The organism is Streptomyces sp. NPDC015125 (assembly GCF_043080045.1).
Lineage (GTDB): Bacteria > Actinomycetota > Actinomycetes > Streptomycetales > Streptomycetaceae > Streptomyces.
In genome coordinates, this window is sequence record NZ_JBIBVF010000002.1 from 261,661 (window position 1) to 319,331 (window position 57,671).

General features: G+C 69.5%; 45 protein-coding genes and 5 pseudogenes (1 of these 50 running past the window's edge). 26 read left to right on the plus strand and 24 right to left on the minus strand.

The features are described from left to right. Positions 1-79, minus strand: a pseudogene (locus ACF088_RS06130) (transposase); its annotated part reaches 420 nt to the left of the window's first position; the annotation flags it as partial. A 173-nt stretch (positions 80-252) separates the two neighbouring features. Between ACF088_RS06130 and ACF088_RS06135 the strand changes: the two are divergent. Beyond that, positions 253-789 carry a hypothetical protein gene (locus ACF088_RS06135; RefSeq protein WP_392374209.1) on the plus strand — a complete coding sequence of 179 codons (537 nt, stop codon included), beginning with the start codon at positions 253-255 and terminating at the stop codon, positions 787-789. Positions 790-1,243: 454 nt separating this feature from the next. On the opposite strand, the gene ACF088_RS06140 is transcribed toward ACF088_RS06135, so the two are convergent. Further along, positions 1,244-1,462 (minus strand): EF-hand domain-containing protein, encoded by a 219-nt coding sequence (locus ACF088_RS06140; protein WP_392374210.1) that lies wholly within the window; start codon positions 1,460-1,462, stop codon positions 1,244-1,246. A 422-nt stretch (positions 1,463-1,884) separates the two neighbouring features. Here ACF088_RS06140 and ACF088_RS06145 point away from each other — a divergent pair, with 422 nt between their 5' ends. Both ACF088_RS06145 and ACF088_RS06150 read left to right on the plus strand, forming a co-directional pair. Then, the gene (locus ACF088_RS06145) at positions 1,885-2,124 is read left to right on the plus strand and encodes a DUF6193 family natural product biosynthesis protein (protein WP_392374211.1); all 240 of its coding nucleotides are present in this window, start codon (positions 1,885-1,887) and stop codon (positions 2,122-2,124) included. A 362-nt stretch (positions 2,125-2,486) separates the two neighbouring features. Next, a complete protein-coding gene (locus ACF088_RS06150; RefSeq protein ID WP_392374212.1) occupies positions 2,487-3,392 on the plus strand; it encodes a hypothetical protein in 906 nt (301 codons plus the stop codon). A gap of 1,091 nt (positions 3,393-4,483) precedes the next feature. On the opposite strand, the gene ACF088_RS06155 is transcribed toward ACF088_RS06150, so the two are convergent. Further along, the gene (locus ACF088_RS06155; protein WP_392374213.1) at positions 4,484-4,864 is read right to left on the minus strand and encodes a winged helix-turn-helix transcriptional regulator; all 381 of its coding nucleotides are present in this window, start codon (positions 4,862-4,864) and stop codon (positions 4,484-4,486) included. Positions 4,865-5,026: 162 nt separating this feature from the next. Between ACF088_RS06155 and ACF088_RS06160 the strand changes: the two are divergent. Further along, positions 5,027-6,091, plus strand: a pseudogene (locus ACF088_RS06160) (MFS transporter); the annotation flags it as partial. Positions 6,092-6,333: 242 nt separating this feature from the next. On the opposite strand, the gene ACF088_RS06165 reads toward ACF088_RS06160, so the two are convergent. The 4 genes and pseudogenes from ACF088_RS06165 to ACF088_RS06180 form a co-directional block, all read right to left on the minus strand. Then, a complete protein-coding gene (locus tag ACF088_RS06165; RefSeq protein WP_392374214.1) occupies positions 6,334-7,317 on the minus strand; it encodes a glycine betaine ABC transporter substrate-binding protein in 984 nt (327 codons plus the stop codon). After that, positions 7,317-7,442, minus strand: a pseudogene (locus ACF088_RS06170) (ABC transporter permease); the annotation flags it as partial. The gene ACF088_RS06165 and the pseudogene ACF088_RS06170, both read right to left, overlap by 1 nt. A gap of 158 nt (positions 7,443-7,600) precedes the next feature. Continuing rightward, positions 7,601-8,060: pseudogene (locus ACF088_RS06175) on the minus strand (ABC transporter permease); the annotation flags it as partial. Between the two features lie 322 nt (positions 8,061-8,382). Then, positions 8,383-9,321, minus strand: a complete 939-nt coding sequence (locus tag ACF088_RS06180; RefSeq protein WP_392374215.1) for a GlxA family transcriptional regulator — start codon at positions 9,319-9,321, stop codon at positions 8,383-8,385. 197 nt (positions 9,322-9,518) lie between these two features. Between ACF088_RS06180 and ACF088_RS06185 the strand changes: the two genes are divergently transcribed. The 4 genes from ACF088_RS06185 (at position 9,519) to ACF088_RS06200 (ending at position 11,363) form a co-directional block, all read left to right on the plus strand. After that, positions 9,519-10,208 (plus strand): DJ-1/PfpI family protein, encoded by a 690-nt coding sequence (locus tag ACF088_RS06185; RefSeq protein WP_392374216.1) that lies wholly within the window; start codon positions 9,519-9,521, stop codon positions 10,206-10,208. Between the two features lie 71 nt (positions 10,209-10,279). Continuing rightward, on the plus strand, positions 10,280-10,597 hold the full coding sequence (locus ACF088_RS06190; protein WP_392374217.1) for a hypothetical protein: 318 nt from the start codon (positions 10,280-10,282) through the stop codon (positions 10,595-10,597). Then, a complete protein-coding gene (locus tag ACF088_RS06195) occupies positions 10,594-11,064 on the plus strand; it encodes a hypothetical protein (RefSeq protein WP_392374218.1) in 471 nt (156 codons plus the stop codon). Before ACF088_RS06190 ends, ACF088_RS06195 begins: the two co-directional genes overlap by 4 nt. Further along, positions 11,061-11,363, plus strand: a complete 303-nt coding sequence (locus ACF088_RS06200; protein WP_392374219.1) for a DUF3817 domain-containing protein — start codon at positions 11,061-11,063, stop codon at positions 11,361-11,363. The genes ACF088_RS06195 and ACF088_RS06200 overlap by 4 nt, the downstream gene beginning before the upstream one ends. Before the next feature lie 351 nt (positions 11,364-11,714). Here the strand turns inward: ACF088_RS06200 and ACF088_RS06205 are convergent, their stop codons facing one another. From ACF088_RS06205 to ACF088_RS06215, 3 genes are all read right to left on the minus strand, one after another. After that, positions 11,715-11,873 (minus strand): hypothetical protein, encoded by a 159-nt coding sequence (locus tag ACF088_RS06205; protein WP_392374220.1) that lies wholly within the window; start codon positions 11,871-11,873, stop codon positions 11,715-11,717. Positions 11,874-12,149: 276 nt separating this feature from the next. Then, a complete protein-coding gene (locus ACF088_RS06210; protein ID WP_392374221.1) occupies positions 12,150-13,601 on the minus strand; it encodes a purine-cytosine permease family protein in 1,452 nt (483 codons plus the stop codon). Continuing rightward, positions 13,598-14,788, minus strand: coding sequence for a serine hydrolase domain-containing protein (locus ACF088_RS06215; protein WP_392374222.1), 1,191 nt, complete (start codon positions 14,786-14,788; stop codon positions 13,598-13,600). Before ACF088_RS06215 ends, ACF088_RS06210 begins: the two co-directional genes overlap by 4 nt. A 122-nt stretch (positions 14,789-14,910) precedes the next feature. Between ACF088_RS06215 and ACF088_RS06220 the strand changes: the two genes are divergently transcribed. After that, positions 14,911-15,837, plus strand: coding sequence for a LysR substrate-binding domain-containing protein (locus ACF088_RS06220; protein ID WP_392374223.1), 927 nt, complete (start codon positions 14,911-14,913; stop codon positions 15,835-15,837). A gap of 305 nt (positions 15,838-16,142) precedes the next feature. Here ACF088_RS06220 and ACF088_RS06225 read toward each other — a convergent pair. Beyond that, positions 16,143-16,883: pseudogene (locus ACF088_RS06225) on the minus strand (transposase); the annotation flags it as partial. A gap of 49 nt (positions 16,884-16,932) precedes the next feature. Then, complete coding sequence (locus ACF088_RS06230; RefSeq protein WP_392374224.1) at positions 16,933-17,505, minus strand: helix-turn-helix domain-containing protein; 573 nt, start codon at positions 17,503-17,505, stop codon at positions 16,933-16,935. Between the two features lie 83 nt (positions 17,506-17,588). On the opposite strand from ACF088_RS06230, the gene ACF088_RS06235 reads away from it, so the two are divergent. Beyond that, on the plus strand, positions 17,589-18,509 hold the full coding sequence (locus ACF088_RS06235; RefSeq protein ID WP_392374225.1) for an NADP-dependent oxidoreductase: 921 nt from the start codon (positions 17,589-17,591) through the stop codon (positions 18,507-18,509). A 569-nt stretch (positions 18,510-19,078) separates the two neighbouring features. Next, the gene (locus tag ACF088_RS06240) at positions 19,079-20,308 is read left to right on the plus strand and encodes a WD40 repeat domain-containing protein (protein ID WP_392374226.1); all 1,230 of its coding nucleotides are present in this window, start codon (positions 19,079-19,081) and stop codon (positions 20,306-20,308) included. Positions 20,309-20,384: 76 nt separating this feature from the next. Here the strand turns inward: ACF088_RS06240 and ACF088_RS06245 are convergent, their stop codons facing one another. Genes ACF088_RS06245 through ACF088_RS06260 form a run of 4 tightly spaced genes read right to left on the minus strand, consistent with a single transcriptional unit; the run spans position 20,385 to position 30,852 of the window. Continuing rightward, entirely contained in the window at positions 20,385-21,956 is a 1,572-nt protein-coding gene (locus ACF088_RS06245; protein ID WP_392374227.1) for a hypothetical protein, read from the minus strand. A 25-nt stretch (positions 21,957-21,981) separates the two neighbouring features. Then, entirely contained in the window at positions 21,982-25,449 is a 3,468-nt protein-coding gene (locus ACF088_RS06250) for a hypothetical protein (RefSeq protein ID WP_392374228.1), read from the minus strand. Between the two features lie 11 nt (positions 25,450-25,460). Continuing rightward, positions 25,461-27,647: a hypothetical protein gene (locus ACF088_RS06255; protein ID WP_392374229.1), complete on the minus strand. Its 2,187-nt coding sequence runs from the start codon at positions 27,645-27,647 to the stop codon at positions 25,461-25,463. A 1-nt stretch (position 27,648) separates the two neighbouring features. Beyond that, on the minus strand, positions 27,649-30,852 hold the full coding sequence (locus ACF088_RS06260) for a DUF6603 domain-containing protein (protein ID WP_392374230.1): 3,204 nt from the start codon (positions 30,850-30,852) through the stop codon (positions 27,649-27,651). 421 nt (positions 30,853-31,273) lie between these two features. Here ACF088_RS06260 and ACF088_RS06265 point away from each other — a divergent pair, with 421 nt between their 5' ends. Beyond that, positions 31,274-31,474 (plus strand): helix-turn-helix domain-containing protein, encoded by a 201-nt coding sequence (locus ACF088_RS06265; protein WP_392374231.1) that lies wholly within the window; start codon positions 31,274-31,276, stop codon positions 31,472-31,474. Between the two features lie 461 nt (positions 31,475-31,935). On the opposite strand, the gene ACF088_RS06270 is transcribed toward ACF088_RS06265, so the two are convergent. Beyond that, a complete protein-coding gene (locus ACF088_RS06270; RefSeq protein ID WP_355786829.1) occupies positions 31,936-32,124 on the minus strand; it encodes a hypothetical protein in 189 nt (62 codons plus the stop codon). A gap of 207 nt (positions 32,125-32,331) precedes the next feature. On the opposite strand from ACF088_RS06270, the gene ACF088_RS06275 reads away from it, so the two are divergent. From ACF088_RS06275 to ACF088_RS06295, 5 genes are all read left to right on the plus strand, one after another. Continuing rightward, a complete protein-coding gene (locus ACF088_RS06275; RefSeq protein WP_392374232.1) occupies positions 32,332-32,586 on the plus strand; it encodes a hypothetical protein in 255 nt (84 codons plus the stop codon). Positions 32,587-33,049: 463 nt separating this feature from the next. Continuing rightward, on the plus strand, positions 33,050-33,580 hold the full coding sequence (locus tag ACF088_RS06280; RefSeq protein ID WP_392374233.1) for a hypothetical protein: 531 nt from the start codon (positions 33,050-33,052) through the stop codon (positions 33,578-33,580). Then, positions 33,577-34,251, plus strand: coding sequence for a peptidase inhibitor family I36 protein (locus tag ACF088_RS06285; RefSeq protein ID WP_392374234.1), 675 nt, complete (start codon positions 33,577-33,579; stop codon positions 34,249-34,251). The genes ACF088_RS06280 and ACF088_RS06285 overlap by 4 nt, the downstream gene beginning before the upstream one ends. Positions 34,252-34,939: 688 nt before the next feature. Next, positions 34,940-39,334 (plus strand): hypothetical protein, encoded by a 4,395-nt coding sequence (locus tag ACF088_RS06290; RefSeq protein ID WP_392374235.1) that lies wholly within the window; start codon positions 34,940-34,942, stop codon positions 39,332-39,334. Between the two features lie 11 nt (positions 39,335-39,345). Then, on the plus strand, positions 39,346-39,687 hold the full coding sequence (locus tag ACF088_RS06295) for a hypothetical protein (protein ID WP_355786811.1): 342 nt from the start codon (positions 39,346-39,348) through the stop codon (positions 39,685-39,687). A 174-nt stretch (positions 39,688-39,861) separates the two neighbouring features. Here ACF088_RS06295 and ACF088_RS06300 read toward each other — a convergent pair whose 3' ends face one another. Then, positions 39,862-40,098, minus strand: a complete 237-nt coding sequence (locus tag ACF088_RS06300) for a hypothetical protein (protein ID WP_392374236.1) — start codon at positions 40,096-40,098, stop codon at positions 39,862-39,864. 12 nt (positions 40,099-40,110) lie between these two features. Here ACF088_RS06300 and ACF088_RS06305 point away from each other — a divergent pair, with 12 nt between their 5' ends. Then, positions 40,111-40,455 (plus strand): hypothetical protein, encoded by a 345-nt coding sequence (locus ACF088_RS06305; protein WP_392374237.1) that lies wholly within the window; start codon positions 40,111-40,113, stop codon positions 40,453-40,455. Between the two features lie 215 nt (positions 40,456-40,670). On the opposite strand, the gene adh is transcribed toward ACF088_RS06305, so the two are convergent. The 3 genes from adh to ACF088_RS06320 all read right to left on the minus strand — a co-directional run bounded on the left by adh (position 40,671) and on the right by ACF088_RS06320 (position 45,123). Beyond that, positions 40,671-42,194 (minus strand): aldehyde dehydrogenase, encoded by a 1,524-nt coding sequence (gene adh, locus ACF088_RS06310; protein WP_392374238.1) that lies wholly within the window; start codon positions 42,192-42,194, stop codon positions 40,671-40,673. 67 nt (positions 42,195-42,261) lie between these two features. Further along, a complete protein-coding gene (locus ACF088_RS06315) occupies positions 42,262-43,584 on the minus strand; it encodes a GAF domain-containing protein (protein WP_392374239.1) in 1,323 nt (440 codons plus the stop codon). A 246-nt stretch (positions 43,585-43,830) separates the two neighbouring features. Next, positions 43,831-45,123, minus strand: coding sequence for a glycoside hydrolase family 18 protein (locus ACF088_RS06320; protein ID WP_392374240.1), 1,293 nt, complete (start codon positions 45,121-45,123; stop codon positions 43,831-43,833). Between the two features lie 337 nt (positions 45,124-45,460). On the opposite strand from ACF088_RS06320, the gene ACF088_RS06325 reads away from it, so the two are divergent. Further along, complete coding sequence (locus ACF088_RS06325) at positions 45,461-46,633, plus strand: acyl-CoA dehydrogenase family protein (RefSeq protein WP_088801336.1); 1,173 nt, start codon at positions 45,461-45,463, stop codon at positions 46,631-46,633. A 157-nt stretch (positions 46,634-46,790) separates the two neighbouring features. Here the strand turns inward: ACF088_RS06325 and ACF088_RS06330 are convergent, their stop codons facing one another. Beyond that, positions 46,791-47,948: a pyridoxal-phosphate dependent enzyme gene (locus ACF088_RS06330; RefSeq protein WP_392374241.1), complete on the minus strand. Its 1,158-nt coding sequence runs from the start codon at positions 47,946-47,948 to the stop codon at positions 46,791-46,793. Between the two features lie 177 nt (positions 47,949-48,125). Here ACF088_RS06330 and ACF088_RS06335 point away from each other — a divergent pair, with 177 nt between their 5' ends. Beyond that, the gene (locus tag ACF088_RS06335) at positions 48,126-49,265 is read left to right on the plus strand and encodes a hypothetical protein (RefSeq protein WP_392374242.1); all 1,140 of its coding nucleotides are present in this window, start codon (positions 48,126-48,128) and stop codon (positions 49,263-49,265) included. Then, the gene (locus tag ACF088_RS06340; protein WP_392374243.1) at positions 49,262-50,371 is read left to right on the plus strand and encodes a phosphotransferase family protein; all 1,110 of its coding nucleotides are present in this window, start codon (positions 49,262-49,264) and stop codon (positions 50,369-50,371) included. Before ACF088_RS06335 ends, ACF088_RS06340 begins: the two co-directional genes overlap by 4 nt. Positions 50,372-50,402: 31 nt before the next feature. Here the strand turns inward: ACF088_RS06340 and ACF088_RS06345 are convergent, their stop codons facing one another. Then, complete coding sequence (locus tag ACF088_RS06345; protein ID WP_392374244.1) at positions 50,403-50,822, minus strand: hypothetical protein; 420 nt, start codon at positions 50,820-50,822, stop codon at positions 50,403-50,405. Positions 50,823-51,040: 218 nt separating this feature from the next. Between ACF088_RS06345 and ACF088_RS06350 the strand changes: the two genes are divergently transcribed. The 5 genes from ACF088_RS06350 (at position 51,041) to ACF088_RS06370 (ending at position 56,936) form a co-directional block, all read left to right on the plus strand. Continuing rightward, the gene (locus ACF088_RS06350) at positions 51,041-51,481 is read left to right on the plus strand and encodes an Lrp/AsnC family transcriptional regulator (RefSeq protein ID WP_026170119.1); all 441 of its coding nucleotides are present in this window, start codon (positions 51,041-51,043) and stop codon (positions 51,479-51,481) included. Between the two features lie 57 nt (positions 51,482-51,538). Next, the gene (locus ACF088_RS06355) at positions 51,539-53,194 is read left to right on the plus strand and encodes an amidohydrolase (protein WP_392374245.1); all 1,656 of its coding nucleotides are present in this window, start codon (positions 51,539-51,541) and stop codon (positions 53,192-53,194) included. A gap of 563 nt (positions 53,195-53,757) precedes the next feature. Further along, positions 53,758-55,431: an apolipoprotein N-acyltransferase gene (gene lnt, locus ACF088_RS06360; RefSeq protein ID WP_392374246.1), complete on the plus strand. Its 1,674-nt coding sequence runs from the start codon at positions 53,758-53,760 to the stop codon at positions 55,429-55,431. Beyond that, the gene (locus ACF088_RS06365; protein WP_392374247.1) at positions 55,428-56,183 is read left to right on the plus strand and encodes a polyprenol monophosphomannose synthase; all 756 of its coding nucleotides are present in this window, start codon (positions 55,428-55,430) and stop codon (positions 56,181-56,183) included. The genes lnt and ACF088_RS06365 overlap by 4 nt, the downstream gene beginning before the upstream one ends. A 105-nt stretch (positions 56,184-56,288) precedes the next feature. Beyond that, positions 56,289-56,936 (plus strand): FxsA family protein, encoded by a 648-nt coding sequence (locus tag ACF088_RS06370; protein ID WP_392374248.1) that lies wholly within the window; start codon positions 56,289-56,291, stop codon positions 56,934-56,936. Between the two features lie 195 nt (positions 56,937-57,131). On the opposite strand, the gene ACF088_RS06375 is transcribed toward ACF088_RS06370, so the two are convergent. Continuing rightward, positions 57,132-57,509, minus strand: coding sequence for an RNA polymerase-binding protein RbpA (locus ACF088_RS06375; RefSeq protein WP_030080286.1), 378 nt, complete (start codon positions 57,507-57,509; stop codon positions 57,132-57,134). Positions 57,510-57,671 lie beyond the last annotated feature (162 nt).

Here is a 57,671-nt window from a genome sequence, read left to right on the forward strand (position 1 = left end):
TTGTCAGGTGGTGCTTGCTCCCCGTCCTACCGCGGTCGACAGAGCTTCGTCCCGTCTTGGAGCGTCCTTTAATGCCGCGATCGCCCTCAGCCGGTCCATGTCGTCGGGCAGCGGGGACGGGCCGTTCGCAAGTTCGGTTTGAGGGAAGTGTTTTGGGAGCTCTCCATCGGGATCCACCAAACCCCGTCTGATCGGCGGTCTACCGTATGGATATGCCGCGCTGCCTGCCGTGGTCACATGAGGAGGAACTCTGTGTCATCGTCCTGCGATCCCCGGTACGCTCCCGCTGGCGATGTGGGTGCAGCGCTCATGGTGATCGACTCCCGGCTCAAGGCCATCTACGACGGCACGACCGGAACCGACCCCGAACAGCAACAGTTGATCGACCAGTTCACCGCGTCGTTGGGCCCCCGGGGAGCCAGTGACGTGTTGGACGGCGCGTGCACGCTGATCTTCATGTTCATGAAGTGGCTGCGGATGGCCTACGAGGACCACGACAAGGACGTCATCGAATGCGTGGTGCCCAACCTTGTGTCCACGATGCGCATGATGCCCAAGAGCGTCCGTCCTGAGGTCATCCCCACCATGGCCGGCCTGCTCGTGGCGGCAGGCACCGGCCTGAGCCCGAGCCTGTGGCGCAAGCAGTACGGCGACTGGACTGCGGACGAGATGAATCCCCTGGAAGCCACGGCCTTCCTGCTCGCGGAGCACATCAACCGGCTCGCCGACGACCGCGACTTCGCCTCCCGCATGATCGTCGATGCTCTGTCCAACTCGGGCCAGGACTGACCTGCAGCATCGTCGCGAGATCCTGCGGTGCCCGCAGCGTCGGTATGACCTGCCGGCGGGCGGGCCTACGGAGCCCTGGGGCTTGGCAGACTCCCGCTCAGGAGCGCGATCCACCCGGCTCCTCGATGAAGTCGCAGGTGCAGTGCAGTGCAGGTGCAAGTGCCGCCCTCGTACCGCGTCTTGTCGCACTCGTCGTGGCGCTCCCGCACCGCCAGGCGCCCCGGAAGCGCGGGCTGTGCGGGAGCGTCACCCGTGGGCCTGGTCGGGGCCGGGCCGGCGCGGTGTGGCGGGCTATGCCGATGCTGCTCCTGCCCAGTCGATGCCCAACCCGGCGAGGTGTCCCGCAGCTCGGGGCGAGCTCGTCCCGTGGCCTCTCATGAGTAGTCCACGATCCACGCGAGGAGGGGAAGGCGCGACGCCGCCTGTGCCCCGGTCACGTGGGGACCCGGCAGCGTCAGCCGTTCATGGCCGCCCAGAACTCCTCGAAGGACATCTGGCGATCGCCGTTGGTGTCGAGCGAGTCGATCAGCTCCTGGGCCTCCGACTCGCTGATCTCCGCGCCCTCCAGCTCCGCCACGACCTGCCGGTATTCGTCCGCGGTGACCAGGCCGTCCCCGTCGACGTCGTAGCGCTCGAAGACCTTCCGCGCCGCCGTCTCCATGATGTCTGCCATGTGCTCCAACCCTTCCGCGATCTTTACGACGAGCCCAGATTATCCGGCCGCGGTAGGCCTGACGGACCCGGTCCCCGCCGCCCTGCTCCTGCATCCTCCGAGCCGCCCGGGACCAGTCAAGCTTCCCCGCCTACTGCGACTCGGTCAGCGGCACCTGGTGGAGCCGGTCCCATACGCCGGCTTCGTTCCGGTCCCGTAGCCCACGTCAGCACGTCATCCGCGACCCGGTCGTACGACAGGGCACCGGTTCGCCGAATGCACCCGCGCCCAGCACGCCACCATCCACGCTCTCCGCGCCGCCGGGCACAGCAAGCGGTCCGTCGCCCGGCAGCTCGGGATGACCCTCAACGTGATCTTGCGGTTCTCCCGTGCCGCTACTGCGGAGGAGATGTTCATCGGGCAGTGGCAACAGCCGGGTTGGCATGTGGGAGCTGCCCTTCAGCCGGTGCACCGAGCATCCCTGCACGTGGGACGTGCCCTGCATCGCCCCACGACGGGGTGGGGGCTTCGTCGTGGCGGGGCCGTCCAGGGTGGAGTCCGTCGGTGAGGCCGACACCGCTGAGGCGGCCGTGGAGATGGTGGCGGACCGGCTGCCTCCGGGCTGCGGTCGAGCGGTTGTCGGCAACCGGCACGACCTGGCCGCTTTGACGCAGGACGGCTGACGATCGGGCCGCGAATTGCCGAGCGACAGTTTTCACGGAAGTTGAGCCGGAACCCGAGTTCGGGAGGCACTACGAGCTTCCTCACGGACCGAGTGTGGCCGTCAGTAAGCCGCTGGTCCGGGTCTTCGCACCGGCTTCGCCGGGATACGTCTCCACGACCCCGACCGCGTGCTGAAGGGCGGGGGCCGCGGCGTTCGGCCGTGCGGAGCGTGCCGCCGAGTCCGGCTTTGCGCTCTCGAATGGCGTAACCGTCGCTGGGCCCCGCTCACCATGATCAATAACCTGACGCCCGGCGCGTGACCTCGCGTCTGGCGGACAACAGAAGGCGAGCGACTCCCGTGAAACTCCCGATGTTTCAGCGCATGGCCAGGCTCACCGCGGCGACCGCGCTGCTGACGATGCTCGGCACCGTCCCGGCCGGGGCGGACGGCAAATGGCAGAAGGTCGGCGGCGACGCCCGCAGCGGTGTCAGCGGCCTCGCGTACGAGGGCCGTACCGGAGGCGGGACCGCAGTGCACGTGCTGGTCGTGCACGACAACAAGCGGTCTGGGCAGCAGCGTCTGTCCCGGATCACCCACCGGGAGGACGCCGACGGCATCTCCCCGATCACCTGGGACGGGCCGGAACCCGTCGACCTGGAGGCCATCGAAGCCATTCCTGGGATGCCGGGGGAGTACCTGGCGCTCACCGGCCGCGGCATCGTCTATCGCCTGAAGGTCACCAGCTCCACGGCGACGGTCGTCGACTACTCGCCGCTGCCGGCGATCGGCGGGGGTGACGACTTCGAGAGCTTCGTGCTCGTCGCCCAGAACGGGAAACTGGCCGCTCTGTGGGCGGACCGGGGTGCGGGCGCGGATCGTCCCGCCACGCTGTACGCGGCGCCCCTGACGTTCGCCCCCTGGGGACAGCCGCAGTTCGGGGCTGTGACCCGCCGGGCCTACCGGGCGGGGTACCCGACCGACGACGGCACGCGGCACATCTCCGACATCTCGGTGACCGGCTCCGGCCGGATCATCGTGAGTTCGGCGGCGGACGCTGGTGATGACGGCCCGTTCGACTCCGCGGTGAGCGACGCGGGCCGGGTGACCGTGTCGGCGGCGGGCCGGGTACGGGTCACGCTCGCGGCGTCCCCTACCGTGCTCGGGACGTTCCCGCAGTACAAGATCGAAGGGGTGGAATGTTTGCCTGGGTCCGCCGATGCCCTGCTGGGTACCGACGACGAGAACCTCGGCGGATATGTGCGATCCATGCCGTTCTGTGGCGCCTGACTCCGGCCGCCGTACGCAACTCGGCCCTTGAACGTGTGGACGCTGGTGGTTGATTCGGGGGCGGAACGCTTTTGGGGGGAACCGGAAGAGGCAACGTAGACCGTGCCCTGGCCTGAGTGCCGCGAGCGAAAGGCGCCTGACGGGTAAAAGCCCAGGTCAGGCGCCCTTTCGTGGGCTTCTAGAAGAAGCCCGGTTTCTTCGGGGAGTACGACACCAGCAAGTTCTTCGTCTGCTGGTGGTACAGCGATCAGAGTGGTGATGACCTGCGGGAATGGCTGCCGTCACGACCGTCGCCGAAGCGTTGGTCCGTGCGCGGTCCGGATCTTGGTGTCAGCTACCTGATTGCCGGACCGGGGCTGTTGGCAGCTACCAGGGCGACACCCACCAGGCGGCCGAGACAGGAGGAGCAGGAGCAGGAGCAGGAACAGGAACAGGAACAGGAACAGGAGCAGCGCAGCGTGGCGCTCCGCGGCAGGCTCGACCATGACGCCTACCGCGGTTCTTCGCGGTACCCGCCGCCGAGGCTCCAGGACCTGTTCTTCCGCTGGTGCGACGGAGAGGTCACCGCGTACGAGGACATCGCCGGGCACGGGCCTTGGGCGCGATCACCGCTGCGGCCAGCCATGTCCCCATGGCGTCAGGCCCTACTGGCTACAGGCGGCACCTTCGACGGTCCCGCCTACCAGAACGACATCGTCGCGCCCTGGCTCGGCGGAAAATCACCCTCCACCCCGACACCACCCACGTCTCTCTGCCTGCCGAACGCGTCTTGGTTCCCCAGTGGTCTCCGTAACTGTCGGCGTTCCTTCGGTGCGTTTTGGGTGCGGGCCTCGCTGATGTCGGCTTGTGGGGCGCCGCGGTGGACGCTGTGAGGTCCCCGGTCTCACGAAGCAGGTTGGGGCAGACCGAGTGACCCACAGGGCGTACGTCGTGACGGTCGGGTCAACAACTTGTGGGCTGGCCCGGTGCATGGGTCAACTCGTTGTGCGCGATAGATGTTTCGGGTTCGCGCAGCGTTGGGGATGTGCAAGGGCTTCGACTGCCAGTCGCTATCCGGGACCTGACGGATGACTCGCCTCCCCGGTGGAGGCTCAGGTTTCGGCCGCCGCCTGGTCGTCGTCCCGCACCTGGGCCTTCTGATGCTGGCGGTACCAGCTGCCCCAGGCGTCGAGCTCACCGATGATGCCCCGCAGACTCTCGCCGGCCTCCGTGAGCGCGTACTCCACTCTCGGCGGCACTTCCGGGTAGACCGTGCGCGATACGAGACCGTCATTCTCCAGCTCCCGAAGCTGCCGGGTGAGCATCCGCTGGGTGATGGTGGACACGGCCTGTTTGAGTTCGCCGAACCGGTGCGTGCCCAACAGGAGGTACCTGATGATCAGTAGCTTCCATTTTCCGCCGACGACCGACAGCACCACCTCGGTGTTGCGCCACTCGGCCATCACGTCCACCCGCTCGCGCTCTCGCCTCATGATCGTCACTGAAACCAGGTATACCGAGTGACACTATGCGGCGGGAGAGGCGCCGAGGCACATCAAAGACCGTACTTGTGGCAGGAGATTCCTGCTGCACAGAGTGGTGGGGTGCTGACGGAGACCAAACAGACGGCCCCTCACCGCTGGGCGGCGCTGGGCGTGTTGTGCGCCAGCCTGCTCATGGTCGGGATGGATCTGACGGTGTTGCACGTGGCGGTGCCGACGATCAGCAGAGAGCTCTTGCCGAGCGGCTCCGGGCTCCTCTGGATCGTCGACAGCTATGCGCTCACCGTGGCCGCCGGCCTGATCACCTGCGGGACACTCGGGGACCGGTTCGGGCGCAAGCGGATGCTGATGGCCGGCTTTGTGGTCTTCGGGCTCGCATCGGCAGCTGCGGCACTGTCACTCTCTCCGGGGCAGTTGATCGCCGCTCGGGCGGCGCTCGGGGTCGGGGGCGCGATGATCATGGCCAGTACGCCCGCCATCATCAAGGCCGTATTCCCCGACGACCGGGAGCGGTCGGTGGCGATCGGCCTGTGGACCGCGGCGAACAGCGTGGGAGTCTCCGTGGGGCCGCTTCTGGGCGGTCAGCTGATCGAGCACTTCTGGTGGGGGTCGGTGTTCCTGGTCAATGTGCCGATCGTGGTGCTCGCCGTGGTCGGCGGTGCCCTGCTGGTGCCCGAGTCGCGCAACACCCGGCCGGACCGGTGGGATGCGGTCAGCGCCGGAATGTCGGCCGTGGGGCTCGGCACCGTCGTGTACGCCTTCCAGCAGCTGGGCGAGCACGACGGATCTCAGCCGGTGGTCTGGGGCACCGCGATCCTCGGCGTGGTGCTACTGATCGGCTTCGTCGTCCGGCAGCGCCGGATCCGCCACCCGCTGCTGGACGCCGCACAGTTCGCCGACCGCCGGTTCTCCCTTTCCGCCTTGTGCATCCCGGGGTGTTACGGCGCGTACACCGCGCTGCTCTTCCTGCTCACCCAACGCTTCCCACTGCTCGAAGACTATTCACCGTTGGGCGCCGGCCTGGCTCTGGTTCCCTTGGCACTGGCCAACGCCGTCGGCGCGGCTGTGGCGCCGCGCTTCGCCGCTCGATGGGGACGCCGGCCGGGCCTGTCCGGCGGTCTGTTGCTGTGGGCGCCGGCACTGGCCGCGTTCGCGCTGTTCGGTGCCACGGGGAACTATGCGGCCCTGGTGGCCGCGGGGCTCGGTTCCGGAGCGGTCATGACGCTCCCGCCCGGCGTTCTTCGGCAAGTGCGACCCCAATCGGGATCATTCCTCGTTCGACAAGTCACCCCGCCCCACGCGGAGCGAAACGATCAGGAGGTTCGGCAGTCACGCAACCCATCGGACAGGCCCTGGCCCGCGCCGTTCGGATCACGGTCCCGGCCCTCCGGACGGCAGCGTCTACGCGAGCGGCAGGGCGCTCTCCTCCTGCTCGCCGGACGCTCGTGCGAATCCGTCTGTCAGCCTTCCCGGATGAAGCCCTCCCGCACCAGCCAGTCCTTCGCCACCTCGTGCGGGTCCTCCCCGTCCACGTCCACCCGCGCGTTCAGCCGCTGGGCCTCCGCGCCCGTCAGCCGCTTGGTGATCGGGGCGAGGAGGTCGGCGATGGCGGGGTACTTCCTCAGTGTGGCGCTGTTCATTTCGGGTGCCGCGTTGTAGTTGGGGAAGAAGTGCCGGTCGTCCTCCAGCACCTTCAGCTTGAGTTCGGGAATGCGGCCGTCGGTGGTGGCCGCCACGCCGAGGGCGCAGGCCGTGCCCTCGGCGACCTGGGTGTAGACGACGCCGTCGTCCATCTTTTTGAAGTTCCCGCGCCGGAGGGCAAATCCGTACGTCTTCGCCACGCCCGGCAGGCCGTCCTCGCGCACCGAGAACTCGCTTCCGCCGCAGAGCGTCGCCGCGCCCGGGTCCTTCCTCGTCAGACGTGCCACGTCGGAGAGTGTGCGCAGCCGGTACTTCCGCGCATTCGCCTGGTTGGCGACCAGCGCGTAGGTGTTGTTGAGGGGGGCGGCGGGCAGCCAGGTGACGCCGTTGCGGCGGTCCTCCTCGCGTACGGCCTTCCACTGCCCGTACGGGTCGACGACCCGTTTGGTGTGGCCGAGGTAGGTGATCCAGGCCGTGCCGGTGTACTCGTACATCCCGTCCGCCGCACCGGACTTGACCGCCTCGCGGGCACCGATCGAGCCCTGGATGTTCGTCCGGTCCAGGACTTCCGCGCCGGCCGCTTTGAAGACCAGCCCCATGATCTGGCCCAGGATGATCTGCTCGGTGAACTCCTTTGAGGTCACGGTCAGTTGGGCGCCCTCCAGCGGTCGCCCCTTCCCGATGGAGCCGGGCTGCACCGAGTCGGCCAGCGGGCTGCCGCTGGTCAGCCCGCAGCCGCTCAGCCCTGCGGCGGCGAGCAGCAGGGCGCCCGCGACGGCCGTCCGTACCTGGGCCAGGCGCATCAGTCCACCTCCAGGCCGCGTGGGCGGAGCAGCAACTCGGCGAGCGTCCCCAGCCAGTCCATGATCAGCGCCATGGCGACCGCCAGTACGGAGCCGAGCACCAGCACCGGCATGCGCTGGTTGGTGGTGACCCGGTGCCGCACCTTCGCGGGGGGCCGGCCGGCCGGCCGTCTTCGGTACGAGCCCGATGTTCTCGGTGACGGTCCGCCCGGCGGATCGGGCGGATCCGCCGGGGCCCGCGGCGCCGGACGCCGGGGAGGTCGGTTCGACGATTTCGGCAGAGTCAGCCACGGATCCCCCGTGAGATGGTGAGCCGTCCGATCAGCACGTACCCGGCGCCGAACGGCAGGGCTGGGACGACGATTCCGAGCGTCCCCGAGAGTACTTCGTTGAGCGTGTTCGCACACTGCCCAGGCTGGAGATCCCGCGGAAGATCTGGTTGCCGAGCCCGGGTCCTGAGGCAAAGGCCGCGATCGCCGCGATACCCATCAGCATCTGGGCCGACACCCGGACACCGGTGCGGATCGGCGGCCGGGCGAGGGGCAGTTCGGCCCTGAGCAGCCCGGGCGAACGTGACATCCCTATACCGTTGGCGGCCTCGACGAGGGCGGGGGCGACTCGCGCAACCCGACGACCGCGTTACGGACCACCGGCGGCAGTCCGTACAGCGTCAGCGCGTTGACGGCCGGCGTGACGCCGAGGCCGACGACCGGGACGAGCAGGCCGAGGAGAGCCCCGTTCGGTCAGGCGGCGGGTGAACACCTCGTACACCGGCCGTTCGACCAGCACGCGTGAACTCACAGCCCAGTGCTCACTGTTGGGGGATGAGACGTCGAACACGACCGAGTCGAGGGCGGCGTCCAGGTCGGCGTCGTACTCGGCGACGGTGCGCAGCTTGTACTCCGGGGAGAAACGGCGGCGGGCCGCTCTCGGCGCCGGGGGCCTCAGACTCGGCTATCGGGCCGTTCGTGCTGGTCATACGGGGGGGATCCGGTCTCGCACGGGAAGGACAACCCGGCATACCGGGTGTCTCACTGCAGACTGGCGGGGAGGGTGGCGGTGAGCTTAGCTGAACGTGCGTCGGTAGGTCTGCGGGCTGACGCCGGTCGTGCGTTTGAAGCGGTCGCGGAAGGTGGTGGGGGAGCCGAAGCCGACCTGGCTGCCGATGCGTTCCACGGAGTGCTCCGTGGTTTCGAGCAGGTGCTGTGCCTGGCGGATGCGGGCTCGGTGGAGCCACTGGAGCGGGGTGGTGCCGGTCTGGTCGCGGAACCGCCGGATCAGGGTCCGGGTGCTCGTCCCGGCCTGCTCAGCGATGTCGGCAAGGATGAGGTCGCGGGCCAGATTTTCCCGCAGCCACGTGAGCAATGCTTCCAGCTCGGAGCCCTGCGGTGTGGGTGTGTGGTCGCAGACGATGAACTGCGCCTGTCCGCCCTCCCGTTCGAGAGGCATCACCGACAGCCGGGCGGCGTCGGCGGCGACGGCCGAGCCGTAGTCACGGCGGATCATGTGCAGGCACAGGTCCATGCCCGCGGCCGCGCCGGCCGAGGTGAGGAACTGGCCGTTGTCGACATAGAGGACGTTCGGGTCGACGTCGATGTCCGGGTGGGTGTCTGCCAGAAGCCCGGCCGCATGCCAGTGGGTCGTGACGCGCAGTCCGTCAAGGAGCCCGGTGGCGGCCAGCGGGAAAGTGCCTACGCAGATGGAGGCGATCCGCGTGCCGCCGGCAGCGGCCGACCGCAGCGCGTCGCGCACGGGGGAGGGGAGTGGGGCTGTGGGGTCGGTGACACCCGGCACGATGATCGTGTCCGCGTCCTGGAGGCCCTCCAGACCCCAGGGGGCGCGCAGGGTGAAGGCTCCGGCGTCGATCTCGTCGCGCTCGGCGCACACCCGGATCTGGTAGCCGGGCCGCCCGTCGGGCAGACGGGTCCGGGAGAAGACCTCGATCGGGGCGGACAGATCGAACGGGATCACCTGATCCAGCGCGAGAACGGCAACGGTGTGCATGGCCGGAACGTATCTCCTCATCGGCTTGATGACTCCGGACCGATATCCGGGCAGCTTCATGTCACCGCTGTTCTCAGCATTCCGGAAGCCCTTGGCACTATCCCGTTGAATCCTGTCACTCGTGCCACTGGGCGATCATGGCGACTGCCGGTTGACTTCGGAACGTCCGAGAGAAAACGACGCCCGAAGGAACACTCATGCACATCCAGGTTGTCCTGTTCGATGGGTTCGACCCGCTCGATGTCATCGCCCCCTTCGAGGTCCTGAACGCCGGTGGCTCGGCGTCGGACGGTGCGGTGACCGTCGAGCTGGTCTCCGCGGAGGGCCCGCGCGAGGTGATCAGCGGCGCTGGAGGGCTGACACTGCGCGCCACCGGCGCCCTCGACCTGGAGCGCGCGGACTTGCTCCTGGTGCCCGGTGCCGCCGGCCGAGTCGGCGAACCCGGCGAGGTTCCGGAAGCAGAGGTGGGCGCCGGCGAGTGGAAGCAGGACGAGTTCATCCCGGTGCTGCTGGGCCGCACGCTGACCACCGAGCTGCCGGCACTCCTCAAGCAGGCAATGGACGACCCGGACATCACGGTCGCCACCGTCTGCGGCGGCTCGCTCATTCTGGCCATGGCCGGTCTGCTGGAGGGACGCCACGCCACCACCCACCACATGGGCCTCGACATGCTGGACGCCACCGGCGCCCACCCGGTCCGCGCCCGCGTCGTGGACGACGGTGACCTGATCACCGGCGCCGGCGTCACCTCCGGGCTCGATCTGGGCCTGTACCTGCTGGAGCGCGAGGTGGGCCCCCGCGTCGCGCACGCCGTCGAAGAGCTCTTCTCCCACGAGCGGCGCGGCACCGTCTGGCGCGCCCAGGGCCCGACGCCCGCCACCCTCTGAACACTCGGCCCGCGCCCTTCGCGGGCCAGTCGCTCACCCTCCCCCCTTGCACAGTCAGGAAGAACATCAGCATGTCCGTCGAAGGCACCTGGAACCTGTCCGTCTCCACCCCCATCGGCAAGATGAAGGCCGTCGTCGAACTCCGTGAGCAGGACGGCGTCCTGACCGGCGTCGCCCACGGATCCGGCGAGGAAGTACCGCTGAACGACGTCGCCCTCGACGGCGACCGGCTCACCTGGAAACAGGCCGTCACCAAGCCCATGCGGCTGAACCTGGCGTTCGACGTGACGGTCGACGGCGACACGCTCCAGGGGACCTCCAAGGCCGGCCACCTTCCGTCCTCGAAGGTCACGGGCGAGCGCCGGACCTCTCCGGAGTACCAGGCGTGACCAAGCTCCTCCTGTCGCTGCATGTCCTGGCCGCCATCGTCGCCGTCGGCCCGGTCACCGTCGCCGCGAGCATGTTCCCCGCGACGCTGCGCCGCGCCCTCGGCGACTCCGGCGACGGCGACGCCCAGACGACCCTGCGGACGCTGCACCGCATCTGCCGGGTCTACGCGGGCATGGGCATGGCGGTTCCCCTCTTCGGCTTCGCCACGGCCGGCAGTCTCGGTGTCCTCGGCGACGCCTGGCTGATCACCTCGATCCTGCTGACCGCGGCGGCCGTCGGTGTACTGGCCCTGCTGATCCTGCCGGCACAGGACCGTGCTCTGGCCGAGACGACGAGTTCCGCCTCGCCGTCACCAACCCCGTTGGCACCGGGTCGTCTCGCCATGTTCACCGGCATCTTCAACCTGCTCTGGGCCACCGTCACCGTACTGATGATCATCCGTCCCGGCTCCACCACGGGAGTGTGACCGTGCACCTGCGGTCTCCGCGCCATCTGCGCATCGCGGCCCACGCCGAGCTGGTCTCGCTGATCGTGATGCTGGCCAATGTGTCCACCGTCCACCTCAAGCCCATCTCGTCCTTGATGGGCCCCACCCACGGCTGCGCCTACCTGTTCGTCGTGATCGGGACCTGCCGGTGCACACCGGCCCCGGCCGCCGCCAAGCTCCTGGCCGTCGTTCCGGGCATCGGCGGGCTGCTCGCACTGCGACAGCTCGACCGCGTCTATGCGGCCCGCCCCCGGACGGAACAGGCCATCCCGTCATGAACCTTGTGCCGCCGATGATCGTCGGCATCAGCTACCCCGCCGGGGCCCTGAAACGCCGCCTCCCGCGTCGTCTAACGGATCATGAAGGGAGACCATCGCGGCCGTATCGCAACCGCAGCCGTGACACACAGGCGCCCATCAGCGGTCAGGCCGTCGTGAGACACCGGGCGGCCAGGTTGGGGAGCCACCGAGGGCGGCCCTACGAAAACCATACCCGGCGTCTGTGGGCCTCCAGCCCCTACAAGTGGCCTTGACCAACCCGGTCAAGTAGGCAGGGCGGTCTTGGCGAAGGGCTCACAGCGGAAGGGGCGGTGCAATCACCCGCAGCGAGCGTATGTCGGAGAGCGAAGATCACTCCTGCCGGTCCCGTTCCGCAGCTCGTTCGCGGTAGTACGTGCGCCAGATCAACCGGTGCACCTGCGTCCACCTCGTCAGCGTCAGCGTCAGCGTCATCGTGTTCGCGGGCCGCGCACCGCGGGCGGGCTCTGAACGTTCTCCGAAGTCAAGCACGTCGGGATCCACCAGTGGGAATTCGAGGCCGCCGCCGTCTGGGAATTCGAGGCCGTCGCCGTCGGAATGACCCGCGGCGAGGTCGAAAGGGGGGTCGGCGCAGGCGCCGGCGGCACCGTCCGCAAGGCCTCCAAAGCGAGGAGCCGCCGCGGCCTGAAGGCTCCGATGCATCTACGAAGTCGCGCTGCTCGACAAACCGCCCGTCGGCCGGAGTCCGACGCACTCGGAGATGATCACGGAAAGACGGCGATCAGCTCGTGTCAGCAAAGACGGCGATCAGGTCCTGTCAGCAGATCTGTGGTCGCCACGCACCGGATCGGCCGGGCCGGGGAGGGCGGACGCCTCCGAGGGGCGCGCTACCGGTCCGGGCCGGCGGTCCCTGATCAGCTTGGCGCAGACGTAATATCCCATTCCGCCCACAACGAGCCCGGCGAGCCAGGACAGGTCGGCGCCGCCGAGGAAACCCACCAGGGGGCCGACGTACCTGCCGCTGTTGATGAACAGCAGTTCGGCACCGATCGACACGAGGTAGATGAGCACAGCCCACCAGTTGCAGGTCCCGTAGCGGCCGTCCTTCGTCAGCAGCGCGGGAATGTCGTAGTGGCCCCGGCGAACGACGTAGTAGTCGACGAGGTTGATCGCGGACCACGGCACCAGTAGAGCCAGCACGAACAGGGTGATGTTCTGGAACGTCGCCAGCAGGCTGCCCCCGGCCAGGGCGGCGAGCACGCTCGCGACCGTCGCGAAGCAGGTCACGAAGATCGCGCGTGCCGCGGCGGTCGAGCGCACCCGGCCGTCCGCGGATACCGCGCTGAGCACGGTGAGGAAGGCGCCGTACGGGCCCTCCGCGCCGGCCGGAACCAAGCCGAGCAGCAGCGCCGCGACCAGCAGCCCGCTGACCGACGGAAAGCGGCCGGCCAGGAACCCGATCGCGTCGGAGTTCACCGCGGCACTGTTGACGGCCGCGGCCATGGCTCCGATGATCATGGTGCCCGCGCCGCCTACGGCCGAACCGAGGTAGGTGTAGGTGAACGTCACCCTGGCCGGCGTGTCCTCGGGTAGGTAGCGGGAGTAGTCGGACACGTAGGGAGCCCAGGTGACCTGCCAGGCCACGCACACCGACATCGCCGAGACGACGGCGCCGACGGAGTGCGTGGTCGCATCGGACGGGTGGCTGGGCAGATGCGGGACAAGCCATACGAACAAGGCGAGAAACGCCACGCCCGAGATCACCGCGACGATCCGGCCGGCGGCGTGGATCAGCCGGTATCCCACCAGGGGGATCAACAGCAGCACCAGGTTGAAGACCACGATGCCTGCGATCTTGGGCACATGGGCCGATGTCGCGATCGCCTGTCCGGCGACGAGGCCGCCCTCGACGGCGAAGCCGAGATACATCAACACGACCATGGCGGAGGGCAGCACCGCGCCGTAGAAGCCGAACTGGGCGCGGCTCTGCACCATTTGTGGAAGACCGAGTTGGGGCCCCTGCGCGGAGTGGTAGGCCATGAACAGCCCACCGACCAGGTTCCCCACCACGATGCTGATGATCGCCCAGGTCAGATCGAGTCCCATCCCGATGGTCACCGCACCGGTGATCATGGTGTTGATCTGCACGTTGGTGGAGAACCACAGGGCGAGCTGGTGCCACGGCTTGCCGTGACGCTCCGCGGCCGGAATGTGGTCGATCGTTCGCCGCTCCAGCGCGAACGGCGTCTGCCGCTTCATCGTGCCTCCCGGACGCCGTGCCCGGTCCCGACGGCCGCGGCGATCGAGGCCAGCGCCGCGGCGTGCTCGGCACGGGCGTCCCGGGGGTGCGGGAGGCTGGAAAACTTCACGATGACGACGTCTCGTTCCGGATCGAGCCAGAGGTACTGGCCGAAGATGCCGATCCCGAAGAGTGTGCCCGCCGAGTCGCCGGGGATCCACCACTGGTTGCAGTATGTGCCGTTGGGGTGGATCGACCCGAGGTCGCGGTCGGGCAGCACCGCCGCCTGGCCGCCCCGGCGCGTGGCGTGGATCCACTCCTCGGGAATGACCTGATGGCCGTCGGCCGTGCCGCCGTCCAGAACGCACCGCCCGAACCGGGCGAGATCGCGGGCGGTGGCGCCGATTCCGGCGCAGGCGTACGGGGCGCCCGCCGGATCCAAGGTCACCACGGCGTCGTGCTCGGCACCGATACGGGACCAGACCCGTTCGCCGATCACGTCCGGATAAGGCTGTCCCGCGGCGCGCTCCAACACCCAGGCGAGCACGTCGGTGGTCGCCGAGCAGTACTGGAAGCGCCGCCCGTGCGGGCCGTCGGGCTTCAGGCCGGTCAGAAAGGCCCGCACACCGTCCGGGTCCCCGTCGTGCTTGGGCCGCCAGCCCGCCGCCCGGTCACCGGTCTGCACCTGCGACTGCGGATCGTCGTAATCCTGCCGAAACCGCAGCGCCGCGGTCATGTCCAGCACCTCGCGCACCGTCGCTGTCCCGTACGCCGACGACGCGAGTTCCGGAACGTATGCCTCCACCGTGGCCGATACCTCCAGCACCCCGTCGGCCACCAGACATCCCGCGGCCATGCCGGCGATCGACTTGGAGATCGACATCAGCGCGTGCCGACGGTCCGGCGCCGCCTCGCCGTAGTAGCGCTCGAACAGCATCTCTTCGCCGCGCAGCACGACGATCGCATCGGTCGCCGTCCGGGCGAGGAACTCCGCCACCGTCGAGGAGCCTTCGGCCGTCGTGATCACCGCTTCGTCCAGCTCCGTCCCGGCCGCGGCGAACCGACGGTGGCCGGTCCGGCCGCGCCGGATCACCGCGGTACCGAGCAGCCGTTCCACATGATTGAACGCCCAGCGGTTGGCCGGCGGTTCGAGCCAGTTTTCGGGCGTGGCCGGGCTTTCGAAGGGTGGCTGAATCGATGCGCTCATGGGTGCGGATCGCCTGGTCTGGATGCCGTGTGTGGGGGGGACCACAGCGTCGCGAACCCGAACCATGCTGTCCAATACCGATTGTTGCCCTGTCTCCATGCCTGCTCGGCATAATGCGACCTGTGGAGATCAAACGTTGTCGCTACTTCCTTGCGGTCGTTCATGCCGGCACCGTCACCGGGGCGGCGGAACGGCTGCACATCGCGCAGCCGGCGGTGTCCCGGCAACTGCGCCATCTGGAGACCGAGTTGGGACTCGTGCTGTTCGACCGGATCGGGCCGCGACTCCGGCTGACGAGCGCGGGGCGGGAGTTCGTCGCGGTCGCCGAGGACCTGGTCTCCCGAGCCGACCGGATCGACTCCGTGGCGCGGCACATGGCGCGCGGCGGGCTGTCCCGCGTGGTCGTGGCTGCCGCCCAGACCACCATCAACGAGGTGCTCGCACCGTTCGTCGCGACCCTCACCCCCAACGATCCGTTCATCTCGGTGCGCGAAGTACCCGCGGACCAGATCCAGACCACCGTGCGCGAACAGGCCGATCTCGGCATCGCCGCGGGGCCGGCCTACGATCCGATGCTGGCCTGGCGCCCACTGACCGACGTTCCCCTGCGCGCCTACGTCGCCCCCACCCACCGGTGGGCCACCCACGGCCGACGCACCATCACGATCTCCGAGCTGGTCACCGAAGAGCTGCTGCTCCTGACCCGGGAACACCCGGCACGAGCTGTCCTCGACCAGGCCGTGTCCAAGGCGGGCCTGACCTACACGCACGTGACGGAAACCAGCAACGCCCTGATGTGCGAGGCGCTCGCGGCCAGCGGCTACGGCGTCGGCGTCGTCACCGACATGCCCCGGTTCGGCGGCTATCCCCTGCTGATCGACACCGCCGGGCCCACCACCCTGCGCCTACAACTGCGCGCCTGCTGGCCGCCGCACCACTACGCCGCCGAGGCACTCACCGGCGTCCTCGACCGCCTCGCCGAGTTCGCCGCCACCTATGTCCACGACACCGCATGGCAGACCTCACCCAACAGCCGCCGTGACCCCTGATCCCGGATCCACAACTCGACACGTCGCCAGCATTGTTGGCGCTTCCGATCGTGTCGCGGCCCGCAACCTCGGAGTTCGTTCTGACCCGCACGGAACGCGTCTCCGGCCTCGCCAAGAGGTCCTACGGCCTCCGGCACGCCGGGATCCCCTTCTGGCTGTACTCCGGCGTGGACCCGGCCGAATGCGCTCGCCGCGCGGGCCGGCGCGTCGAGGCCCTCTTCCGCCCCTACGCCAAGTTCCTGGACGGCGCGCGGGAACAGGCGAACCGCCCCCCCATTTGGCAGTTCATGCAGGAGTGGGGCCGCACACGAGCCGCGCTTCCACTTCTGCTGGGGCGGCCCGCGACCAGGTCGTGGAGCGGATGGTCCAGGGCTTACGGGGTGACGACGGTGTCGTGCCGGGTGGTGGGGCCATGACGGGGAAGACGTCGGCCTGCGCCAGCTCTTGGCGCCACCCCCTTGCCGTAGCCGTAGCCCGCATCGGCGGTCGCCCAGCGGAACGGGATCCGGTCGTCCACTGCGCGGCGGACCATCACCCCCGCGAGCTGGACCTTGGCGGCGGAATCGGCCTCGTCACCGATCCCCGCTTGCCGCCTCCCGACAGCGCTCGCGGTCGTCCGTCCAGGACTTCGGCAGGGAGAGCGCCTGGTCGATCAAGGTCCGGCCCCGCTCGCCCGAGTACGCGAGGAAGACACCACCCGGCAGTTCTCGGTCCGCCCGGCAGTACCGGAGTACTGCCGCTGGACACCGGCCGACCGCACGCCCGTCTTCGGGAACCCGGTGTCGCCCACGATCAGCACACCGCCCGGATCGGCCAAGTGCTCGACCACGTACGTGCGCACGCCGTCGAGGACCCCGCCGGCGTCCCGGCCGATGCGGTTCAGCAGCCGCCGCATCCGGTCCGGGCCGCCATGGCCGGCCTCGCGGATGCGCCGGCGCGGACTCCCGCGACCCACTCCGCGCGAACCGGTGCGCGAAACGCCCACGCACACTCCGCCAACCCGTCCGACCACCAACGAGCATCCGGCTCGGATATATCCCCCCCATGAACAGCTCAACGAACGAACCGGCAACCGTCACCGTGAGCGCCGTTGCATTACAAGCGCACGGCTCCGGCCGCGCGTACTTCGGCGAGCGCTTGCCGTGCCAGCGGGCCGAAGCCCTCGCTGTTGTTGGTGTCGATCCACTGATCAAAGGCGATCTCCCAGGCGAGCGTGCCCAGTTTCGCGGCCACGCGCGCGGTCAGGTGCGGGACTCCGCGGTGGTTGAGCGCCTCGATCATCGAGGCGGTGAGGTCGATCCTTTTCAGGGCTTCGCGTTCACGCAGTTCCGTATTGGCGTTCAGCACGGCCTGGCGCCGGCTGCTGAACTCGCGGCGGTCGACGGTGAAGAACGTCCGGCCGAGCGCATCGAGGGCGTCCGCCAGCGCGTCGAGCGGGCCGGCCCCCGGCGGTGCCGAGGCGATCCCTTCGACGAGCAGACCGGTCACCGTGCCCCTGCCGAAGAGCACCTCGCGCTTGTCCGGGAAGTACCGGAAGAACGTGCTCTTGGTGAGCCCCGCACGCTCCGCGATCTCGATCACGGTCGTGTTCTCGTAGCCGTGCTCCTCGAAGAGTTCGAGGGCGGCGGCGGCGAGTCGTCCTGGTGCGTCGGGTTGCCAGCGAGCCATGGGAGCAGTGTACGAGACTTCGTCCCATCACTGATGTAGGGTCGATAAGACCAAGTCCCATCACTGGCCGAGAGAGGTCACCGATGAGTAGAGCTGTCCGTTACCGGCGATTCGGCGGTCCCGAAGTACTCGAACTGCAGGAGATACCCGAGCCGCACGCCGCACCGGACGAGGTTCGCGTCCGGGTCACGGCCGCCGGGCTGAATCCGATGGATTGGCAAATCACCACACAGCCCGACATGGCGGCGCGGTTCGGCATCACCTTGCCGGCCGGGTTCGGCAGCGACTTCGCTGGAGTGGTGGACGAGGTGGGCGCCGAAGCCACGGGATTCGCGACCGGCGACCGGGTGTACGGGGCTGCGATTGGCCGGTCCGTCGCCGATTTCGTGCTGGTCAAGACAGCTGCGGCAACGCTATGGCCCACCCCGGAGGGCGTCGGCGACGAGGTGGCGGGCACGCTTCCGGTGTCCGGTCTGACGGCCTCCGCCGCGCTCGCCGCGATCGGACTCCGCACCGGGGACACCGTCCTGATCGGTGGGGCGGCGGGTGGCGTGGGCGTCTTCGCCGTGCAGCTGGCGAAACTTGCGGGCGCCCGGGTGCTCGGCACCGCCTCCGAGCGCACGTTCGGATTCCTGCGCGGGCTCGGCGCCGAACCCGTGGCGTACGGCCCCGGCCTGGCGGACCGGGTGCGGGCCCTGGCGCCCGAGGGGATCACCGCCGCAACCGACCTGTTCGGAAGGGAGGCGGCCGAGACCGCGCTCAAGCTCGGGGTGGCACCCGAGCGGATCTCCGTCGTAGCCGACGGACCCGCCCCGCCGCCCGGTGTGCGCAAGATGGGCGCCCTCGATGCGGGTCCGGGAACCCTGGAACGGATCGCCGACGCGATCCATTCCGGCGAGATCACGGTGCCGATCGCGGCGACCTTCCCGGTCGAGCGGATTCGCGAAGCCGTGACGACGCAGGCCGAGAGGCATGTTCACGGCAAAATCGTGGTCGCGCTGTGAACCGGCACAAGGTGGACTCAGCGACCAGGATCAACAGTCAAGCCGAATGCGCAATTCAGCCCGCAAACTTACGAGGTCGTGTGTGGTGGGCGGTGGCGCGTCGATGCCGTGATCGTTGACCGTGGCCTGTGTGGTGGGGACCCGGTCTCGCGCAGCGATCACCCGAGACCAGCGGGTCCCCCGGCTGACGCCCGAAGAAGTCGCCGAGTTCGTCGCAGCGGTCGGCCCGTTACGGCAGGAGCGCCACCAGGCGGCACTCGTCGCCCGCCATCGCCGCAGGGCCGTGGGCGCCGGGGTCAAACACAAACTGGAGTGTGTGCCGCAGATGCTTTGCCCATCCTGTCCGAGATGGATCTGGCGGGAATTCGTCGCGAAGGCGATGCCTGCCTTGAGCAGTACCTGGAGCACCAGCAGCGCGCTGACGCTAACAGCGCGGAATGCCATCCTGTTCTACGGTTTCGGCCGGTTTCCGGCTTTCTGCGGGGCGATCAAGGTTCGTAGGTTCGGGGCGTGGATGCCCCGGGTAGCCTGCCCGCGGCGCCGTGTATGCGAAGGGGATGGCCTACGCCATGAGCACGTACTTCTTCTACGTCGCCCACACCGGTAAGGGAGCGAACGGGAACGGGGTCTCGGCCATCGATCCGGCCACCGGACAGATCCATGCGACGGTTTCTCTGGGATCGCCGAAGGTGGGCGGTCTCGTCGCCGCCCCCGGGGCGACGCTGCTGTACGCGCTGGTGGACGACCAGGCCGAGGTCCGCGTCATCGACCTGGACACGCTCGCGGTTACGGCGTCCATCGATGTCCCCGGCGGCGACCCCGGGGCCCTGGCCATCGCCCCGGACGGCAAGTGTCTGTACGTCGCGAACGACGAAGGCGTGGCCGAGGTCGACACGGCCACCCGCACCGTTCAGCGCACCTTCACCTCCGGTGGAAGTTCCCAGTTCTACAGCGTGGCGGTCTCTGCCGACAGCCGCTTCCTCTACGCCGTCGGCCGCGACCGTATCGTCCGCTTCGACCTCGGCACCGGTGAGTCGACGTCGAACACGGAGCTGTCCGAGGTCGGGTCGGTGCTGGTCTCCCCGGACGGCAACCGCCTGTACGCGGCCGCCCCCGGCAAGGCGCTGTACCTGCTGGACGCCTCCGCGCTCACGGTGGCTCACACGCTGGAGGGCTGGCCCGAATGGGGGCAGGAAGCACTGAGCCCGGACGGCAAGCGGCTCTTCGTGACGGACCCGGGCTCCGACGATGACCGGGGAGCAATGGTGGACACCGCGTCACGCGAAGGGGTGGCCGACTTCGTCCAGGCGCCCGCCGGCAGGCAGAACCTGGTCCCGGTGGCCCTCTCCCCGGACGGCACGGTCGTGTGCACCGCACACCGCAAGGCGGTGACCGCCGGCATCGATACGGACAGCAAGGCGTACTCCGACGAACTGCCCGGTGAGGCCGTCGCCATCACCACCGCCGCACCCCTGCGCCCGCAGTCCACCCGCCTGGAGACCGGCACCGCCCGCACCCTGGTTCCCCTCCGCGTCGAGGGCCTGACCGCCCGTCTGACCACCACCGGCGGCGCCCCGGTCAGCGGCGCGCAGCTGCGCTTCACCTCCGCCGGCGGCCTGGACCTGGGCACCGCCACCACCGACACCGACGGCCGCGTGAACCACACCGCCGAACTGCTCCTGCCCCTGGACCCCGACACCCGCGGCATCGACACCAGCCGCCTGGCCGGCCCCTACAAGGTCACCTACCCCGGCAAGCCCGCCTACGGGCCCACCGAAACCGAAGGCACCCTCGACTGACCCGACCACCCGCCCGGGGGCTGCCCGCCCAGAAAACGGACAGCCCCCGGCGCCGGCTCGACAACCGCTCGGGTCGTCAGCCCTTCAAGTCGACGGAGGGTCCGATGGGGTACCAGTCGAGCGACGTACTCACCTTGCTCAGGTCCACGTCGTGGTCGACGTCCCTGACGTAGCCGGAGATCGTCTGGCCTTTTCGCACGAGAAAACTCATGGGATGACGCTGCCCGGCCTTCCCGGACTGCCGCAGAAGCGGCGCGTCGATCCAGAAATCATTCGAGCCGATCGTGAGGTACAGACGCGCAAGATATCCGATGTTGTCGTCGTGGTCCGTGTTGTCCTTGATGACGAGAACGGCTGTCAGTAGACCGTCGGTCGGTGCCGTGAGGCTGAAGTTAGTCGAGGCGCCGTACGAGTGTGAGGTGTGGTTGCCCAGCATGTCGGTAGCGCCGTACAGGCTGAACTCCCCATTGACTCTGACGTCACTGTTCGCCGTGAGAGCGCCATTGAGAAGGGCGTCCCCTTGGATGGTGAATTTCTTGGTGTCGTGCTCGACGTCGAACATGTCGGTATCCCCATACCTGACATTCAGGTTCGAGCTGTCGTCCGCGCAGATCTTCCAGTCGCCGCCGAAGTGGAGCTCACCGCCGGCCTTCACATTCCCGCTCACCGTAGCCTTGTCCTGGAGTTCCGCCGGACCGTAGACGGTGAATTTCCTGGTGTCGTGCTCGACGTCGAACATCTCGGTGTCCCCATACCTGATCTTCAGGTTCGGCATGCGGTTCGCGTAGATCTTCCAGTCGCCGAAGTGGAGTTCGCCGCTCACGGCGACGTTGGCTCCCGCCGTCAGCTGACCGTCCACGGTCAGCGTCCCCACCTCGACATCGGGCTTGAGCACCGTGATGCTCTGGCTGAGGTAGTGGTTGACGGAGTGGCCGTCACTGGTGATGCCGGCCTTGAGGTAGAAGGTGGTGTCGTGGGTCAGTGTCGGTGAGGTCCAGCTGCGCCGGTTGGTGACGTCCGCGGTCTGGTTGTCCCACATCATCGTGTACCCGGCGCCCTGCGCGCCGCGCCAGGTGAAGGTGACGGTGTCGCCGTTGTCGATGGCGGATCGCGGGGTGTCTCCTTCGAGGATCTGCGGGATCAGGTCGTCGAAGTGGAAGAGGTAGGGCGCTTTGCCCAGGTAGACGGTAGCGGTCGGCTTCTTCCCGGGGCCGGTCGCGCGGGGCTTGTCGTCAGCGTCCTCCGTGATCGTCATCGGTACCACTCCCACCTGGGAGTTGACCGCGATATTGCTGAACTCGAAGGCGTATCCGGTGCCGCCGATCTTCACTGTGTCGCTGTCGCCCGAGGGGATGGCGACGAAGGCGTCGTTGTTCGGGTCGAAACTGACCGTCCAGTCCGAGCCCGGGACGACATTGCAGTGCACGGCGTCCAGGTGCTCCGTGAGTTCCGAGGCACCGGCCCCTGCGGGCAGGTGGAAGCGGAGTTCGGAGACGTACACCGGGTCGCTGTCGGAGTTGGAGACCAGGACCGTGAGCGTGGACGGTTCGGCGGTCACGCCGGCGGGGGTGATCTGGAGCGGTGCCGGGTTGGTGGTCACCAGGTAGTCGAGCAGCTGGCTGGAGTCGAGCTGGGTGCGGGTGAACACGGTTGTTCGGGCCTCACTCTCGGGGTCAGGGAGTCTCGGTGCGTCGCATGCGGCCGGTGTGCAGGGCGGGCGGGGTGCGGGGGAGGCCGGCTGCGGGGTCGGCCGCGCCGAGCGGGGTGTGGATCCAGCCGTCGCCGGCGGTGGGTTCGGCGAGTTCCCATGTGCCGGTGCGGGTTGCCGGTCGTGGGACGGCCAGGCCGGTGACCGGGGTGCCGTCGGGACCGGTGAGCGCCGTGGGGACAGCGGGCAGCGGGCCCACGCGGAAGGAGACCTGAAGGGCGCGGAGGGCCCGGTCCACATGTTTGGCGGGCAGGACCAGAACGGAGGCGGGCAGGACGTCGCTGACCGCGTGCACGGCCGCCCGCGGGTCCACGATCATGGTGACGTAGGCGTCGCCGGAGAGGCCGGACAGGGAGACGGGGAAGCCCGGGCCGATCGCGGTGAGATAGGGCGGTGCGCCTTCGGGCAGGTGGACCGTGTGCAGGGTGGTGTAGTCCGTGCCGTGGAAGTAGCCGACCAGGCCGTCGGAGAGTTCCTCCAGCGCACCCAGCCGGACCTGCCAGGGGTAGTCGAGGTACCCGGGCCGGGGCTCGGTGGACTTCGGGTCGAGCTCGTACTGCCAGTGTTCCCAGCTCGGGTCGAACAGCGGCGGGCCGTCCGGTTCGAGGCGCAGCCGGGCCCGTACGAGGGCCAGCGGCCGTCCGGCGAGGACGGTCATGGTGGTGTCGTCCCAGTCTCCGAGCGGGTTGACCGTCCACAGGGTCTCGTCGATGGCCTGCATCGTGCCGGGGAGCGCGTCCGCTCCGGCGGCGATGAGTCCGGTGAGGAAGTCGGCCAGGTGCGGGAAGTCGGGGCGCAGGCTGTCGACGTCCGGGTAGCGGGAGTCGGGGGCGGCTTCCCACGTCGGCTGCGCGGTGCCGGTGGTGTCCACCGTCATCCGGATCTCGCCGAGCGCGCGGCCGGCGGGGTCGTAGCAGGCGAGGCCGCCGTCGAGGTGGTCGGGCAGCAGCCAGGCGCAGACGGGGTCGTGGTCCGTGTCGAGGTCGATGGCCGTGTCGTCCGTGTGCGCATCGACGTAGTCGAACCGCAGCCGGGTGGCGGGGTGCAGGCGGGGCGGCAGTTCCACGAACCGGGCCGGCTGCAGGTCCTCGACGGTGATCTTCGGCTTGAGGTCGTCGGGCAGGACGAGTTCGCGCTGGGTGAAGTTGTCCTTGTCGACCGGGTTGACCGACTGCCCGAAGCGGTCCACGACGGACAGCCGCATGAAGCTGAACTGCCCGGCGCGTACCTGGGGGAAGGTGGAGTCGGGCCAGTGGTGCTTGGAGGTGACATCGGGTCCCATCATGGGGACCTGGTGGAAGCGTCCGCCGACGAGTCCGGCCAGGGCCTGCTGGTCGGGATCCTTGGCCGAGGGGTGGACGTTGGGGGACGGGTCGCGCTGGGCGATGCGGGAGTTGAGTCCGTCGATGCCCTGGCTGAGCAGGTCCCATCCGGCGATGGCGTCGGCCAGTGCCGTGAGTTCGCCGGTGTCGGCGTCGGGGTGGGTGTCGATGTACTGGCGCAGCCGGGAGGCGAGGTTGAAGCCCGCGTGCGGGGTGAGGAGGATCCGCCCGGAGAAGACCTGGTATCCGGCGTCCGCAGCGCGGCCGGTGCCGTTCCAGTCGTAGGAGGTGCCGTCGAAGTCCCAGTGCTGCTGGTCGCCGGTCCGGTAGGGGACGGGGTAGTAGCACAGCTCGTAGACCATGTACAGCGGCTGCCACGGCTGCCGCCAGGGGTCGGTGCCGCGGGCGGGCAGGATGCCCTGCACCTTGGTGGCCGGGTCGGTGGCCGCGGCCGTCAGCGTGCCGGCGAGCAGGGCTTGGTCCAGGAGCCAGAACTCGTGGAACAGCCCGGTGACGGCGTCCGGTTCCGGGAAGGCCGCCACGGCGGGGCCGGGCACGGTGCCCGGGGCCGGGGTGAGGCCCGAGCCGAGATCGATGCCGCTGACGAGGTCTGCGGGGCGCCGGACGGGCAGCGGCGCGGAAAGGTCGGGTGGGGTGGGGGACTTGACGCCGTTGAGCAGCACGACCGGGTCGTTGGCCCGGTGGAACTCCGGGAGCGGCACGCGGCGCAGTCGTATGCCGTCGGGCAGTCCGTGCGCCGTGGCGTACGCGGTCACGGCGGCGGTCAGTTCGTCCTGGGTCGTGCCCCAGGGGATGCCGTGCGGGTGGGTGCCACCGGGGGTGCGGCGGGCGGTGAGGTCGGCGGTGAGGTCGCGGATCCGGCGGGCGAGGGTGTGGTCGCCGTCGGGGTCGAGCTGGGCGGTGAAGTCGTCGGCGTCGTACTGGTCGGGGAGGTCGAGGTGGGAGATCCACCACAGGGAATACAGGCGCCAGCGCTGGTCGGCCAGTTGGCGTACGAGGTCGTCGTGTGCTGCTTGGTCGTCGACCAGTGTGGTGAGCCAGTCGGGGGTGGAGCCCGTCGCGGGGGGCGCCGTGGGCGTTTCGGCGATCTCCCAGGTGTAGCCGCCGTGGTCGGAACCGAACCAGGCACGGTGTACGGCCTGGTCCACGGATTCCGAGCCCTCCGCCGAGGGGGTGTCGAGGAGGCCGTACTGGAGGGCGTCCAGCAGGGCGGCGGCCTCGGTGTCGCCGGTCCGGGCCTCCACCAGGGCGGTCAGGGCGTCGACGGAGCTGTTGCCGACGGCGACGTCGATCTGCAGGTCGCCGGACGGGCGGTCCGATTCGGGCACGTCGCCGGTGCGGTCCCAGGCCAGGCCGAGGGCGGTGCCGCTGTAGAGCGAGCGGGTGGGCGCGTCGCCGCCGGAAGCGGCCGGGACCCAGCTCAGTTCCGCGAGATCGGTGCCGCCGGCCAGGGGGTCGGCGTCGGGCGCCGAGTACCAGCCGATCACCTGATAGCTCAGGGTCTCGGCGTCGGCGACGCCGTCGAGGGGGTCGTGCAGGGAGAAGACGTTCTCGTTGTACGGCTGGTAGACGGTCAGCGTGATCAGGCCGGCCCCGGCGGCGGTGAGGAAGAGCGGGCCGCGGGGCTCGCCCTCCTGCCAGGAGCCGGCCGTCACCTTGCGCCCGATGTGGATGCCGGAGAGCTTGTCCTTGTAGGGGTGCAGGAAGGCCGAGGTGCCCACCTCTCCCGCGTCCGGGTCGGGCACGAAGTCGCTCTCCACGACCCAGGCCGCGGCGGCCCGCGCCTCGCCGGGTCCGGCGTATCGGACCACCAGCCAGCGGTTGGGGACGAGCGGGAACGTGGTGGAACCCGCGGTCTGGTCGTGGCGCCCGTGGGTGAGCGCCTGGGGCAGCTGCCAGTGGAGGTAGACGCCGTTGGCGGACGGGTCGTTCATGGACTGGATGTCGGAGAACGGGGCGGGCTCGGGGCTGAGGTTGTCCTTGAGCAGTTTGAAGTCGCCGGTCCAGCGCTGGAAGGGCACGGTGGTGCGGACCCGGTCGTTGACGACCAGTGCCTCGACCTCGACGGGAACGATCAAAGGGGCGGTCATGGGCGGGGTCCTCACGCTCGGCGGAAGGTGATCTGCTGGGCGGCCTTGACCAGTTGGATGGCCAGGCCGGAGGGGCTCAGTCCGCCGTCGGGCAGGTGCCCGGCCAGCTTGTCGGCGAGGGCGCCGGTCAGCGAGGTCACGTCCAGGACGCGGGTGCCGGCCGACCGCAGGTGGCCGGTGACGTTGTCCAGGATCACGTCCGGCAGGGGCTTGCCGGGCGTATCGGTCAGGTCGCGGCACTGGACGAGTTCGCCGTCCTCGTAGCCGAAATGGAGTCCCTGCGGTGGTTCGGCGATCACGAGCTCGTCCAGGACACCGTCGAAGAGGAACAGCAGCACGTCGGTCGCCAGGGTGTCGGCGCGCAGCGCGGTCAGGGGCGTGCCGTCGCCGCGGACCGTCATGCGCAGCGCGGGCCAGGAGGCGGCCAGTTGGGAGCGTACGAGGAAGCCGGACATCCGGGCGGGGACGTCGTCGAGCGCGTCGTGCAAGAGGGCGGTGAGGTCGGCGTCGAGGCTGGTGGCGATGCCGACGCTGATCGCGCCGTCGATCAGGGCCGTCTGCCAGGCCCGGTCGACGTAGAAGAAGCGCAGGCTCTCCGCGGGGAGCAGGGCCTCGTTCGGCACGAGGTGGTCGAACGGCACGGGGTGGAGCAGGGCCAGCGTCTTCAGCCAGGCCCGTACGGGTTCGGCCTCGGCGGCCGTGGCGTCGCGCAGTGCCGTGCGGACGTCCGGGTCGGCGAGGTGTGCGCGCAACACAGCGGCGGGCGAGCGGGTATCGAGGGGCGTCGCCCGACGCGGAGCGCGCCCGCCCGGTTCGGCCAGTGCCCGGGTCAGCCGGTCGCCCAGCCCGCCGGATACCAGCTCCTCGAAGCGGCGGCCTGCGGGGCGGGGGCGCAGCACGGCCTGGGGTTCGGGGGTGTGCCAGGCGCGGGAGCGTCCCGCGCGGCCGCGCCGGGTACCGGTCAGCCGGCCCGCGAGGCGGCCTGCGGTGCGCCGCCAGTGGATCAGGGCGGGGGCGAAGCCCGCGTCGGCGAGTGCGATCGTGCGGCCCAGGGTCCAGGCGGCGGCGTAGCTCGCGTCGAAGATGCCGTGTTCGGGCAGGTAGATCAGGCGGGCGTCGGCGGAAGCGGAGTGCGTGACCGTGTCGGGGAGGGGCTGGGGGACGACGGGGCTGAAGGGTCCCCGGTACCAGGCGAAGGTCTGCTCGCCCGAGGACAGCCGGTAACTCAGCGGGGTGTAGCCGTCGGTGAGGCGGTCGCGGGACTCGCCCGTGGTGTCGCCCGGCGGGATCCGCAGGGAGAGGTTGGCGGGGTCCGCCGCACCGGGGGCGGACAGGTTCTCCACGAGGGGCCCGAAGTGCGCGGCCCTGTCGGGGAGGGACTGGAAGGACCAGGAGTAGAGGGAGACCAAGCGCAGAGGGCGGTCGGGCGTGGTGTCCCCGGCCACGTACGGGCGGAAGCCGTCCAGGGACACCAGGTGAGCGACGTACTGGCCGCCGCCCACGCTCGGGAAGCGGTTGCCGACCACGACGGAGTGCAACTCGGGATCGTCGTCGTCCGGCGGCCCGTCGTCGCGCAGCGAGGGGCGGGTGGCGCGGACGGCCGTCTCCTGGTCCTCGCCCCGGCGCACGTGTGCCAGGTGCGACAGCTCCGGCAGGCCGGGCGCGAGGGCGGTGAAGACGTCGGCGGGGACGTCGACGCTCTGGCAGGTCGCCTGGAGCAGGTCGGCGGATACCTCGGCGGGGTCGATGGCCGGAGTGAGCACATCGGCGGCGGGGGTGAGCAGCTCGGCGACGGTGCTCGACCGGGTCGCTCCCGCCGACTCCGGGTCGTCGGGCAGTTCCCCGGCGGCGAACAGCAGGACCGCGAGCCAGGGCACGCCGACGTCGTCCGGACCGAGGACCCGTTCCCAGGGCAGGGGTGCGCGGTCGAGGGTGATGTGCGGCAGCAGTTGGTCGAAGGGGCCCGCCGCGTCGGGCGGCGGGTAGGCCGCGTGCACCGCGTCCGCGGCGAGGGTGAAGCGCGGGGCGCGGACGTCCACGGTGCGGAGGGTGGGCCGGTCGAAGAAGTCGCCGGTGGCGACACCCTCCAGTTTCTGGCTGACCTCGATCTCGTAGGTGCCCGCCTCCAGTTGGGGAATCATGGCGGCGTGGAAGCGGTAGCCGGTCGGGCTGGATTGCCGGAGCGTGTTCCTGGTCATCTCACGATCCCGAGGTGGTGGCGAGCAGCGGGGCGGCGGCGAGGTCGTGGGTGACCAGACCGGCGTAGGCGGACAGCGGGTCGTTGTTCCCCGGTGCCAGGCCCGCGGCGTCGAGGGCGGCGTAGAGGGCGGTGCGGGCGTCGGCGGCCGGGCCGGAGGCGATACCCGAGGCGATCACCGCCACGGATTGCTTCTCGGACCGTGGCACCGGGCCGAGGGGGCCGGCGTCCTGCGACAGCGGCATGGCCCCGTCGGGGAGCGGGTCGATGCTCAACAGGCCGGGTGCGACCTGGAATTCGTCGGTCATGTGCGGTGCGGGCACGGTGATGCGGAGTCCGGTGAGCCGGTCGTTGACCATGCCGGTGCCGCTCATGGAGGTACCGGGGGTGTCGCCCCACAGCGACTGGGGCACGTCGCCGGCGACTTCCTCGGCCTGCCAGCCGCTCACATCGACCGGCTGTCCGCCGCTGGTCACCTTCACGGTCTGGGTGGAGGTGAGCCCCCTGCGGTCCATGGGGCGGATATTCACTCCGTCGGACCGGTGTGCGATCTCGCGGTCACCCAGGAGCACCTGGGAGGCGGGGACCGCGGTCTGGGCGGTGAAGCTGAACCCGTGGGTGGACACGACCCAGGGGTCGGGCCCCTGGGCGGCCCGGATCAGGTCGGTGCTCTCCCGCTCCGGCTGGAGGCCCTTCTGCGGGCGGATCTGGTGAATCTCCTCGCTGGGCGGGAGCTTGCTCTGGAACTGGGTCCAGTCCACCGCCGGCCGGTCGCCCCGGTCCGCGCCGAAGGAGATGCCGAAGGAGACGAACCACAGGTGGATCGTGGCCTCGCCACCGATCGGCGGCCCCCACAGGGACAGGTCCACGCCCAGCTCGACGCTCACCGTGACGTGCACGAACCACACGTCGATGGTCGCCGAGACCCCGATGGTGACGCCGAGGTCCGCCTCGAACCAGAACGGGTCCCACTCGATCAGCACATCGAGGTGCGCGGTGAGCCATGCCTTGAGCGCTCCGTCGTGGAAGGTCAGCGCGAGGGCACCACCGGCCATGATCGCGTGCGGGGTCAGTGCGAAGTACGCCTCTCCCCGGGCGTTCAGCTGCGGCGTGATCCCCCAGTCGAAGCCGAGCCGCGGCACGACCGGGTAGTGGTCGGGCACCTGGAAGCCGGGGTGGTAGCCGCCCAGGCTGATCACGAACTCGCCCTCGTGGCTGCCGCCGACCCAGACACAGGCGGCCAGTCCGCCGGTCAGTACGCAGGCCGGGTCCATCAGGTACGAGTGCGGGGTGAGCTGGGCGGTCAGGGACAGCAGACCCTCGGACTGTTGGTAGAGAGCCTCGGTCTGGACCTGCACCCGGGCCCAGGGGGAGTCGTCGTCGGGCGGGAACTCGGCGGTGGTGATCCCCAGCAGCGAGATCACCAGGTCCTGGCCGAACTCGGCCAGCGCCAGGGCCGTCGTCTCGAAGATCTCGAACGTGGTGAACCGCAGGCCGAACGCGAACCAGTTCTCACCGAGCGACGGCGTCACCCAGGCGTCGTCCCCCTCGGCGAGCACGGAGAGCACGTGCAGGGGCCCGACGTCCTTGCCGCCGACCACATCCGGGTTGTCGAGACCTGCGACCAGGGGGAAGCGGTACACCTCATCGGCCTTGGGCACCCGCACCGCGCTGTTGTAGCCGCCGCCGAGGTAGGCCCCCTTGACCCTGAACGGCGGTGGTCCAAATCCGCCCTCCTTGCTCGCGGCGCCGACGCTGCCGAACAGGAAGACCGACGGGGGGCCGTCCTGGCGCTGGGCGTACCCGCCGGCGATCCCGGCCGCCAGGAGGGGCGTCGTCACCGTGCCCAGGCCCTCCAGCCGGAACACATAGTCCTCGTCGGCCGCCTCGTAGGCCGCCGCGCCGGTCACCTTGACCGGGTCGCGGTCCAGGCTGAAGCCGATCCCGGCCATCTCCAGACCGACGTCCTTGATCGCCGCGAGGGGGACGCCGAGGGCGAACTTGACGTCCACCACCAGGCCCTTGAGTTCGACCTGCAGAGCGATCTTGATCAGCGCCTTGCCGTGCTCGTAGCCCAGTGTCGGCACCTTCAGCCGCACCGGTCCGCTGCGCGCGGGAGCGGCGCCGTCATCCGTGCCGCCGCCGCCGTCGTCCTTCGCGGTGGAGGACAGCTCGTCGGGAGGCGACCAGCCGCCGGTGGACTTGCCGGCGAGCCACACCACCGCCACCGGCCGTTCCTGGCCGCCCAGTTCGTAGTCGAAGCCGAGGCTGACGCCCTTCTTCAGGCCGTCCACGGGGAAGGCCGGGACATCATGACCGGCCTGGTCGAGCAGGGTGTTCAGCTCCCCGGCCTGCTGCCTCGACAACGAGGCGGTGGTGAACATCAGGGTCAGGCTCTTGGCCGCCATTTTGTTGTCAGCGGGGATCAGGCCGGACAGCACCGGGATGTCGGAGGTGTCGAAGGAGAATTGGACCTCGACGACGCCGAAATACGACCGCTTCTTCTCCTCCTTCGAGGAGATCAGCACCCAGCGCACCTTGTCCACGACCGGGACGTCGGTCAGGTCCACATCGCCCGACAGCACATACGGCTTTCCGTCGCCGCGATAGTGCTTGTACCAGATGCTCTTCAGCGCGTAGCCGACCGCGTCCTTCACCGAGGGGAATCCCAAGGCCTCGGCGGCCTCGCTCAACAACAGCTTCGTCTCGGGGACGACGCCCTCGATCACGTCGGTGATGTCGTCCTTGAGATCCGACCGCAGGTCGAACGTCGCCGACGGGCCACCGAGCCCGGCGGCCGCATCACCCGCGGTGCAGACGAGCCCGGCCCCGGCACCGTCCAGGACCAGACGCGGCGCGGCGAACCCGTCGTCGGCCAGCTCACCGTAATCACGGTCCACCGTCTGGGTCCGCACGTGCCAGTCGGCCAGCCGGATCTCCACGTCGGCCCCTGTCAGGGCGTCTCCCGAGGCGGTGAAACGTGCCGTCACCGCCAGACCGGACCCCGCCGCCAGCGCGGTCGTCCCCGAGACGGTCAGCGCATCGATATCGCAGGACGCACCGTCGACGACCAGGGAAGCACCGGGCAGATGGGCCGTCCACATTTCCGTGACATCCGGGACGCCCAGTTCGCCGGCGGCTACGGTCACGGTGCCGCCGGAGCCCGCTCGCAGACGTTCCTTCAATGCGTCGACCGTCAGCGGCATAAAACACCGCCTCCGGCCGGTTCGGCAGCCGGAATCCTCCCGGCCCATGGGCCCGGACTCCCCTGCCGCCTGCTACGACACCGTTCCAGCCTCACGCCGTCCACCACTTCGGCTCCCTCACTGCCAGCCCAGATCCACAGCCTCACCAGCCATGGCACAACGGGAACTTAAGTGCTGCATAGCGACATAGCCCCCGGCTTCGATGAATCAGCCAGCAACCGGACCAGATCCGCGACCTTGACAACGTCTCCCTCCAACGGCGGGCGCCGCAAGAGGTTTCGGCTCGTACCCGGTCCGCCCCAGAGCTGGTGCTCCCAGCAAGACAGTCGTCGACCGGTGTAAAGATCCACTGTCACTGCGGGACCCGAAGAACTGCACGAGGACCCTCAGCTCCAGGCGTCGGCGCTCGTCCGCGCAGGCGTTGGCTCTGCGGTCGCGAATCGTGCTGGTGTGCGCCGCGGGGCACTCGATCATGGAGGTGTCGCGTCGTCTCGGGATCGCTCCAGACACGGTTCGCACCTGGCGCCATCTGGACGGCGTGCGGAAGCAGGCCAGTCGTCTCATCGAGCAGTCCCTGCAGGAGTGGGGCCGCGTCGGCCAGGGTGCGGCACCTGCCTGGTAAGTGCGCCGGAAAGGCGCCTGACGGGTGAAGAGCAGGTCAGGCGCCTTTCTTCGTGCCCTTAGAAGAATCCCAGCTTCTTCGGTGAGTACGAGACCAGCAAGTTCTTCGTCTGCTGGTGGTACACAGGCAACGCAGCGCTGGCCTGCACACATAGCGGCTGTGGACAGCTCGTCGGAGTGGTTGGACCGGAAGTGGTCCGGATCTTGCTGTGTCTGGGGCGGCCGCCCCGCGGCAATCGGCTGTCGGGCCTGGCTGACTTATTCGTCAGCCTGCAGCAGGCGTGCAGCCTTCGCGCCCAGCCCATGGCGTCGGGAACGTCGGCTGGCTCGATGCGGAGTGCGGTGTCGCATGCGGTGGATAGGTAGGCGGCACGTCGATCACGGCGAGGATCTGGGCGGGCAGGCGTTCGCTGGTCGAGCCGGGCGGGTTGACGCAGCCGGGGGCGAGGTTCGGGCCGGGGGTTAGTTGGCGTGCTGGCCGTCTCGCTCACCGCGGGCAGCGGCCAGGACCGCGTCCGTCTGGCCGGCGGCGATGGCCTGGATCGGGGACTGCTCGTCGAGATGCGGGTCCATACCGACCATCCACGCGCGGGTGATGTTGTCGCCGTCTCGCTGGTAGCTGGGCAGGTGCTGGTCGAGTGCGAATCGCATCATCCGAGAATCGCGCGCCATAGACGTGCGCCGGGCCAGAGGCCGACCGCGGCGTGGTGGAGTGCCAATAGGTGGGCGGCGAGTTCGTCGCCGGGACCGGCTGCGAATCCACCAGTACAGCGCTGCCTCCCAAACGGCCTGGCGCCAGCAAAGATCGTGGACGGCAGCGGCGGTGTTCATGGTCGGCTCCGTTGAGGTCGCGCGTGGGTGGGACACCGACGGGGGTACATCACGGACCGCCGGGGCCTGGCGGCCGCGCACGGCGCCGGTCAGCAGGACCTGGTCGACTCCCTGGTGCGCAGCGCGGCGTTGGAGTGCCGGGAGGATCTGCTGGAGACGGCCGTGGTCCTGGACGCGCTGGCGTTGTGTCACGGTCCGGGCAGCTCCCTCCCCCGCAGCGGTCTACGGCGGACGAGGCCTGATCAGTTCCTGGAACTGCGCGACTTGCTGCTCACCACGTGACCAGGCCGAGTTCTTTGAGGCTCAGCCGCCATACCTTGAGCGTCTTCACCCGGAACGGGCCAGTCCTCAGCAGGTAACTGGACACATGGGCAAAGGACAGTTGATGCAGAGTTATTGACCCTTAGTATCTGTCACCTGCCGCCATGTCAGGACAGACGGTCATAGAGCAGGAACCTGACCCGTGCTTCGCTCCACACGCTCTGAGGGAAGCCTGGCAGAGCTACCAACTCGCAACCACGTCTACTGCAATGAATCGAAGGAAAAAGGTTATGACTTAGAGACCGGCATAATTGCCGGTCGATACTTGGGATGCCGTCTGCGACTGAGGTCATGCAAGTAGATGTGGCCGAGAAAGCTGATGGATTGCGCGGTAACAATGCCTCCCATTCCTTGTGTGAGCTCCGTTGTTTTCCGGTTCCAAGAGACCACGCCTCACATACTTTGGTCACCGAAGGGGCCCTCCATGGCAGACGAGATAATGCGCAGCATCCACTCCTGGGAAGAGGCCCTCGGGCGGAGTGGTGGGACGACTTTTGATCCGTCGCTGCTGTCCCGATTCCGTATCGTCGAGACTACTGGCGCGAGCAGACGATTTCTGATTATTCTTTCTCTGGTTATCGCTGTTCTACTCACTGGATGCAGCGTGGATAGCGATGCTCGCCATGACCGCAAGTTGACTCCAACGAGCCCTCCGACCATCACCTCAGCCCCATCGAGGGCGGCCACAGAACTAGCCGACCGATACCGCCAGGCCGGAGGGGACGCCGACGTCTCCGGCATCCGCCACGCGAAGAACGGCACGGGTGTGCTCGTGCTGACCGTATGGACCCACAAGAAGACCAGCTACGCGAATTTCGATAACTTCGCCACCGGCTTGGCATCTTTCCTAACTCGGGAAGGCGTACACCTCGCTCAGGGCTACGTGCTCAACGTGTATGGCCCTGACGGAATCCGTCTGCACAACTACGACACGACCCCGGAGCATAACCCTTGATATCCAAGCATTTAACCAAGGTCCTGTTGGCTGCTGTTTCTACCGGCGCCCTTCTGTTAGCTACTGGCCCGGTGGCGTACGCGAATGAATCTACTGGTGCGCCATCTGCAACGGCAATCGAAAGCCCCTCTCCGTCGGCCAACCCATCCAAGCCAGTGATCGCCCAGTACAACGGGCGGCAAATCAACCTTGCAGAGGATGAGAACTGGGGAGGAGTCAGCAGTTGTACTGAACTTCCCGGCGGGGAGGTGCACTGTTATGACACGAATGAGGAAGCCCTGGCCGACCCCGCTCTTCCCGCATCAATCCGCCAGGCGACCTTGAAGGCCGCCGCATCGCTGACGTCGCCTCCTCCGAGGGGATGCATCGAGGACTACTGGTGCCTCTTCGAGAACCCCAACTACGCGGGAAGGGTCCTTCGATTCAGCAGCGACGGCAAGCATGACCTCGGCGAGTGGGGGTTCCGCGACAAGTTGAGCTCGGTCTATTACCAGGTCCTGCGCTGGCCGACCAACTACGGCATCGCCAGGCTCTGGGACTACCGGTCGTGGCCGCTTCACGACCGTCAGCGTGACCTCATCTCCCACCGCCACCCCAGCATGGCGAACTTGGACTACCCGGATGGCGGGAACTGGAACGACAAGGTCGACAGCTTCGAAGTCCGTCGCTGACCTGACCCGCGCACAATCGATTCGCGGCGCTCGCCCAGCAGAATTCTGCGCGAGCGCCAATTAAACAAAGGGTGCATACCATGAGCTGCGACACGCAGGGGATCGGGTGCAGCGGCCGACGGACGTGATCACGTCCTTTGGTTGGCGGGTCTGCCGTTTTCGGAAAGCCTGGAGCTGAGCTGCACCGAAGTCACCGCAGAGCGGGCCCGGTGAGAAAGCCGTCACCCGAGCAGCTTCCGCGCACCCGTCGTATACCCGGCACACCGCCGGTCTTCCTATTCGGCCTGGGTTCGAACAGGCAGACCGGCCCTATTGCCGTTGGTGGCGCCGTGCCCATCCCAGAAGGAGTGGTCAACGCCGCCGCCATCGGCCGGGCGAGGTCCGCCGCAACACCCTCAACGTAGCCTCCCTCACAGCCACGATACGGAAAGGCTCGTTCTCAGCCCCTGTGCGCCGGCCCGGATTTCAGCGGAAGATCCCCGTCCTGGGCCCGCTGCCACCTGAGAACACGACCGGAGATCGTCGGGGCAGTATCCGCCCCGCCTCGACGCCTCCGTCGGCTGACCTCCCTCCAAGCTCCCGCCCCATGCTCCGGGTTCTGCGTTAAGCGCTGGGCGGACCATTGCCGCGCTCACGTCTGGCACGGGCAGCACGTGAACCACTGCTGAGTTGCGCGAGGCTGACGTTTTTGCCGTTCACATCAACTATTTTAAGGAGCGACTTGATACGTCGTCATCACAGGACGAAGTGCCTACGTACACCGCTGCTCATCACCACGGTCGCGCTGGTCGCGAGCGGCCCCGTGGTGTCGCAGGCGCTCGCTGCCGAACCCCCCTCCCCAGCCCCCGGACCGAAGGGTTGGGACGCGGTCGCGGCCGCCGAGCGGAAGTTACCCGACAAGCCCCGCTCAAGCCGCGTGGCAAGCCCGGACGCCAGCCTTGGCAAGAGCTGGAAGCAGAGCAAGGACCGGGCCGTGACCGGCGTGGCCGACGTGAAGGCTTTCAAAATCCTCGCCGCCGATGAAGCCAAGGCGTACGACTGGAAGACGGTCGCGGCCCTTGCGGAGCCGGCCATGCCCGCCGACTCGTGGATCGGTAACCAGTGCGTCATGGACCGCGACCATGTCGCCGCCGTGTATGCGCCCCGCACGTTCACGAACAAGCCCGACCTGATGCAGGGAGGCGCGTTCGCGGCGATCGTCAACACCACGACCGGTGCCGTGACGAAGCTGCCCTTCACCGCCTCCCTCGCCTACTTCGACCCCACGTGCAACCCGCAGACGCACACCGCCGCCTTTACCGCCTACAGGGACATGAACGACCCGGCGAAGACCAAGACGCGGGTGATCACAGTCGACACAGCGGGGAAGACGACGGGCTCCACCGCTGTCGACGGCCAGGTGACCAGCGCAATCCCGGTGAAGGACGGTGCGGTCGCCGCACGCGGACGCCAACTCATGCACATAGGCACGTCCGGCTCGGTCAAGAAGCTGACGACCGCCGACAGTACGCCGTTCGACATCCGCCTGGCCGCGCGGGGGAACATCGTGTTCGCGGATCGCAGGAACGACACCACGGCGCAGGTGAAGGTGTTCACGGGGCGGGGCAAGCCCGCCCTCGTCGCCTCCGGTCGTCTCTCCGACATCGGCATCCATCAGGGCGATGGAGGGCGGGTGTTCCTCACGGGTCACCCCACCGCCGGTCCCCGTCTCGAGGCCACCGGGATCAGCCGCCTGGCTGTGCCCGCTGAGGCCGACATTTCCACCCACGGGCACCTCGCCGTGAACCCTGTCCTCGCCCCCGGCATCCGCGCCGGACTGAACCACATTTCCCACGCGGGCAAGGGGTTCAGGAATGCGGAGGGGACGCAGGCGGTCCTGCCCGCGCGTTCCCCGCAGCAGGTGGCTCTGGACCCGGTGAAGGTCACCTCGACCGCCACCTTCACCGGCAAGGCGGTTTCTCAGTCGGTGGCCGATGTCACGGCGGAGAACGGCAACAACGCCCTCAGCCCCGCTCTCGGGGGCACCGGTGAGCCGAGCACCGCGCTCGCACCACGCGCCGCGGACGGCGAAGTCTCCCACGACCCCACCGACCCCGACCGCTGGTGCTCCATCTCCCGCAACGACGCGACGATGCAGGCCCTGCAGCCCACACCGAATCAGGTGGAGTGGGCGGTCGGCATGGCCGTCCGGGGCAAGCTGCGGAGCGGCGTGATTCGTCAGGGCGAATACCGCAGTCAGACGGGCATGAGCACGATTGACCCGCAGGGACTGTTCCCGCCGCCGACACTGAAGGGCGGCCAACGCATCCCCGCCAACGTCATGCTCGGCATCCTCGCCCAGGAATCCAACCTTTGGCAGGCCGAATCCGGTGTCATCCCCGGGCAGACGGGCTCCCCGCTCGCTGCCGTCGACGGCTACTACGGCCACAAGGCGGACAAGGACGACCCGTCGGCCTACTGGAAGATCCACTGGGACAAGTCCGACTGCGGCTACGGCGTCGGCCAGGTCACCGACGGCATGCGGAAGGCCGGCAGGGAGAAGTCGACCGAGAAGGGCATGGATCCCAAGCTGCAGAAAGCGGTCGCGGTCGACTACGCGAGCAATATCGCCGCCTCCATGTACACCCTCGCCGACAAGTGGAACGAGGTGCACACCGACGGGCAGAAGGTCACGGTCAACAACGATGACCCGAAGCGCGTAGAGAACTGGTTCACCGCCGCCTGGAACTACAACCTCGGCTTCAACGGCAAGGGTGCCCCGGGCAAGCCGTGGGGCCTCGGCTGGTACAACAACCCCGCCAACCCCTTCTACCCGCCCAGACGCGGCCCGTTCATGAACACGGACATGGACAAGGAAGCCAATCACGACGCGGCGCATCCGCAGGACTGGCCATACGAGGAGAAAGTGATGGGCTGGTCCGCCTGGTCCATCGACACCGGATACTCCTACGGGACGGACGGGCGGCAGGACTGGAAGGGCGAGTCGGGCTTCAGCTCGGCCGGCTTCCAGCCCGCCTGGTGGACCACCGTCGCCAACCGCGCCACGGTCTCCCCGCCCATGTTCAAATTCTGCGACATCCACAACGGGTGCGACCCCGCCAACCCGCCCGACTGCCCGGACGCCAAGTGCTACGAAAAGTTCTGGTGGAACCAGGAGAACGCGACATGGAAGGATTGCGACAGTACGTGCGGTAACGAACTGATCAAGTATGCGACGGAGCGGCCCGAACCGGGGCGCGGCAACCGCCTCAAGTACGGCGAGCCGGTCTGTTCCGGCGCCCCGAAGGACGCGGTCGTCGTAGCCTCCGTCCCCAACGGGACGCAGTCCTGGGCCTCTTGCGGGAAGGTGACGTCGTCGGGCAGTTTCCAGTTCACCTTCTATCCCGACTCCGACAACCACTATGAGGCCAAGGCTGACCTGCACCAGGTCGGCGGCGGCTACGGTGGCCACTTCTGGTACACCCACACCCGCGACAAGGCGCACTACGGCGGCCCCTCAGGCACCATGACCATCGACGGCACCTGGACCTTCGGCCAGACGATGGACCTGGGCAAGGTATGGGTGCACCTGCCCGACACCGGGGCCCAGGCGAAGCACGCCAACTATGTGATCAAGGGCGTCGACGGCGGGGACCGCACGGTCACCATCAACGCCGACAGCGACAACAGTAACAAGTGGATCTCGCTCGGCGGCTACAAGTTCACCGGCGCACCCAGCGTGACCCTGTCGAACTACGCCTATGACGGCACCGCCGACGCCGACATCGCCTGGGGCGCTGCGGCCTTCCAGCCGCTCAAGGGCACGTACGTGAAGGACACGATCGAGGCCGACGCGTTCTTCGACGAGGACCAGGACATCGATGTCCGGCCGGAATCCAGCTTGTTCAATACACCGTTGAAGTCCCGCAAGGACCTGTACGGCTGGGCGTTGAAGACGTCTCAGAGCGTCGCGGCGCTGGGGAGCTGCACCGGAGGCATCCCCGACTCCCGGTGCACCATGCCGAAGACCCGGGATGCGGTGCAGAAGTGGCGTGATGAGGTGCAGCAGTCGGGCACCTCCACCACCGACCACCCCGACGGTCACTCCATCCCCGCTTGGATGCACTACTCCAACCCGTACACGAAGCGGCCGTCGAACGACCAGCGCCCGTCGTGGTTCGGTCAGGACGGCGGGGCTTACAAGATGTACAACAAGGCGACCGTGTCGTACATCAAGACCTCCGACGGGAAAATCGTGGACGGCAGCCAGTCCGTCACCTACGACGACCGGACCGCCGACACCCACATGCCCACGTTCGTCCACGACTTCATCAAGAACGTCAGTGCGGAATACGGCATCCCGGAACCGGGGCTGAACTACGCGCGGAAGAACCTCAACGTCCACGATGGCGCCACCACGCACACGACCACCAACAGTGACGGAATCCTCCCCGGCCTTGCCTACCAGTCGATCGGTGTGAAGCCGGTCCTCACCGACTACGACGACAACCCCGTGTCCGGCGACAAGGGGCAGTGCGTCGCGGTGATGACCACCGCCGGCGGGGCCATCGGCTACCGACCGGCACTTGGCATCGACGGGCTCACCGAGAGCGTCTCCGCATGGGTGGACAAGGTGTCGCGTGCCACAGGGGCGAACCATCCGGTGACGACGATGGCAGCGGAGATCCGCAACATGTTCTTCAAGCCCGGCCTCACCGGCTCCATCTTCGGCAGCGCGCCTCCCATCTGGCAGGAACTCGACTTCAAGTCGTGCGCCGACGACTCGATCCGCAAGGTGTCCGCTTCCCCCGTCCTGCGCTCCAGCTACATGCCGAATCAGTACCTGTACCGCAACGGCAAGTCCATCAACCTCGACGGCACCTACACTCAGTCCAGCAATCCGGTGACCACGGGCGACTTCTACCACTTCAGTGGTATGAGCACGCCGCCCAACAGGGAGAACCCCTACACAGAGTGCGCGAGAGACAGCGGACATTCCGGGAACCCGTGGAGTATCACGGTCCTGTCCGATACCGACACTGATCCCGACGCCCACTTCTGTGGTGCTCCCGCAAAGAGTCCTGATGCGGAGTACACCCGATAACTCTTAGCTCGGTGTCCGGGACCCTGACATGGCGACCGGACACCGAGCTCCTGGCAAGGAGGACATGCGATATGTGGATAGGGGCCGTCCTCATTGGGGTCGCAATATTCTTGGCTCCGGCCGTTCCCTGGTTCCTCTTCCTGGCGCATCGAGTGTTGGGCGCCGTCGCCAGTGGTGTTTTCGCCGCGGTGGTTACGGCGTGGGCATGGCAGTTCGAAGGTGCGAGAACCGGTATCTATCTCACGGTGTTGTCTGCGCTCGTCAGGATTGTTGTTGAGTTGTTCGGTCTCTTCGAACCGGGACGCGCCAAGCATGCGGAGCGGAAGGCGGCAGAGGAGGAACAGCAGCCGTAGGTCCAGCAGGTCGTAGTGAGGTGGGCCGGACCGAGCTGGTGGCCGCGGAGTTGATGGTGCATCTGGCCGTGAAGGGGGTTCTCCCGCACGGTTGAGGTTGCACAACGACGCCGATCTGCGGGCGAGGCGTGGGTACCCCACTGTCCTGAGCCGGCGGGGGTTTGCGTGTGACGGCTACCAGGGCAGTCCGGAGGTGGCACCCGAGCCGGCCAGGACGAGCAGGGCGATCTCGGTGGCGGTGTTACCGGCGGGCCGCGGTGTCGGAGGGCAGCTCGTTGAAACGGCTGTGATGCAGCGCAGTTGGCTGCCCCCGAGGACCTGGAAGAGCGCATCCGCCCCCTCGTCAGCAGTGGGGAGTTCCTGCAACAACTGATGGAGAGGGTCACTGAGACGCAGATCTGTGAGCAACACGGTGCGTACGGCATGGCGCTCATCAGTATCGGCAGCTTCACTGAAGCTCTCCTCCTCGACGTCCTCACGCACAGAGATCCCAGCCTGCAACGGGGCTTCCCTCAGGGTGAGAGGCGCGTTGCCCCTGAACGAGCCAGCTTCGCCCTGCTGCTGGACACCGCGCGCACCCGAGGATGGATCCAGATGGACGCCCACGACTTCATGGCGATCGTCCGCGAGTACCGAAATTTCGTGCACCTCCGCAAACAACGAGAACGTGGCGTCATCCCCGACCGCGATACCGTCGGCATGTGCTGGGGGCCAGTCCTTGCGGTGCCCAACGACCTCGAGACCACCCGAGAGCCCACTGCCGTGTGACCACGCCCGTCCCCGACGCCGTCCGCACTTCTTCGCATGCCTCGCCCCGCCGAGGGCGACGCATCATAGCGCCCCAGCTGGTCCGTGGCTGGTCCGGGACGGGCGCAGATTCGTGGTGAACGGGTCCGGAAGGTTGCTGAACGGTCACGGATAGTGGCTGCGCCCTGTGGGTGCCTGAAAGGGTAAAGCCCCCTCCGAGCACCCAACTTGAGACTCTAGAAGAACCCAAGTTTCTTCGGACTGTATGAAACAAGAATGTTCTTCGTCTGCTGATAGTGGTCCAGCATCATCTTGTGGTTCTCCCTGCCGATGCCGGACTGCTTGTAGCCGCCGAAGGCCGCATGGGCCGGATAGGCGTGGTAGCAGTTGGTCCACACGCGCCCGGCCTGGATGGCGCGGCCCGCGCGGTAGGCGGTGGAGCCGTCGCGGGTCCAGACGCCCGCGCCGAGTCCGTAGAGCGTGTCATTGGCGATGCCGATCGCGTCGTCGAAGTCGCTGAACGGGGCCACGGCGACCACCGGGCCGAAGATTTCCTCCTGGAAGACCCGCATCTCGTTGTTGCCCTCGAAGATCGTCGGGCGGACGTAGTAGCCGCCCTCCAGTTCGCCGCCGAGCTCGGCGCGGGAGCCGCCGGTCAGGATGCGGGCGCCCTCCTTCTGACCGATGTCCAGGTAGGAGAGGATCTTCTCCAGCTGGTCGTTGGAGGCCTGTGCGCCGATCATGGTGTCGGTGTCCAGCGGGTGCCCCTGGACGATCTTCTCCGTGCGGGCCACCCCGGCCTCCAGGAAGTCCTGGTAGTGACCGCGCTGGATCAGCGCCCTGGACGGGCAGGTGCACACCTCGCCCTGGTTGAGGGCGAACATGGTGAAGCCTTCCAGTGCCTTGTCGTGGAAGTCGTCCACCGCGGACGAGACATCGTCGAAGAAGATGTTGGGGCTCTTGCCGCCCAGTTCGAGCGTCACCGGCCGCAGGTGTTCGGACGCGTACTGCATGATCAGACGGCCGGTGGTGGTCTCGCCGGTGAAGGCGACCTTGGCGACCCGGGGGCTGGACGCCAGGGGCTTGCCGGCCTCGGCGCCGAAGCCGTTGACGATGTTGACCACGCCGGGCGGCAGCAGGTCCGCGACCAGGCTCATCCAGAAGTGGACGGATGCGGGGGTCTGTTCGGCCGGCTTGAGGACCACGGCGTTGCCCGCGGCCAGTGCCGGGGCGAGCTTCCAGGTCGCCATGAGGATGGGGAAGTTCCAGGGGATGATCTGGGCGACGACGCCGAGCGGCTCGTGGAAGTGGTACGCCACGGTGTCCTCGTCGATCTCCGACAGGGACCCTTCCTGGGCGCGGATGGCGCCCGCGAAGTAGCGGAAGTGGTCGATGGCGAGCGGGAGGTCGGCCGCCAGTGTCTCCCGTACGGGTTTGCCGTTCTCCCAGCTCTCCGCGACCGCCAGGGCCTCCAGATTCTGTTCCATCCGGTCGGCGATCCTGTTGAGGACGGTGGCGCGTTCGGCGGCGGCCGTACGGGCCCAGCCGGGCGCGGCCGCGTGCGCCGCGTCCAGGGCCCGCTCGACGTCCTCGGCGGTGCCCCGCGCGACCTCGGTGAACGGCTGCCCGTTGACCGGGGTCGGGTTCTCGAAGTACCGGCCCAGTGCGGGCGCCACGAACTCGCCGCCGATCCAGTGGTCATAGCGGGGCAGGTAGCTCATGACGGCATCGGCGGAACCCGGGCTGGCGTAACGGGCCATGGTGCGGCCTCCCAATCGCTCTCGGCGCGGTGCCCGCCACTCCCGTGTGACGGGCGTTGTGCGCAGGCTATGGCGGGGGAGGTTGCGTGAACGTTGCGACGCGCGCGGCGGCGGGCGCGTGCGCGGCACGGGGGGCGGCACCGGTCAGGCCGTACGCCGCGCGCAGCCGGTCCGCGGTCGCCATCGGTGCGCTACGGGCCGGGGAGCGCTCGGGTAGGGCGTCCACCAGGGCTTCCCAGATCTCCAGGTCGTCCTCGCCCCAGGGGGTGCGCGACCACTCGCGCAGCAGGCCGGGGTCGCGGGTGGCGAGCAGCGTACGCCGTAGCCGGTCCTCCAGTGCACCGCGCAGCCGCTGTACACCGGGCGCCTCCGACAACGGCAGCAGTGGACCGCGGTACGCGCCCCATGCGGAGCGCACCTCGCCGGCGTCCAAGGCCTCCTCGACGGCGCACAGATCGGTCTCGACGGGCCGGCTCAGCCGGTACGGACGCGAATGCAGCAGCGTGCCGACGAGATGGCGCAGCCGGGACAGCTCGGCCCGCAGTGTCACCGGGCGCATCTCGCGCTCGCCGTAGAGCAGCACCGAGAGCTGATCACCCGTCAGCCCGTCGGGGTGCCGGGCCAGCAGCGCCATGATCTCGCTGTGCCGGCGGCCGAGTCGCACCCGCTTCCCGTCCACCACCAGCAGCGCCTCGTCCCGGCCCAGCGCCGACAGGCAGACGCCCAACTCGGGCACTTCGGCGGCGAGGTGGGCTTCCGCGGCACGTGCGGTGGCCTGTACGAGAGCCAGGCTGTGGGGGCTCGCCAGATGGTCGCCGCCAGTGATGTCGACCGCGCCCAGCAGCCGCCCGGTCCGCGGATCGTGCAGCGGGGCGGCGGCGCAGGTCCAGCGCTGCACCTGCCGGTTGTAGTGCTCGGCGGCGAAGATCTGTACGGCGTGATCGGCGGCGAGCGCGGTGCCCGGGGCATTGGTGCCGGCGTGCCGTTCGTCCCAGCGGGCGCCGACCACGAAGTTCATCCGCTCGGCACTGCGCCGCACCCCGCGGTGCCCCTCCACCCACAGCAGCCGCCCCTGCGGATCGCAGACGGCCAGCAGATGTGCGCCGTCCTGCGCGAAACTGCCCAGCAGCTCCCGGAAGACGGGCATCGCACGGGCCAGCGGATGTCCGTCCCGGTAGGCGCCCAGCGTGGCCTCGTCCAGATCGATGGGCGCGGCGCCGTCCGCCGCGGCCCGGGCGTCGGCGGAGCGGCGCCAGGAGTCGGCGACCACCTGGCGGACCGGTGGCGCAACGGTCCCGTCGCTGAGGAAGGCCGCATGGGCCCGGCGCACCGTGCGGGTGCGCTCCACCGGATCGGCACCGGTCTCCATCGCCAGCCAAGGGTTGACCACGCGTCACCTCTTCACCTGTGGCTCCTGCCCCTACGGCCGATGGTGCTCGTACCGGGCGGGGGCGTAAACCCCGCAGATGCGCCCGGTCACCCACGGGCGTCACCGTGGTCACTGTGCGCGCAGCCGTCACGGAGGAGCGCGCCGTCCTGCCGGTGACGGGCACAGGGCACCGGCCCCGGCCGCTGCCGCACGACGGGCGGGCGGGAGGCCGCCGCCTCCCGCCCGCCCGGTTCCGCTCCTGCCGGCCTACCTGATCGCCTTGATCAGTTCACCGCCTGTGGTGTCACCGCTCAGCTCCCAGAAGAACGTGCCGCCCAGGCCCTGCGCGTCCTTATAGGCCATCTTCGTGCCGATGGTCTCCGGGGTGTCATAGCTCCACCACTGGTCGCCGCACTTGGCGTAGGCGGTGCCGCCGACCTTGCCGGTGGCCGGGCAGCGGCCCTTGAGCACCTTGTAGTCGTCGATACCGGCTTCGTACGTGCCCGGTGCCGCGCCGGTCGCCGTGCCGCCCGGCGCATCCTGGGTGACGCCCGACCAGCCACGGCCGTAGAAGCCGATCCCCAGCAGCAGCTTGCCCGCCGGGACGCCGAGGCCCTTGAGCTTGGCGATGGTGTCGGTGCTGTTGAAGCCGGCCTTCGGGATACCGCTGTACGACGTGAGGGGGGAGTGCGGCGCCGTCGGGCCCTTGGCGTCCCAGGCACCAAAGTAGTCGTACGTCATCGGGTCGTACCAGTCGACGTACTGCGCCGCACCGGCATAGTCGGCCGCGTCGATCTTGCCGCCGGACGAGGCGTCCGCGGTGATCGCCGCGGTCACCAGAGCGCTCCGGCCGAATGTCGAGCGCAGCGCCTTCATCACCTTGGTGAAGGCGTCCTTACCGCTGGCGTCGCAGGTCAGGCCGCAGGCGTTGGGGTACTCCCAGTCGATGTCGATACCGTCGAAGACATCCGCCCAGCGCTTGTCCTCGACCAGGTCGAGGCAGGACCGGGCGAAGGCGTCGGGGTTCTTGGCGGCCTCGCCGAAGCCGCCCGACCAGGTCCAGCCGCCGAACGACCAGATCACCTTGAGGCCCGGGTGCAGCTTCTTGAGCTTGCGCAGCTGGTTGAAGTTGCCGCGCAGCGCGCCGTTGTCCCAGGTGTCCGCCTGGCCGTCGACGCTCTGGTCGGCGGTATAGGCCTTGTCGTAGTCGGCGTAGGAGTCGCCGATGGCGCACCTGCCGCCCTGAACGTTGCCGAAGGCGTAGTTGATGTGCGTCAGCTTGGCCGCCGAGCCCGAGGTCTCGATGTTCTTGACGTGGTAATTGCGGTCGTAGACACCCCAGTTGGTGAAGTATCCGACGACCTTGTTTCCCGCTGCGGCCGACGTTGCCGTGGCCGACGTTGCCGTGGCGGGCGCGGACGGGTGCTGTCGGGTGGGGGCCCCGGCCGGGTCGGCGGCGGCCGGTCCGGCGAGCAGGGTGCCGGCCAGTGCCGCCGTACACAGCGCGGTGGCGGCGGCGATCACTCTGCGCGGTGAGCGCATCCGGTGCGGTCTGAGCATGTCGTCTCCTCGGAGGGGGGCGAGGGGTGGAGCCTGACCTGCGTCCGAATTGGCATGAACGCGTTGAACGTTGGGGGAGAAGGTAGAAGGACTAGACCAGTGAGTCAATGGTTCGGACCAATTCGATGCCCGGGCGCTGCGGAGGCCGGATTCCCGCTGTCCGTGATGATCAACCCGTGACGCGAGGCCGCCGATCGGGCATACTCCTAGCGCCACCGCCGCAGGTCATCGCCTTCCGCAACCCGGAACGCGATCATCGGCCTGGCACGACGAAACCGGCGCCGCCGCCCACCCTGCGCGTGTCGCCGCAGCGCCCGACAGGGAGGAGAGCGCCGCCATGACCGAGTACGGCCCCCGGCCGGTGGACCGCAGGCTGCCCACGGAGGAAGCCCGCGACCTGTTGACCCTCGTACGTGAGCTTGCCGAGCGCGAGATCAGGCCAACGGCAGCCGAGGAGGAGGACGCCGGCCACTTCCCGCGCGAGACCTTCACCCTGCTGTCGGAATCCGGACTGCTCTCGCTGCCCTATGACGAGGAATTCGGTGGCGGCGGCCAGCCCTACGAGGTCTACCTCCAGGTTCTGGAGGAACTCGCCGCCGCCCGGCTCACCGTCGGTCTCGGCGTCAGCGTGCACACCCTCGCCTGTCATGCGCTCGCCGGATACGGCACCAAGGAGCAGCGCGCCGAACATCTGCCGGACATGCTCGGCGGCGGCCTCATCGGTGCCTACTGCCTCTCCGAGCCCTCCTCGGGCTCCGACGCCGCCTCCCTGACCACCCGGGCCACCCGGGAGGGCGACACCTGGCGGCTGGAGGGCACCAAGGCCTGGACCACGCACGGCGGCGTGGCCGACTTCTACACCGTGCTGGCCCGCACCGGCGGCAGCGGCGCCCATGGCATCACGGCCTTCCTCGTTCCCGGCGACGCCGAGGGCCTCAGCGCGGCGGCACCCGAGCGCAAGATGGGCATGAAGGGCTCGCCGACGGCCCAGCTGCATTTCGACGCCGTCCGCGTCCCCGACTCCCGCCGCCTCGGAGACGAGGGGCAGGGCTTCGCCATCGCCCTGTCCGCTCTGGACTCCGGGCGCCTGGGCATCGCGGCCTGTGCCGTCGGTGTCGCCCAGGCGGCGCTGGACGAGGCGCTCGCGTACACCGCCGAGCGGCAGCAATTCGGCCGCCCGATCGTCGACTTCCAGGGCCTGCGCTTCATGCTCGCCGACATGGCCACCCAGATCGAGGCCGGCCGCGCCCTCTATCTCACCGCCGCCCGGCTGCGCGACGCGGGATTGCCGTTCTCCAAGGAAGCGGCGATGGCCAAGCTGTTCTGCACGGACACCGCGATGCGGGTGACCACCGACGCCGTCCAGCTCCTCGGCGGCTACGGCTACACCCTCGACTTCCCGGCCGAGCGCTATATGCGCGAGGCCAAGGTCCTGCAGATCGTCGAGGGCACCAACCAGATCCAGCGGATGGTCATCGCCCGCCATCTCGCGGGCCCCGAAACGCGCTGAGCGGGGGTGGGGCGGGGCGGAGGCGGCCCGGAGCTCTCCGGCCCGCCGCCGCCCCGCGGGCATGTCGCGCCCGCCGGGCATGCCCCGCACACTCCGCGCCCGTCCGCCGATGCGCCCGTCCGCTCGCCCGGCCGTCAGGCCGTCAGGCCTCCCGGCCTCAGCCCACCAGTCCCTTGAGTCCCGTCGCCGTCCCGATCGCGACCACCAGCGCGCCGGGTGTGCGGGCCGGATCCCGCGCCACGGCGGACCCGACGGCCGAGGACGGCTCCAGGATCAGGCCCTGTGCCGCCAGCCTCCGGTGTTCCGCCCGGATCGCCTCGTCGTCCAGCGCCACGGCCGTGCCCGCGGTGCGCCACAGCGCGTCTAGCCCCTGCCAGCAGGGCCGCTCGTCCCCGAGGGAGAACGCCACCGTGGGCCGGGCCGTCACCCGCGTACGCTCCTGGTCCGCGCGGTCCGGGCGGCGCAGCGCGGCGGTGAACGGCGCCGCGGCGGAGGGTTCCGCGGCCACCAGCCGGGGCTCGTGGGCGATCAGCCCCGCGGCCGCCAACTCCCGGAAGCCGCGGCCGACTCCGGACAGCAGATCCGCCCGGCTGGTGGGCACCACCACCGCGTCGATCCGCCGCCCGGCGAAGTCCCGCGCCAGCTCGTAGGCGACCGACTTGTACCCCTCGTTGGCGTACGGATTCCCGCCCGGCGACGGCGAGGAGTAGCTGGTCAGCGGATACCAGTGGGATTCCTCCACGGCCCTGGCCATCGCCGCGTTCCGTGCGCCGGTGGTGCCCGGGTGCACCCTCCGCTCGGCGCCCAGCGCATCGATCTGGGCCTGCAGTCCCGCCGGCACCTTCTCGTTGGTGAACACCACACAGCGCAGCCCGGCCCGCGCCGCATACGCCGCGGCCGCCGCCCCGGCATTGCCGGAGGACGCGGCGACCACGGTGTCGGCACCGGCTGCCACCGCCGCGGCCACCCCGACGGCCATCGCCCGGTCCTTGTGGGAACCGGTCGGATTCCCGCCCTCGTATTTCAGCCACAACTCCCCGGCGGGCGAGCCGTCCTGGGGCCGGTCCGGGGCCGTCCGCAGCCGGACGCACGGGGTGTTGCCCTCTCCCAGCGTGACCGGCGGTCCGGAGACCGGCAGGGCCGTCGGCAGGCCCCACGGCCCGCCCGGATACGCGGCGAGGTCCACACCGGTCAGATCCGCGAGCGGCGGCATCGTATTGACGCCGATGCCCTCCGCGGCACAGGTCCGGCACCCCGCGAAGCCCTCCGAGACGCGGGCGCAGCGCAGGCAGTGCAGGGGAGGTCGTGAGGTCACCGTGGCTCCAGTGGTCGGTTCGGCATCGACTCAGAAGGTAACAGGTGAACTGTCGGTTCGGCCCCTACCTCTTTCGGGGGTCTGGTCGTCCGGGTTGAGCTGACGTACCGTCAATTTTCGCTGTGGGGGGCGGTATCCCCGGCGAAGCCCTGCCGACCGCGCGCCCAGGAGGAGACCGTGCCCGACCGCCCGATCGCGCTCGACGAATACCCGATCCACCAGGTCCCGCTGTCCATGCGGCATGTCGCCACCGGCGACCGCAACGCCTACGACCGGTGCATCTTCCACGTCATGGACCACTCCGGCCGTGCCCTGCTGATCGCCGGCCTCGGTGTCTACCCCAACACCGGCGTCATCGACGCCTATGCCACCCTCCGCCTCGGCGACCGGCTGCACGCCGTACGGGCCTCCGACGCGCTCACCGATGACCGCCTCGCCCTCACCGTCGGACCGCTCACCATCACCGTCGAGGAGCCGCTCACGCGCCTGCGGCTGACCTGCGCCGCGGACCCCGACGATCCGGACGGCCTGGCGTACGACCTGACCTGGACCGCGGCGTTTCCCGCCACCTGGGAGCCGCACCACACCCAGCACCGCGGCGACCGGCTGCTGCTCGAAGGCCGGCGGTTCGTCCAGGCGGGCACCTGCAGCGGCAGCATCCGCGTGGCCGGCCAGGAGCTCGCCGTCACCGCGGGGGAGTGGACCGGCACCCGCGACCGCAGTTGGGGCGTCCGCCCGATCGCCGGTGAGGACGGCGGGCGGGCGGCCGAGGAACTACGGCCCGAGGGCTTCCACTGGGTCTGGTGCCCGGTGCGCTTCGACGACCGCTTTGTGATGGTCATCGTCCAGGAGGACGCCGACGGCCACCGCACCCTGAACGAGGCCACCATGGTGCGCGAGGGCGCCCGCGATGCCCAACTCGGCTGGCCGCACACGGACATCAGCTACCGCCCCGGCACCCGCCACCCCGAACGCGCCGTCATCCACCTCACCGACCCGGCCCGCAAACCCCTCCAGCTCACCGCCGAGATCCTCACCTCCTCACCCCTCGCCGTGGGCGCCGGCTACCCTCCTGCGCGCGCCGACGACTGGCAGCACGGCACCTGGCGGGGCCGCGGCTGGACCGACCGCCGCAGTTACGACCTCTCCGACCCGGCCGCCCACCCCCACGCCGGCTACGGAGTCACCGACCACGCCGCCCGCTTCACCCTCGACGGGCGGACCGGCTACGGCATCTTCGAGCACGGCAGCTTCGGCCGGCACGACCCGAGCGGCTTCACCGGCTATGACTCCGTCGCGCAGGAGGCCGGACAGTGACCACGGCGCCCCGGCCCCGCACCACCACCCGCGACCCCGAGGCGCTGACCCGCCGGCTCACCGCCTGGCTCGGCACCCGGCTCCCCGGCGCCCGCGCCGTCTCCGCGGCCGTACCGGATTCCAACGGCATGTCCAGCGAGACGCTGCTCTTCGACATCGACCATCCCCGGCCGCCGTCCGAGCAGGAGGGCGTTCCCCTCTCCTGCGCACTGCGCCTCGCCGCCGACCCCGCCGCGTACACCGTCTTCCCGCGGTACGACATGGCCCGGCAGTACCGCACCATGCGTCTGGTCGCCGCACACACCGACCTGCCCGTGCCCCGGACCCTCTGGCTCGAAGAGGACCCGGCGTATCTCGGCGCGCCGTTCTTCGTCATGGCGCGCGCCGCCGGCCGCGTCCCACCGGACGTCATGCCCTATACGTACGAGGGGAATTGGCTGTACGACGCCACCGACGCCCAGCGCGGCCATCTGGAAGCCGCCAGTGTGTCGGTCCTCGCCCGGCTGCACGACCACGTCCCCACCGGCGAGGCCGACTTCCTCGCCACCACCGGAACGGGAGACGCACTGCAGCGTCATGTCGAGGCTCAACAGGCCTACTACCACTGGGTCGTTGACGGGCGCCCTCGCTCCCCGCTGATCGAGCGCGGCTTTGCCCGGCTGGCCGACCTGTGGCCGACGGACCCTGGTGAGACCGTTCTGACCTGGGGCGACGCCCGGATCGGCAATATCGTCTACGACGGCTTCGAGCCGGCAGCCGTACTCGACTGGGAGATGGCCGCCCTCGGCCCCCGCGAACTCGACCTGGGCTGGATGATCTTTCTCCACCGCTTCTTCCAGGACCTCACCGAGAGCAGCGGCCAGCGGGGGTTGCCCGGCTTCCTGCGTCGTGACCGCGTCGAGGACCGCTATGCCCGGCTCACCGGACACCGGCCCCGCGCGATGGAATTCCACACCCTCTACGCGGCCCTGCGGCACGCCATCGTCATGCTGCGAGTGGCCTACCGCCAGGTCCACTTCGGTGAACTACCGGTCCCGGCCGACGCCGACACCCTGATCCTGCACCGGGGCACCCTGGAAGCGATGATCGAACGCCGCTACTGGTGACCCCGGGAGCTTGACGGGCCTGCCGGCGCTCTCAGCTGAGCGGGCGCATCCGCGGCACCAGGGCCGGCCGGGTGCCGGGCCCGCCGAGGTGCGAGAACGGCTGGCGGCGCCAGTCCAGGCTCTCCGGGAGCGTCAGCAGCACGGCCGCGTCCTGCTCCTGGGCGTCCAGGGCGTCAGCGGTCCTCGGCGCCTCGGACACCGTCCGCCCGGAGCCCTGGCACACCGTCAGGCCGAAGGGGTTCCACGACGAGGCGCACAGTGCGTGCTCCGGGAGCGTGTCCTCGTCCGCCAGCAGCGCGATCGGCTGCAGGCAGTCGGGGCAGGTCACACGGTAGATCTCATAGGTGTCGAAAGAATCGAAGTCCGCACCGTCGTCGCCGTAGCCGCCGGGATCGTCGCTTTCCTGGGCGCCGATGTGCGCGGCAGCGGAGTCCTGCTCAAGGCGTCGCATGATGTCCATCCCCCTCGGGTGGGCCGGTCGTACCGCTGACTTCCTGTGACGGGCGGTCCCGGCCACCAGCAGCAATTCCCTTCATGCCGCACGCATAATCGCGGGCACCCCACCGACACCGGGTCACCTGTGTGGCATTGGTCACATGAACCGGCGTGGGGGTGTCCACGATCCGGCGCACGGTGCGCATAAGCCCCCGCGCGCAGTAGGTTGGGCGGGTGGAGGAGTTGGACCGACAAATCGTGGATCTGCTCGTCAAGGACGGGCGGATGAGCTACACCGACCTGGGCAAGGCCACCGGCCTGTCCACCTCGGCGGTGCACCAGCGGGTGCGCCGCCTGGAGCAGCGCGGTGTCATCCGGGGCTATGCCGCCATCGTGGACCCCGAAGCCGTGGGCCTGCCGCTCACCGCCTTCATCTCGGTCAAACCCTTCGACCCGAGCGCGCCGGACGACATCGCCGACCGCCTTGCCGAGGTCCCCGAGCTGGAGGCCTGCCACAGCGTCGCCGGCGACGAGAACTACATCCTCAAGGTCCGGGTCGCCACCCCGCTGGAGCTGGAGCATCTGCTCACCCGGATCCGGACCCTCGCCGGTGTGTCGACCCGCACCACGGTCGTGCTCTCCACCCCCTATGAGGCCCGGCCGCCGCGCATCTGACCGGCGAGCGCCCCCCTGCGCGCGGCCTCTCCGTCCGCAGGGGCCAAACTGTCCGGTATGAGCGAGCCCCTTTCCCAACCGGCCCGGAAGCACCCTTCCCGGCCCCGCACCGTCCTGCTGCGCGGCGGTGAGGTGCACAGCCCTGCGGACCCCTTCGCCACCGCCATGGTGGTGGAAGGCGACCGCATCGCCTGGGTCGGGGAGGAGGGCGCGGCCGACTCCTTCGCCGAGGGCGTGGACGAGGTCGTCCCGCTCGACGGTGCGCTCGTCACTCCTGCGTTCACGGACGCACATGTGCACTGCACGGCGACCGGTCTCGCGCTCACCGGCCTCGATCTGGTCGGGGTCGGCACACTGGCCGACGCGCTCGCCCGCGTCCGCGCCTACGCGGACGCGCGCCCGTCGGACCGCATTCTGCTCGGGCACGGCTGGGACGCCGGCGTCTGGCCGGAGGGGCGCCCGCCGTCCCGCGCGGAGCTGGACCAGGCCACCGGTGGCCGCCCGCTCTATCTCACCCGGGTCGACGTGCACTCCGCTGTCGTGACCACGGCGCTGCTGGATCTGGTCCCCGGCATCCGCGACCGGGACGGGTTCCACGACGGTGCCCCGCTGACCGGCGCCGCCCATCACGCGGTGCGCAAGGCCGCGTACGCCACCGTCACCCCCGCCCAGCGGGCCGAGGCCCAGGCCGCCGCGCTCGCCCGCGCCGCCTCGCTCGGCATCGGCAGCGTCCACGAGTGCGCGGGTCCGGACATCTCGGGCGAGGACGACTTCACGGGGCTGCTCGCCCTGGCCCGGGAAGGCAACGGCCCCCGCGTCATCGGCTACTGGGCCGAGATCATCGCATCCGCAAAGGACGCGGAGCGGGTCCGTGAACTCGGAGCGCTCGGCGCCGCGGGTGATCTGTTCGCCGACGGCTCACTCGGCTCCCACACCGCCCATCTGCACGCCCCCTACGCCGACGCGGGCCACACCGGCACCGCCCAGCTCGACGCCGAGGGCGTCGCCGCCCATGTCGCCGCCTGTACCGAGGCCGGGCTCCAGGCGGGCTTCCACGCCATCGGTGACGCCGCCCTCACCAGCGTCGTCGCCGGGGTACGCGCCGCCGCCGACCGGATCGGCCTGGACCGGGTCCGCGCCGCCCGGCACCGCGTCGAACATGCCGAAATGCTCACCGAGCACACCCTCGCCGGCTTCGCCGACCTGGCGCTGACCGCCTCCGTCCAGCCCGCCTTCGATGCGGCATGGGGCGGCGAGGAGGGCATGTACGCCGCCCGCCTGGGCACCGACCGGGCCCGCACGCTCAACCCGTACGCCGCGCTGCTCAAGGCCGGTGTCCCGCTCGCGCTCGGGTCCGACAGCCCGGTCACCCCGCTCGACCCCTGGGGTACGGTGCGCGCCGCCGTCTTCCACCGCACCCGTGCCCACGGCATCTCGGCGCGCGCCGCGTTCACCGCCCACACCCGCGGCGGCTGGCGCGCCATCGGCCGGGACGACGCGGGCGTCCTGGTGCCCGGCGCCCCCGCCGACTACGCGGTCTGGCGCACCGGCGATCTGATCGTCCAGGCTCCCGACGAGCGGGTGCAGCGCTGGTCCACCGACCCCCGTTCCGGCACCCCCGGCCTGCCCGACCTCACCCCCGGCAACGACCTCCCGGTGTGCCTGACCACGGTCGTCGGCGGGCGAACGGTCTACGGGCCGCCGAACGAGTGACATCGTGCGGGCAGGTGCCGGCGCGGGCTGCGCCTGCCGCTCCTTGCCTCACTTGGGGCGCTCGCAGCTGACCTGGGGCGACGCGAAACGACGCAGGTGCAGCACCTGTTGACAGCAGACGGTCGACGGCCGGTAGGTTCGGCGGAGTCCACCACCAGGACGTCCGACCGGGAGACCTCCGCGCAGTCGTCGAACGCAGCTGGGCCATGGGGCGGTGCGCCACTGGGCACACCACCACTGGGAGCCAGGTCCAGCACCAGCGGCACGGGACAACGGAGCGTTTCGGCCGGATGGGGGTCCCTCCCTGCTCCTTGGGAGCTTGGGGGACGGTGCGACCCGGGTGGGGCCCGGACGCTCAGTAGACAACGGCTTTCGGTCGACCCGCAGCCAGCGGGTCCCAGGTCGGCCCGAAGGGCGCCGGGCCCCTATCCGCACCGCACCGCGGCCCCGCCCGCAGCCTCCCTCGGTGCCCCTTCACCTTTTGTGCACCCCATATCCGTAATCCCGGCCTCCCGATGTACGGTCAGCTCACCACCGCACGACCTGCAGGAAGGCCCGCGACCGTGCCATCGGGTTCCGATACCACCGAAGAAGCCGTCAGCGGCACCTCGCCCGACGGCCCGGTGCCGCGCGCCGAGACGGGCTCCACCGCCGCGCCCGCGCGCCCCGGGCGGGCGCGGCGCCTCGCCGCCCTGGTCCGCTGCGAGGCGCTGCGCACCGGCCTCGCGGCCGTCGCCGGCCTCGCGCTCGGTCTGGCCTTCCCGCCCTACGACCTGTGGCCGCTGTCCGTGGTGGCCGTCGCCGCGCTGTCGCTGCTGACCCGTGGCCGCACCGCCCGCCAGGGCGCCTGGACGGGCTTCGCGTTCGGGCTGCCGTTCTTCCTGATCCTGCTGAAGTGGCTGCATGTCGTCGGGTGGGACGCCGTGTTCGGCCTCTCGGTCGCCGAGACGCTCTTCGTGACGCTGCTGGGCGCGGCGCTCGCCGTGACGTCCAGGCTGCCGGGCGGGCCGCTGTGGGCCGCCTGCCTCTGGGTCGCCGAGGAATGGGCCCGCGACCGGTTGCCGTTCGGCGGCTTCCCGTGGGGCCGGCTCGCCTTCGCCAACACCGGTTCGCCGTTCACCCCGCTCGCCGCGCTCGGCGGTGCCCCGCTGGTGACCTTCGCCGTTGCGCTGGCCGGCGCGCTGCTCGCCGTATGTGCCGCCACCCTCTGGCAGCTGCGCGGCAACGGATCGCTGCGCCGGGCCGTCCCGGCCCTGGAAGCGTTCGGGCTCGCCGCGGCGGTCACCCTGGCCGGCGCCGTGGTGCCCGTTCCCACGAAGGCCGACGACACCGTGGACATCGCTGTCGTCCAGGGCAACGTCCAGCAGCCCGGCATGGACTTCCTGGGCCGCCCCATGATGATCACCGACAACCACGCCACGGCCACCGAGAAGCTCGCCGCCGACGTCAAGGCCGGCCGGGCCAGGAAGCCGGACCTGGTCATCTGGCCGGAGAATTCCTCCGACCTCGACCCGTACAAATACCCACAGGCCTACGACCGGATCGACGAGGCCGTGAAGGCCATCGGCGTGCCCGTCCTCGTCGGCGCCCTGATCGACCACCCCTCCAAGAAGGGCTATGTCTTCAACGAGGGCATCGTCTGGGACCCGAAGAAGGGGCCGGGCGCCTCCTACACCAAACAGCACCCGGTGCCGTTCGGCGAGTACGTGCCGTTCCGGGAGCAGCTCAGCAAGATCATCACGCGTTTCCAGCGAGTGCCCCGCGACTTCTACCCCGGTGACCACACCGGCGTGCTCCACGTCGGCCCCGCCCGGCTCGGTGACGTCATCTGCTTCGAGGTCGCCTACGACCAGATCGTGCACGACACCGTCGATGCGGGCGCCCGCGCCCTGGTCATCCAGACCAACAACGCCACCTACGGCCGCTCCGGCCAGCCCGAGCAGCAGTTGGCGATGTCCAAGCTGCGCGCCGTCGAACACGGCCGGGCCGTGGTCACCGCGGCCACCAGCGGGATCAGTGCCGTGGTCGCCCCGGACGGCAAGATCACCCACCGCATCCCCGAGTTCACCCAGGGCGTGGTCTCCGCGCGTATTCCGCTGCGGGACGGAACGACGGTCGCCGACCGCGTCGGTGCCGCTCCCGAGTGGGTGCTCGCTATCGTGGGGCTTCTGTCCTGCGCCGGCGCGGTAGTCGTCGGCCGGCGCGGGCGTACGAAGGACGAGAAGGGGCAGCAGTGACAGACGGGCAGCGGCAGTACGGTCCGCTCGGCACCACGTTGGTGATCATTCCGACGTACAACGAGGCGGAGAACATCAAGCCGATCGTCTCGCGGGTGCGGTCCGCCGTCCCCACGGCGCACGTCCTCGTCGCGGACGACAACAGTCCTGACGGCACCGGCAAGTTCGCCGACGAACTGGCCGCCGACGACGAGCAGGTCCACGTCCTGCACCGCAAGGGCAAGGAAGGCCTCGGCGCCGCCTACCTCGCGGGCTTCCGCTGGGGGATCGACCACGGCTACGACGTGCTGGTCGAGATGGACGCCGACGGCTCGCACCAGCCCGAGGAGCTGCCGCGGCTGCTCACCGCCCTCAAGGGCGCCGATCTCGTCCTCGGATCGCGCTGGGTGCCCGGCGGCCGCACCGTCAACTGGCCCGCATACCGCCGGCTCATCTCCCGCGGGGGCAGTACGTACTCCCGGCTGGTGCTGGACCTGCCGCTGCGCGACCTCACCGGCGGTTTCCGGGCCTTTCGCGCGCAGGCACTCAAAGGGCTGGGCCTCGATGACGTGGCCTCCCAGGGCTACTGCTTCCAGGTCGACCTCGCCCGCCGTGCCGTACAGGCCGGCCATCACGTCGTCGAGGTGCCGATCACCTTCGTCGAGCGCGAACTGGGCGACAGCAAGATGAGCCGTGACATCGTCGTGGAGGCCCTGTGGCGGGTCACGGCCTGGGGCGTCGGCTCCCGGGTGGACAAGATCCGCGGTCGCTGACGCCGGGGCCGCTGCGCCCGGCCGCCCGCCGCCCGCCGCCCGGAGATGATCCATCCTGCGCGCCCCTCGGGGAGGGGGACGGCAGGGGCCAGGCACACTTGAGGCATGACGTTCGGAGCCACGCCACCGCCGAGTCCCCGCCCGCCCCAGCGCTCGCGCGCCCGCCGGTTCGTCCCGTTGGGCATCGTTGCCTGGATGGTGCTGGAGATCTGGCTGCTGACCGTGGTCGCCGGTGCCACCAACGGCCTGACGGTCTTTCTTCTGCTGGTCGCCGGAGTGATCATCGGCGGCTATGTGGTCAAACGGGCCGGCCGTCGTGCCTGGCGCAACCTCACCGAGAGTGTGCAGACCACCGGCGGCCCGGCGGCCCCCGGCACCTCCGCTGCGTCCGGCAACGGCACCTCCGGTGACGGCACACCGGGCGGCGGTAAGGCCGGTAGCGGTAAACCTGGCAGCGGCAAAGCCGGCAGCGGCAATACGCTCCCGATGGCCGGCGGGCTGTTGCTGATGATCCCGGGGCTGGTGTCCGACGCCCTGGGGCTGCTCTGCCTCTTCCCGCCGACCGGGAAGCTGATCCAGCGCCGTGCCGAAAAGCTGCTGGACCGCCGGGCGGGCTACGCCCAGGGCTCGTTCGGCGACGCCTTCCAGCAGGCCCGGATGCACCGGCCCGATGGCAAGGTCGTCCAGGGGGAGGTCATCCACGAGGACGAGCCTTCTTCCCCGCGCCGCCAGGACCCGCCGCTGACCGGCTGAGCGCACACCGGCGCCCGGCGCGGCACCGGGCTCCCGCTGAGCGCACACCCGGCACCCGGCGGGGCCGGATGCCCGGCGCTCGGCGGGACCGGATGCCCGGTGCCCGGCGCGTACGGGTGCGGACGCAGCAAGGGCCGGGGCCACTGCACTGCGCAGTGGCCCCGGCCCTTCGTGCTGCTTGGCGCAGGCCCGTTGTCAGGCGGACTTGCGGTTGCTGTCGCGCGGATGCACGGCAATGTTCATGGTGCCGGAGCGCAGGACGGCCAGCCTTTCGGCCAGCACCTCCTCGAGCTCCTCGCGGGTGCGCCGCTCCATGAGCATGTCCCAGTGCGTACGCGCGGGCTTACCCTTCTTTTCCTCAGGGCCGTCGCCATCCACCAGAAGCGAAGGTGCACCGCATACCTTGCACTCCCACTCCGGCGGAATCTCGGCCTCAACCGAGAACGGCATCTCGAATCGATGTCCGTTCTCGCATGCGTACTCCACCGCCTGGCGCGGGGCCAGGTCGATGCCGCGGTCGGTCTCGTAGCTGGTCACCACGAGTCGCGTGCCGCGGAGAGCTCGCTCACTCATGAATCGTGCCTCCCGGGCTTGTCGCCCACAGGACAGGTGTCGCTGTCGTCGTCATCCGGTCAACGTCCGGTCGGCGGTGAAGATTCCCGTAATCGAAATTCGGGACATGCGCCCACCCGTCGCCCACCACCGCCCATGATGGAGGCGCTGTGCGCCGCTGCC

What these genes read in the sequence shown, in the direction of transcription:
- ACF088_RS06355 (WP_392374245.1), top strand. Translation starts at nt 51,539, where the DNA reads ATGAGCGAGCCCCTTTCCCAACCGGCCCGGAAGCACCCTTCCCGGCCC.
- ACF088_RS06305 (WP_392374237.1), top strand. Translation starts at nt 40,111, where the DNA reads ATGGCGCTCATCAGTATCGGCAGCTTCACTGAAGCTCTCCTCCTCGAC.
- ACF088_RS06190 (WP_392374217.1), top strand. Translation starts at nt 10,280, where the DNA reads ATGTCCGTCGAAGGCACCTGGAACCTGTCCGTCTCCACCCCCATCGGC.
- ACF088_RS06325 (WP_088801336.1), top strand. Translation starts at nt 45,461, where the DNA reads ATGACCGAGTACGGCCCCCGGCCGGTGGACCGCAGGCTGCCCACGGAG.
- ACF088_RS06270 (WP_355786829.1), bottom strand. Translation starts at nt 32,124, where the DNA reads ATGCGATTCGCACTCGACCAGCACCTGCCCAGCTACCAGCGAGACGGC.
- ACF088_RS06235 (WP_392374225.1), top strand. Translation starts at nt 17,589, where the DNA reads ATGAGTAGAGCTGTCCGTTACCGGCGATTCGGCGGTCCCGAAGTACTC.
- ACF088_RS06150 (WP_392374212.1), top strand. Translation starts at nt 2,487, where the DNA reads ATGGCCAGGCTCACCGCGGCGACCGCGCTGCTGACGATGCTCGGCACC.
- ACF088_RS06250 (WP_392374228.1), bottom strand. Translation starts at nt 25,449, where the DNA reads ATGACCGCCCCTTTGATCGTTCCCGTCGAGGTCGAGGCACTGGTCGTC.
- ACF088_RS06320 (WP_392374240.1), bottom strand. Translation starts at nt 45,123, where the DNA reads ATGCTCAGACCGCACCGGATGCGCTCACCGCGCAGAGTGATCGCCGCC.
- ACF088_RS06165 (WP_392374214.1), bottom strand. Translation starts at nt 7,317, where the DNA reads ATGCGCCTGGCCCAGGTACGGACGGCCGTCGCGGGCGCCCTGCTGCTC.
- adh (WP_392374238.1), bottom strand. Translation starts at nt 42,194, where the DNA reads ATGGCCCGTTACGCCAGCCCGGGTTCCGCCGATGCCGTCATGAGCTAC.
- ACF088_RS06375 (WP_030080286.1), bottom strand. Translation starts at nt 57,509, where the DNA reads ATGAGTGAGCGAGCTCTCCGCGGCACGCGACTCGTGGTGACCAGCTAC.
- ACF088_RS06240 (WP_392374226.1), top strand. Translation starts at nt 19,079, where the DNA reads ATGAGCACGTACTTCTTCTACGTCGCCCACACCGGTAAGGGAGCGAAC.
- ACF088_RS06185 (WP_392374216.1), top strand. Translation starts at nt 9,519, where the DNA reads ATGCACATCCAGGTTGTCCTGTTCGATGGGTTCGACCCGCTCGATGTC.
- ACF088_RS06230 (WP_392374224.1), bottom strand. Translation starts at nt 17,505, where the DNA reads ATGGCTCGCTGGCAACCCGACGCACCAGGACGACTCGCCGCCGCCGCC.
- ACF088_RS06255 (WP_392374229.1), bottom strand. Translation starts at nt 27,647, where the DNA reads ATGACCAGGAACACGCTCCGGCAATCCAGCCCGACCGGCTACCGCTTC.
- ACF088_RS06280 (WP_392374233.1), top strand. Translation starts at nt 33,050, where the DNA reads ATGGCAGACGAGATAATGCGCAGCATCCACTCCTGGGAAGAGGCCCTC.
- ACF088_RS06145 (WP_392374211.1), top strand. Translation starts at nt 1,885, where the DNA reads ATGTGGGAGCTGCCCTTCAGCCGGTGCACCGAGCATCCCTGCACGTGG.
- ACF088_RS06140 (WP_392374210.1), bottom strand. Translation starts at nt 1,462, where the DNA reads ATGGCAGACATCATGGAGACGGCGGCGCGGAAGGTCTTCGAGCGCTAC.
- ACF088_RS06260 (WP_392374230.1), bottom strand. Translation starts at nt 30,852, where the DNA reads ATGCCGCTGACGGTCGACGCATTGAAGGAACGTCTGCGAGCGGGCTCC.
- ACF088_RS06155 (WP_392374213.1), bottom strand. Translation starts at nt 4,864, where the DNA reads ATGAGGCGAGAGCGCGAGCGGGTGGACGTGATGGCCGAGTGGCGCAAC.
- ACF088_RS06370 (WP_392374248.1), top strand. Translation starts at nt 56,289, where the DNA reads ATGACGTTCGGAGCCACGCCACCGCCGAGTCCCCGCCCGCCCCAGCGC.
- ACF088_RS06215 (WP_392374222.1), bottom strand. Translation starts at nt 14,788, where the DNA reads ATGAGCGCATCGATTCAGCCACCCTTCGAAAGCCCGGCCACGCCCGAA.
- ACF088_RS06345 (WP_392374244.1), bottom strand. Translation starts at nt 50,822, where the DNA reads ATGCGACGCCTTGAGCAGGACTCCGCTGCCGCGCACATCGGCGCCCAG.
- ACF088_RS06180 (WP_392374215.1), bottom strand. Translation starts at nt 9,321, where the DNA reads ATGCACACCGTTGCCGTTCTCGCGCTGGATCAGGTGATCCCGTTCGAT.
- ACF088_RS06210 (WP_392374221.1), bottom strand. Translation starts at nt 13,601, where the DNA reads ATGAAGCGGCAGACGCCGTTCGCGCTGGAGCGGCGAACGATCGACCAC.